Source organism: Scytonema sp. UIC 10036, from assembly GCF_009725235.1.
The window spans coordinates 1-44,187 of the sequence record NZ_WJFC01000102.1 but is presented as its reverse complement, the minus strand read 5'-3'; the positions used below and the strand labels follow the sequence as shown (position 1 = coordinate 44,187).

General features: G+C 41.7%; 44 protein-coding genes, 3 pseudogenes and 1 other annotated feature. Of the genes and pseudogenes, 19 read left to right on the top strand and 28 right to left on the bottom strand.

Going from position 1 to position 44,187, the window contains the following annotated elements; genetic code table 11:
• Window positions 1–15: 15 nt before the first annotated feature.
• Together tgt and F7734_RS35785 are read right to left on the bottom strand one after the other, a co-directional pair.
• On the bottom strand, window positions 16–1,170 hold the full coding sequence (gene tgt, locus F7734_RS35790) for a tRNA guanosine(34) transglycosylase Tgt (RefSeq protein WP_155749246.1): 1,155 nt from the start codon (window positions 1,168–1,170) through the stop codon (window positions 16–18).
• Window positions 1,171–1,255: 85 nt separating this feature from the next.
• Entirely contained in the window at window positions 1,256–1,708 is a 453-nt protein-coding gene (locus F7734_RS35785) for a hypothetical protein (RefSeq protein WP_155749245.1), read from the bottom strand.
• A gap of 396 nt (window positions 1,709–2,104) precedes the next feature.
• Between F7734_RS35785 and cobS the strand changes: the two genes are divergently transcribed.
• Window positions 2,105–2,881: an adenosylcobinamide-GDP ribazoletransferase gene (cobS, locus tag F7734_RS35780; protein WP_155749244.1), complete on the top strand. Its 777-nt coding sequence runs from the start codon at window positions 2,105–2,107 to the stop codon at window positions 2,879–2,881.
• Between the two features lie 95 nt (window positions 2,882–2,976).
• On the opposite strand, the gene F7734_RS35775 is transcribed toward cobS, so the two are convergent.
• Window positions 2,977–3,447 (bottom strand): PPC domain-containing protein, encoded by a 471-nt coding sequence (locus F7734_RS35775; protein WP_155749243.1) that lies wholly within the window; start codon window positions 3,445–3,447, stop codon window positions 2,977–2,979.
• Between the two features lie 172 nt (window positions 3,448–3,619).
• Window positions 3,620–3,772 (bottom strand): hypothetical protein, encoded by a 153-nt coding sequence (locus F7734_RS61015; RefSeq protein ID WP_166482357.1) that lies wholly within the window; start codon window positions 3,770–3,772, stop codon window positions 3,620–3,622.
• Between the two features lie 58 nt (window positions 3,773–3,830).
• Here F7734_RS61015 and F7734_RS66370 point away from each other — a divergent pair, with 58 nt between their 5' ends.
• Window positions 3,831–4,889, top strand: coding sequence for a transposase (locus F7734_RS66370; RefSeq protein WP_155749242.1), 1,059 nt, complete (start codon window positions 3,831–3,833; stop codon window positions 4,887–4,889).
• 328 nt (window positions 4,890–5,217) lie between these two features.
• On the opposite strand, the gene F7734_RS35765 is transcribed toward F7734_RS66370, so the two are convergent.
• Together F7734_RS35765 and F7734_RS35760 are read right to left on the bottom strand one after the other, a co-directional pair.
• The gene (locus F7734_RS35765; protein ID WP_155743418.1) at window positions 5,218–5,859 is read right to left on the bottom strand and encodes a DUF6262 family protein; all 642 of its coding nucleotides are present in this window, start codon (window positions 5,857–5,859) and stop codon (window positions 5,218–5,220) included.
• Window positions 5,852–7,216 carry a tyrosine-type recombinase/integrase gene (locus F7734_RS35760; protein WP_347566343.1) on the bottom strand — a complete coding sequence of 455 codons (1,365 nt, stop codon included), beginning with the start codon at window positions 7,214–7,216 and terminating at the stop codon, window positions 5,852–5,854. The genes F7734_RS35765 and F7734_RS35760 overlap by 8 nt, the downstream gene beginning before the upstream one ends.
• 196 nt (window positions 7,217–7,412) lie before the next feature.
• Between F7734_RS35760 and F7734_RS35755 the strand changes: the two genes are divergently transcribed.
• Window positions 7,413–7,835, top strand: coding sequence for a hypothetical protein (locus F7734_RS35755; protein WP_207714292.1), 423 nt, complete (start codon window positions 7,413–7,415; stop codon window positions 7,833–7,835).
• Between the two features lie 172 nt (window positions 7,836–8,007).
• Here the strand turns inward: F7734_RS35755 and F7734_RS35750 are convergent, their stop codons facing one another.
• The 4 genes from F7734_RS35750 to F7734_RS35735 form a co-directional block, all read right to left on the bottom strand.
• Window positions 8,008–8,715 carry a ComF family protein gene (locus tag F7734_RS35750; RefSeq protein WP_155749241.1) on the bottom strand — a complete coding sequence of 236 codons (708 nt, stop codon included), beginning with the start codon at window positions 8,713–8,715 and terminating at the stop codon, window positions 8,008–8,010.
• Window positions 8,716–8,847: 132 nt separating this feature from the next.
• Complete coding sequence (locus tag F7734_RS35745) at window positions 8,848–9,189, bottom strand: BON domain-containing protein (RefSeq protein ID WP_155749240.1); 342 nt, start codon at window positions 9,187–9,189, stop codon at window positions 8,848–8,850.
• A 284-nt stretch (window positions 9,190–9,473) separates the two neighbouring features.
• Window positions 9,474–10,385: a sterol desaturase family protein gene (locus F7734_RS35740; protein ID WP_243147268.1), complete on the bottom strand. Its 912-nt coding sequence runs from the start codon at window positions 10,383–10,385 to the stop codon at window positions 9,474–9,476.
• Between the two features lie 81 nt (window positions 10,386–10,466).
• Window positions 10,467–11,147, bottom strand: a complete 681-nt coding sequence (locus tag F7734_RS35735; RefSeq protein ID WP_155749239.1) for an alpha/beta hydrolase — start codon at window positions 11,145–11,147, stop codon at window positions 10,467–10,469.
• A 456-nt stretch (window positions 11,148–11,603) separates the two neighbouring features.
• Here F7734_RS35735 and F7734_RS35730 point away from each other — a divergent pair, with 456 nt between their 5' ends.
• Together F7734_RS35730 and F7734_RS35725 are read left to right on the top strand one after the other, a co-directional pair.
• On the top strand, window positions 11,604–12,950 hold the full coding sequence (locus F7734_RS35730) for an erythromycin esterase family protein (protein WP_155749238.1): 1,347 nt from the start codon (window positions 11,604–11,606) through the stop codon (window positions 12,948–12,950).
• A 128-nt stretch (window positions 12,951–13,078) separates the two neighbouring features.
• The gene (locus F7734_RS35725; protein ID WP_155749237.1) at window positions 13,079–13,411 is read left to right on the top strand and encodes a thioredoxin domain-containing protein; all 333 of its coding nucleotides are present in this window, start codon (window positions 13,079–13,081) and stop codon (window positions 13,409–13,411) included.
• A gap of 82 nt (window positions 13,412–13,493) precedes the next feature.
• Here F7734_RS35725 and F7734_RS35720 read toward each other — a convergent pair whose 3' ends face one another.
• Both F7734_RS35720 and F7734_RS35715 read right to left on the bottom strand, forming a co-directional pair.
• Window positions 13,494–13,910, bottom strand: coding sequence for a hypothetical protein (locus F7734_RS35720; RefSeq protein WP_155749236.1), 417 nt, complete (start codon window positions 13,908–13,910; stop codon window positions 13,494–13,496).
• Window positions 13,911–14,032: 122 nt separating this feature from the next.
• The gene (locus F7734_RS35715; protein ID WP_155749235.1) at window positions 14,033–14,746 is read right to left on the bottom strand and encodes a Crp/Fnr family transcriptional regulator; all 714 of its coding nucleotides are present in this window, start codon (window positions 14,744–14,746) and stop codon (window positions 14,033–14,035) included.
• A 3-nt stretch (window positions 14,747–14,749) separates the two neighbouring features.
• Between F7734_RS35715 and F7734_RS35710 the strand changes: the two genes are divergently transcribed.
• Window positions 14,750–15,019, top strand: a complete 270-nt coding sequence (locus F7734_RS35710) for a hypothetical protein (RefSeq protein WP_155749234.1) — start codon at window positions 14,750–14,752, stop codon at window positions 15,017–15,019.
• Window positions 15,020–15,234: 215 nt separating this feature from the next.
• Here the strand turns inward: F7734_RS35710 and F7734_RS35705 are convergent, their stop codons facing one another.
• On the bottom strand, window positions 15,235–15,954 hold the full coding sequence (locus F7734_RS35705) for a hypothetical protein (protein ID WP_207714291.1): 720 nt from the start codon (window positions 15,952–15,954) through the stop codon (window positions 15,235–15,237).
• Window positions 15,955–16,394: 440 nt separating this feature from the next.
• Between F7734_RS35705 and F7734_RS35700 the strand changes: the two genes are divergently transcribed.
• On the top strand, window positions 16,395–17,510 hold the full coding sequence (locus F7734_RS35700; protein WP_155749233.1) for an SMP-30/gluconolactonase/LRE family protein: 1,116 nt from the start codon (window positions 16,395–16,397) through the stop codon (window positions 17,508–17,510).
• Here the strand turns inward: F7734_RS35700 and F7734_RS35695 are convergent.
• Window positions 17,507–17,701: a hypothetical protein gene (locus F7734_RS35695; protein WP_155749232.1), complete on the bottom strand. Its 195-nt coding sequence runs from the start codon at window positions 17,699–17,701 to the stop codon at window positions 17,507–17,509. The genes F7734_RS35700 and F7734_RS35695 overlap by 4 nt on opposite strands.
• Window positions 17,702–17,762: 61 nt before the next feature.
• Window positions 17,763–17,993 carry an SDR family oxidoreductase gene (locus tag F7734_RS35690; RefSeq protein WP_207714290.1) on the bottom strand — a complete coding sequence of 77 codons (231 nt, stop codon included), beginning with the start codon at window positions 17,991–17,993 and terminating at the stop codon, window positions 17,763–17,765.
• Between the two features lie 518 nt (window positions 17,994–18,511).
• On the opposite strand from F7734_RS35690, the pseudogene F7734_RS61010 reads away from it, so the two are divergent.
• The 3 genes and pseudogenes from F7734_RS61010 to ileS form a co-directional block, all read left to right on the top strand.
• Window positions 18,512–18,655 (top strand): annotated as a pseudogene (locus tag F7734_RS61010) (NAD(P)-binding protein); the annotation flags it as partial.
• A 245-nt stretch (window positions 18,656–18,900) separates the two neighbouring features.
• On the top strand, window positions 18,901–19,035 hold the full coding sequence (locus F7734_RS65610) for a hypothetical protein (RefSeq protein ID WP_279239796.1): 135 nt from the start codon (window positions 18,901–18,903) through the stop codon (window positions 19,033–19,035).
• A 79-nt stretch (window positions 19,036–19,114) separates the two neighbouring features.
• Window positions 19,115–19,414 (top strand) — a binding site (T-box leader).
• Between the two features lie 95 nt (window positions 19,415–19,509).
• Window positions 19,510–22,830 (top strand): isoleucine--tRNA ligase, encoded by a 3,321-nt coding sequence (ileS, locus tag F7734_RS35680; protein ID WP_155749230.1) that lies wholly within the window; start codon window positions 19,510–19,512, stop codon window positions 22,828–22,830.
• A gap of 136 nt (window positions 22,831–22,966) precedes the next feature.
• Here the strand turns inward: ileS and F7734_RS35675 are convergent, their stop codons facing one another.
• From F7734_RS35675 to F7734_RS64180, 4 genes are all read right to left on the bottom strand, one after another.
• Window positions 22,967–23,923: a hypothetical protein gene (locus tag F7734_RS35675; RefSeq protein ID WP_155749229.1), complete on the bottom strand. Its 957-nt coding sequence runs from the start codon at window positions 23,921–23,923 to the stop codon at window positions 22,967–22,969.
• 3 nt (window positions 23,924–23,926) lie between these two features.
• Window positions 23,927–25,039 (bottom strand): DUF3696 domain-containing protein, encoded by a 1,113-nt coding sequence (locus F7734_RS35670; RefSeq protein WP_155749228.1) that lies wholly within the window; start codon window positions 25,037–25,039, stop codon window positions 23,927–23,929.
• A 140-nt stretch (window positions 25,040–25,179) separates the two neighbouring features.
• The gene (locus tag F7734_RS64185) at window positions 25,180–25,563 is read right to left on the bottom strand and encodes a hypothetical protein (protein ID WP_243147267.1); all 384 of its coding nucleotides are present in this window, start codon (window positions 25,561–25,563) and stop codon (window positions 25,180–25,182) included.
• 23 nt (window positions 25,564–25,586) lie between these two features.
• Window positions 25,587–26,156: a DUF262 domain-containing protein gene (locus tag F7734_RS64180; protein WP_243147266.1), complete on the bottom strand. Its 570-nt coding sequence runs from the start codon at window positions 26,154–26,156 to the stop codon at window positions 25,587–25,589.
• A gap of 615 nt (window positions 26,157–26,771) precedes the next feature.
• Between F7734_RS64180 and F7734_RS35660 the strand changes: the two genes are divergently transcribed.
• From F7734_RS35660 to F7734_RS35650, 3 genes are all read left to right on the top strand, one after another.
• Window positions 26,772–27,527: an aldolase/citrate lyase family protein gene (locus F7734_RS35660; protein ID WP_166482355.1), complete on the top strand. Its 756-nt coding sequence runs from the start codon at window positions 26,772–26,774 to the stop codon at window positions 27,525–27,527.
• 77 nt (window positions 27,528–27,604) lie between these two features.
• Entirely contained in the window at window positions 27,605–28,549 is a 945-nt protein-coding gene (locus F7734_RS35655; protein WP_155749226.1) for an alpha/beta hydrolase, read from the top strand.
• Window positions 28,550–28,614: 65 nt separating this feature from the next.
• The gene (locus tag F7734_RS35650) at window positions 28,615–29,010 is read left to right on the top strand and encodes a VOC family protein (protein ID WP_155749225.1); all 396 of its coding nucleotides are present in this window, start codon (window positions 28,615–28,617) and stop codon (window positions 29,008–29,010) included.
• 561 nt (window positions 29,011–29,571) lie between these two features.
• Here the strand turns inward: F7734_RS35650 and F7734_RS35645 are convergent.
• Together F7734_RS35645 and F7734_RS35640 are read right to left on the bottom strand one after the other, a co-directional pair.
• Complete coding sequence (locus F7734_RS35645; protein ID WP_155749224.1) at window positions 29,572–30,195, bottom strand: HPF/RaiA family ribosome-associated protein; 624 nt, start codon at window positions 30,193–30,195, stop codon at window positions 29,572–29,574.
• Window positions 30,196–30,303: 108 nt separating this feature from the next.
• On the bottom strand, window positions 30,304–30,966 hold the full coding sequence (locus F7734_RS35640; RefSeq protein ID WP_155749223.1) for a phosphoribosyltransferase: 663 nt from the start codon (window positions 30,964–30,966) through the stop codon (window positions 30,304–30,306).
• 272 nt (window positions 30,967–31,238) lie between these two features.
• Between F7734_RS35640 and F7734_RS35635 the strand changes: the two genes are divergently transcribed.
• Window positions 31,239–32,618 carry an NAD(P)/FAD-dependent oxidoreductase gene (locus F7734_RS35635; protein ID WP_243147265.1) on the top strand — a complete coding sequence of 460 codons (1,380 nt, stop codon included), beginning with the start codon at window positions 31,239–31,241 and terminating at the stop codon, window positions 32,616–32,618.
• Window positions 32,619–32,668: 50 nt separating this feature from the next.
• Here the strand turns inward: F7734_RS35635 and F7734_RS35630 are convergent, their stop codons facing one another.
• The 3 genes and pseudogenes from F7734_RS35630 to F7734_RS35620 form a co-directional block, all read right to left on the bottom strand.
• On the bottom strand, window positions 32,669–33,367 hold the full coding sequence (locus tag F7734_RS35630) for a Uma2 family endonuclease (RefSeq protein WP_155749222.1): 699 nt from the start codon (window positions 33,365–33,367) through the stop codon (window positions 32,669–32,671).
• 197 nt (window positions 33,368–33,564) lie between these two features.
• Window positions 33,565–34,161, bottom strand: a pseudogene (recR, locus tag F7734_RS35625) (recombination mediator RecR); the annotation flags it as partial.
• A 96-nt stretch (window positions 34,162–34,257) separates the two neighbouring features.
• A complete protein-coding gene (locus F7734_RS35620) occupies window positions 34,258–34,608 on the bottom strand; it encodes a histidine triad nucleotide-binding protein (protein ID WP_155749220.1) in 351 nt (116 codons plus the stop codon).
• Between the two features lie 61 nt (window positions 34,609–34,669).
• Between F7734_RS35620 and F7734_RS35615 the strand changes: the two genes are divergently transcribed.
• From F7734_RS35615 to F7734_RS35605, 3 genes and pseudogenes are all read left to right on the top strand, one after another.
• Window positions 34,670–36,199, top strand: a complete 1,530-nt coding sequence (locus F7734_RS35615) for a YifB family Mg chelatase-like AAA ATPase (protein WP_155749219.1) — start codon at window positions 34,670–34,672, stop codon at window positions 36,197–36,199.
• Window positions 36,200–36,272: 73 nt separating this feature from the next.
• A pseudogene (locus tag F7734_RS35610) lies at window positions 36,273–36,434 on the top strand (helix-turn-helix domain-containing protein); the annotation flags it as partial.
• A gap of 47 nt (window positions 36,435–36,481) precedes the next feature.
• On the top strand, window positions 36,482–37,522 hold the full coding sequence (locus F7734_RS35605; RefSeq protein WP_155749247.1) for a HAMP domain-containing sensor histidine kinase: 1,041 nt from the start codon (window positions 36,482–36,484) through the stop codon (window positions 37,520–37,522).
• A 7-nt stretch (window positions 37,523–37,529) separates the two neighbouring features.
• Here F7734_RS35605 and F7734_RS35600 read toward each other — a convergent pair whose 3' ends face one another.
• Both F7734_RS35600 and F7734_RS35595 read right to left on the bottom strand, forming a co-directional pair.
• Window positions 37,530–37,838 carry a DUF3368 domain-containing protein gene (locus tag F7734_RS35600; RefSeq protein ID WP_243147264.1) on the bottom strand — a complete coding sequence of 103 codons (309 nt, stop codon included), beginning with the start codon at window positions 37,836–37,838 and terminating at the stop codon, window positions 37,530–37,532.
• A 175-nt stretch (window positions 37,839–38,013) separates the two neighbouring features.
• Window positions 38,014–38,268, bottom strand: a complete 255-nt coding sequence (locus F7734_RS35595; RefSeq protein ID WP_155749218.1) for a UPF0175 family protein — start codon at window positions 38,266–38,268, stop codon at window positions 38,014–38,016.
• Between the two features lie 71 nt (window positions 38,269–38,339).
• Between F7734_RS35595 and F7734_RS35590 the strand changes: the two genes are divergently transcribed.
• Complete coding sequence (locus F7734_RS35590) at window positions 38,340–39,152, top strand: hypothetical protein (RefSeq protein WP_155749217.1); 813 nt, start codon at window positions 38,340–38,342, stop codon at window positions 39,150–39,152.
• The gene (locus F7734_RS35585; protein WP_155749216.1) at window positions 39,136–39,303 is read left to right on the top strand and encodes a hypothetical protein; all 168 of its coding nucleotides are present in this window, start codon (window positions 39,136–39,138) and stop codon (window positions 39,301–39,303) included. The genes F7734_RS35590 and F7734_RS35585 overlap by 17 nt, the downstream gene beginning before the upstream one ends.
• A gap of 338 nt (window positions 39,304–39,641) precedes the next feature.
• Here F7734_RS35585 and F7734_RS35580 read toward each other — a convergent pair whose 3' ends face one another.
• Together F7734_RS35580 and uvrB are read right to left on the bottom strand one after the other, a co-directional pair.
• Window positions 39,642–40,271: a Uma2 family endonuclease gene (locus F7734_RS35580; RefSeq protein ID WP_155749215.1), complete on the bottom strand. Its 630-nt coding sequence runs from the start codon at window positions 40,269–40,271 to the stop codon at window positions 39,642–39,644.
• 248 nt (window positions 40,272–40,519) lie between these two features.
• On the bottom strand, window positions 40,520–44,074 hold the full coding sequence (gene uvrB / locus F7734_RS66365) for an excinuclease ABC subunit UvrB (protein WP_155749214.1): 3,555 nt from the start codon (window positions 44,072–44,074) through the stop codon (window positions 40,520–40,522).
• Between the last annotated feature and the right edge of the window lie 113 nt (window positions 44,075–44,187).

Here is a 44,187-nt window from a genome sequence, read left to right as displayed (position 1 = left end):
TTGTCCCCCTACTCCCTACTCCCTACTCCCTACTCCCTGTTCCTCTGTCCCCTGTTCCTCTGTCCCCTGTTCAAACCATGAAGCAAAATCGATCGCAAAAGTATCGTTGAGTATTGCTTCTCGTATCTTTTGAGTAAAGCGAATCAACTCAGTGATATTGTGAATACTCAACAAGGTATACGCTAAGATCTCTTGCGCTCTTACTAAATGTGATATGTATGCACGGCTAAAGTTTCGACAAGCGTAGCAAGGACAAGTTTCGTCTATTGGTGTAAAATCTTCACGAAACTTTGCATTTTTTAAATTCCAACGCTCGCCTTGTACCATTGCTGTACCGTGTCTCGCCCAACGGGTGGGAATGACGCAGTCGAACAAATCAACTCCGGATGCGATCGCGATTGCGATTTCTCGGTATGTACCCACTCCCATTAAGTAGCGAGGTTTTTCTGGCGGTAGTAGAGGCGCAGTTGCTTTGACTACGTGAGAAATTAGTTCTGCTGGTTCACCCACACTGACACCACCAATAGCGTATCCAGGTAAATCTAACTCTGCCAGAGACAAAGCTGCTTGAGAACGTAAATCAAGATACACACCTCCCTGTACAATACCAAACAGGGCTTGGTCTTGACGTTGATGGGCGCTTATACAACGTTTCAGCCAACGGTAAGTCCGTTGTGTGGCGGCTTCCACGTCTTGGTGTGTTGCTGGATAAGGCGGACACTCATCGAATGCCATAATGACATCCGCGCCCAAAGTGTTTTGAATTTCAATAGAACGCTCTGGAGTTAAGTTAATAATTTGACCATCATGAGGTGAGCGAAAAGTCACGCCTTCTTCACTAATTTTCCGCATTTCACTCAAACTAAAAACTTGGAAACCACCTGAATCTGTCAGGATCGGACCATTCCAGCCCATAAATTTATGCAGCCCTCCACCTCCTGCTACAATTGCCTCACCTGGTTGGAGGTGTAGATGATAAGTATTGCACAAAACCATCTGCGCTCCAGTTTCTTCCAGTTGAGATGGAGTCATAGTTTTGACGTTTGCTAGCGTCCCCACTGGCATAAATCGTGGAGTTTCTACTATACCGTGAGGGGTAGAAAAAATCCCTACCCGCGCCTTCGTCTGGCTGCAGTAAGCAAGACGTTGAAAAGAAAATTGTGCAGTCAAGAGAGAATTTGCTAATTGCTAAGGGCTAATAGCTAATAGTAACATTCGGGGAACCAGTGACCAGTGACCAGTGACCAATGCCCAATTAAAACAAATCGCAATTATCATCATCCATTTCCGCATCCCACTTAGCTGAGAAAACTTGCTCCATCATGGCTTCTAGAGCGCTAATGTGAAAACAACGGTCTTGTCTCTCTTCTAAAGAAGTTGAAAGGGGAATCAGTCGCAAACACATTCCTTCTTGGATAAGGTCAAAATAAGTTTCTTTTTCCGGAGACTGTTTTAATTCCAAGTAATCAAAACTATAAACATTAAGATAAAGCGTATGGTTGGCAACTAAGGTAGACCGTTGCGGATTGGCAAACACCTCCATGACATCCCCCTCCCCCTCGCTCTGCAATTTTCCCTCATGGGTGTAAATGTAGCGAACGCGACCTAAGTCTGTCAGTAATCGCCACATATCTTGCTTATTCACAACCACGCCTGTATCAATGATGCACGGAGCTGGGATCTTGGTATCGGGTAGATGGTTACTCATAAATTAAACAATCTTTGGAGCGCAGATGAGTTCAACATAGCTACACAGTCATTGTTACAGCTTTGCTGAATCCCTACATTTTAATAAATATCTTCACTTGTAGGACGATTGATTGAAAAGCTGCAATCAATAAATTTGTAAGCGACAGTACTACAGTACTGTCTTTTACTTTTGAGACTGCCAAAGCTATTTTGATTAGTGATGATTTATACGAAAGAGAAATCATCACTGAGCATAGCATAACAAAAATTTTTTCAATAAGTTCCCGACACTGATAAATCTTATTTAAAGCTTTAAAAAGGACTAGGCATAAACTATCCGTATTTCTTGCCTTTGGATTCATCTGTAAGCTACATTTTATCCTTTATCCTTTATACTTTATCCTTCATCCTTTAGATGGCTTATAAGCATCAGTGGTGGAAACAACATCTGTTAAAGATGGCAGCTTCTATAGTATTCTATACAAGTATTCCCATGCCATATCTGGAAGGATTAGACTTCCGGTATGTGGCGCAATACGCACCGTTGGTAGGGTTTCTGATTGGAAGCATTTTGGGAATATTAGATATTGGAATGAATTCTTTGGGTGTACCAATACTCACTCGTAGCGCTCTGCTTGTGAGTATTTGGATTGCTATGACTGGGGGATTGCATTTAGATGGAGCCATGGATACAGCTGATGGTTTAGCAGTGGGAGATCCCAAGCGGCGACTTGAGGTGATGGCAGATAGTGCAACGGGTGCTTTTGGTGCAATGGCAGCTGTTGTTTTGGTGGTTCTGAAAATAGCTGCTTTAACAGATTTAGAGCAAAACCGTTGGTTGGCTTTGATGGCAGTTTGTGGGTGGGGACGTTGGGGTCAGCAATTGGCAATTGTCCGGTATCCTTACCTCAAACCAAGTGGTAAGGGAGCATTTCACAAAGAAGCTATTCGTTCTTATAAAGATTTGTTACCAGGATTGTTCTTAGTAGTAAGTTTAAGTGGATTAGAGATATTACTGAACAAACAGCGTCTGTTGTTTGCTTTAGGAATGGCAATTGCAGGAATTGCGATCGCCACTCTTACGGGTGCTTGGTTTAACCGTAAGTTAGGCGGACATACAGGAGATACTTACGGTGCAGTTGTTGAGTGGACAGAAGCCTTTCTTTTATGTGTGTTAGTGGTTAGTGGTTAGGGGTTAGTGGTTGGTGGTTGGTAGTTTTCCCACTAACAACTATCAACCAACCACTAACCACTAACAACTATCAACTAACAACTATCAACCAACCACTAACCCCCTTTAACTGGTTGCAGTCGTGTCACCTTGAGTTTAAAAGCACCAATTCCAGTTTCTCCAAATGACCGAACCCGAACGATGTAACTTCCTGTCTCTGAAACTCGGGTAAAAAGCAAAGAATTGCTGCTACCATCAGGGCCGTCATCATTTTCTGCTACAGTGGTGCCATCAGGTGCCAGCAACGTAATGATAGCATCGAAGCTCTCAGAGACTAAATCTATGGCTAGATTATCTCCTTTACTCAACTTCACCATATAATCGCGAGCATAGCCGCCTTGACCTGTAGGAATATCCTTATCAGAGAGCATATCGGAAATTTCATTACTTAGAGGTAAAGGAATCGGACTATACAACTTATTTGCTGGTTGAGCAAAAGCTACTGTTGTACCGAAACCAATAACCACTACTGTGGCACTCGCGATCGCGAGTTTTCTCGACCCCACTGCAAAAGCCTTACTTATCATCCCGAGACTCTTCCATGAAAACAGCGCCGTTTGGTTAATTATAGTTTTCCTTGCGAGAATTTGCCTATCAAAACATAATGGGAGGGTGAGAACCCCCTAAGATATGTTTTGGAGCGTGGTGGAAAAACATATCTGTGTTTCAACAGGGGGATGAAACCCGACCTACAGGGTTTTAACCCTGTGTTTCTCTTTCATTTTTAAGTTTTACATTATCTATCCATTCCTCTATTACTCCTGTTATTGTTTTATCCTCTTGAGCAGCATATAACATTAGCTTATGTTTTCTTTTATCTGACAATCTTATTCGTAATGAATTATTTTTCATAAATGCAGCACTATTGTAGATGCATTCATGTTAGCATAATAACCCGGAGGTGAGACAAGTGTATAGAACTCAACAAATTAGATTGACAGATTCGATACCTGATAACGTTAGAGATGTACTTGTACTTTTGTGTGAAAATGCTAGTTCATTGGCTAACTGTGCAATTTTTGAGATTAGACAGAAGCATTTTGAAGCATGTGAGCGCAATGAATTCTTTGACAAAGATGGATTCTTCCGTTCAGAGTTTAAAATGTCCAAGGTGAAGTCAGCTTCTTATCCAGTAGTTTGGGAAGCATTGAAAGATAATCCACACTACAAAACGCTTGGTGGTCAACAAGCTCAACAAATTATTAAATCGGTAATAGAAGCATTTACTAGTTACAATAAACTCTTACCTTTGTTTTTCAAGGGAGATTTGAACGGGAAACCCAAAATGCCTAATTACCGGAAAAAAAGAGGACTAAGTATTGTTAGTATTCCGGCACAAGCACTCAAGTTTGACATTGAAACTGGATGCTGTCGAATACCTATAAGTAGGGAGTTGTCATCAGATGTTAATGGAGATATCTGGATACCTGGTGGTTCCAGTTTTAAGCCATATCAAATAGTAGAATTAAGGATTCTCCCTCGTAACCGAGAGCTTTATGCAGAGTATGTTTATGAAGATGGTAATGATGGTGCAACTTGCCTTTTGGCTTTAGACCATACTCAGGCATTAGGAATCGATCCAGGCGTTGATAATTGGCTTTCAGTTGTTTCAACGTTAGGAGAATCATTCATCATTGATGGCAGGAAGCTAAAATCTATTAACCAGAGATACAACCGAGCAGTAGCCAAAATTAAAGAAGGTAAAGACCAGAAATACTGGGATGACCAGTTAGCCAAACTGACCGAAGAACGCAACCGCACCATGAGAGATGCGGTTAACAAGACAGCAAGATTTGTTGTCAATCACTGTTTGGAACATCGCATTGGTAATGTAATCTTTGGTTGGGGACAAGGCGTAAAAAGCGAAGTCAACTTAGGCTCTAGAACAAATCAGAACTTATATACTCCACAACGTCCACAACGTATACGGGATAAAGGTTTTATCTTGTGTAGAGACTCCATAACATAAAATTAAACGCTTACATTTCAAAGACTACACAACATCTACAACATAGCTTGAATTTATATCGAGTATTGATTACCTCTCTGAGATGTTGCACGCTTCGATTAAATCTTTTTTCTGATTTTTACTAATAACTTATTATTAAAGCTGAATCACTCTCTTAGCTTCTGGGAATATTTCCGATAAATTTCCTCTCAACAACAAATTTTATACCAGCTTATACAAAATCTAAAAAGATTACAAATTATCTCTATTTACTTGAGCTTTATTTTTAACCCATCCTCCTTCTATCGCACATTTAAGCCAGCCCCCAGGACTACGAATATTCTCTGTCTTAGCGTGCTTGTTTTAACGCTTCAATAGCATTTAAAACCGTTATTTCAGTGACACTGTTAATAGTACGTCGTAATGTACTAGTAAGTTTAATACCCAATGCTCTTAGTTCTGTTTTAATGTGTAAACTCACTTCGGGCTGTTTCTGTTTAGGATATAAGTTACTTCTTTTTCGGCTTGGTATTGCGGTTTGTTGCTTTTTAATTGAGTCTAACTTAGACTGTAACTCGATATTTTGTGATTGAAGATGTTGTACTTGTACTTGATAACCCATAAACTCGTGAAGTTGACCTGCAAGAGTTTCATTAATTAATTTTAGCTCTTTTACTTCTACGTCTAACTGTTTAATCCTTGAACGAAGTTGGGTGATTATTACTTGGTTAGAAGCCTCGGTTGCCTGGGAATTTTTTGAACGAACAGGTAAAACCTGTTGGTCTCTTAATTGTTGAATTCTCTGTTTAATCTCCGGATACTTGTAAAGATAGCTAACACTAACATTGGCATATGCAGCAACAACAGACATATTTATTTTCTTTCCTTGCTTTATTATTTGTTTAATAGCTGATTCAGTTTTTGAAAGAGCTGATTCTTTTTTCTTCTGTGCAGCTGCTTTTAAATTGGATATTTGTACGCCTTTATTCATCTGATTTCTCCAGAGAATCAATAATTTTCTCTAAACTTTGTAGGATCTGCTCGTTCATTTCTACTTGTCGTTGCCAGCCATTTAACTTAGCCTTATCAATCATCTCTGTACAATGTTTATGTTGTTCTTTATGTTGACTAAGAAATTCAATTGTGGTACGAAAATCATTACAGGTAAGGCAAGCGTTGGCATGGGGACAGGCACCTTTAATCATCGGTCGAGCGCATGAACCATTTGGTAATGCCTGAGCCAAAATATTACGTCTCATCCACTGTAAATCTTGGTTATGATCCAGTGACGAATTAACAACTACCGTCTCTCCAGAAATATTGACTACTTTTCCATGAAATTTATCTATACAAGCACGCATAGTTTGATCGTGAATATGAGCGTATGTCATTGTCATATCAGGGGATTTATGCCCTAAATATTTTTGAATAACAGTTAATGGTACTCCTTCATTCACCATTCTTGTAGCTAACGTATGCCTTAACAAATGGGGAGAAACATGAATCCCAGTTTTATCAGATAAATCTTGGAACAAAGCTTTTGCTCTCGATACCTTCATTGGTTCTCCAATTTGCCCACTTTTAATATTGACGAATACATAATCACAGTCAGCTTCAACTGGATACTCGTCTATTAAATAGTTAGAATATAACCGCATTAAATCAATATTCACAGCTAGGAGACGCTCAACTCTTGACTTTGCTCTTGCACCATTTATATTCTCTCGAAAGCGCACAAAAATTTCATTTCTACCTTCAGTTAGCATATCTTCATGGCGTAATCCTAATGCTTCTCCTATTCGTAGTCCTGTCTCATAAAGAAGGCAAATTAAAAACTTATCTCTCAATGTATTACAAGCTTTTATTAATTGTTGAACTTGAATCGAAGTTAAGCATTTGGGAAATCGCTTCGGCTCTTTAACTTTCAGTAATCGCTTTCTCACTTGAGATTGATTAGCTATCCCATACAAAAATGGTTTGTATTGAGATGGATACGCCACTTTATTAGTTGTTAATTCTACTCCGGAAAAATTCCCTAGACGTGCATGAAACTCGTCAAAGCTACTGATTGTAGAAAGAATTTGATTAATAGTTCGATTCGTCCGAGTTGCCTCAGTCGGAGTTATTGGATAAATTCCTGGGTTAGGATTACGTAGCCAATGAATAAATTCTGCCAATTGGTCTAATTTTATTGTTTTCCAATCAAGCCCCTCGTCTTGCAGAAATTCCCAATAAAGCTTGAGATTTTTTGCATAGCTCAAAATTGTGTTTGGACTCCGGTCTAAGCTTTCTAGATATCTCAAATACGTTTGTATTGGCTCGATTGGCTCATAGTTGTTGTTTAACACTAAGACCACCGTTTTACCCAGAGGTGTCTTGCCTTTCTGTAACCTCACTTCTTTGATGTAGTAACTACGATGATTATCTTAGCGCTGTTATGTAATATGAATACTACAAGTTTACATAAAATAACAATTATCGGGTCTTTCCTACTGTTGTTGTTGTTGTGTATAGTTTATTTGGAGGAGTTTATAACAGAACTTTGTGCAGATTCCGACAGCCAAATTAAAGGAAAGGATTCAGCAATTATGTGAAGAAGTTGGAATACAATTTCACGAAACCGAAGAGAGCTACACCTCGAAAACTAGCTATCTAGATAACGACTTTTTACCAGTTTACGGTGGTGAAAAACCCGCCAATTGGAAACCTTCTGGGAAGCGTGGTAAGAAAGGTGATGGTATCGGTAGAGGTCAATACAAGACCGCCAAAGGTTGGTTTATCAATTCAGATCTAAACGGCGCGGCAAATATCATCCGCAAAGTAGCCATACAGCTAGGGATTTCTCTAGTCAAGGTGGGTAAGGGGTCATTGACAATCCCTAAGCGCTACGACGTGTTTAGTTCGCTAACTAAGTTGTATCGTATGCGTTGTGAAAGTGTTCTAAGATTCGCTTGTGACTTTTTATAAGACATTAGTGCTCGTTCAATTAGTTTCTTTGTAATCTGTCCAGCAGTGCTTGTGACGTGACCAAACTAATAATTGTCAACCTGCCTAAACAGAAATAAAAAGTTGCGAAGTGCGGCTTTAGCCCACGTAGCAACAACGTTAAGAATCCTTCGAGCTTTAGCCGAAGTGAGTGTCAAGTATGATTTTTATCTAGGTTGTAACTGGGGTTGTTCTGGTTGTAGGTAAGAGCGGCTGCTACGGTTCCTAAAACTCCAATTCCAAAGTCATTAAGTGTTTGGGTAGCAGATTTGGCAGTAGCACCAGTGGTGTAAATGTCATCAATCAATAGCACGGGGGCTTTTAAGGTGTGATGAAAATCTTGTCCTATTCGGAAAGCTTTAAATAAGTTCTTTTCTCTCTCAGACACAGATAAATTATACTGTGCTTCAGTTTCTTCTACTCTCTCCAATCCGTTTACTTTTAATTGCAATCCTGTTGTTTCACAAAAGCTTTGGGCTATGAGTGCTGCTTGGTTGAAACCCCGCTTTTTTTGCTTATTGGGGTGGAGTGGAATTGGCACAACTATGCATTTTGTATTCCGTGCAGGGCTATTTGATAGCCATGTGTTGCCCAGATATTGACCTAAAGGACGAGCAATTTCAGGATGGTTTTTATATTTCATGGCAGCGATCGCTAACTTAAGAGTACCACCGTAACTTCCCCAAGCGAAAACTGGAAGGGGTTGGTGCCAAAGAACACTAGGATTGGGCAAACAACATCGTTGTAGTTGCTGAGTACAGTTTTGGCAAACTTCTTGGTCAGTAGGACGCTGGCATAGAGGACAGTTAGATTTCAGGAAAATGTTTAATAAACTTTGAACATTTCTCACCCAAAGTGACATATTTTACATTATTTAATTACAACTTGTCATTTTCAGTATATGTCTGCTGACAGCTTATCTGGAAGACTGAAATGAAAAATGCGGGAATTTCTGATGACGACATCGGAAAAAACCCGCATTTTTTAAGTAAATTTATCCAACAGTCACTTCGTCAGTAGCGACATCGGTTGCACCTGATACTCCACTAGCAACAGCAACGATTGTGTCAAGGATGTCTTGATTGGGAACGCTTCCTTTTAAGACAACGGTGCCACCTGTTTGAGCAACCCACAGGCTTTCTATATCGTTTAATTCAGGGTTTTGGTCGAAAGCAAGTGCGACTCGTTTTGCGAGTCCACTTTGATCGTACTCTCCATTGAGACCAACTCTCTCAGGAGGGATTTCTCCACCATCGGGTGATTCTTCTACTGGTACAGGGTTTGTCTGTGCATTTTCTGGCTTTTCCAGTCCGAACAATCGTTGTAACCAACCCATATGAATAACCCAAAAACTATCACATTTGGTTATACCATACAGAGTTTTTACAGTTATCGGTTGTTGGTGTTAATTATTCACTGTGCGCTAATAGTATCACGTTTTAACTTTCTGCCTTCTTACTTCAGCATAGCTGGTACCAATACTGCAAGGGCTCTCGGAAATTGTAGGTTGGGTTGAGGAACGAAACCCAACATTTACAGATACCTGTTGGGTTTCGTTCCTCAACCCAACCTACGTGTTTTCGTATTTTTCGGCTTAACCGACAAGTATTGTAGCTGGTACTACTCTGTTTTAAGAGATAAATTTGGTGTAATGGATTTATTGCTAAAATCCACCATTTGAGTTAAGGCTTCACCTAAAACGACTGGATTCCTTTCCACAGGTTTGTTGTCAGGTTTGCGCCAGTAGTCGCGCTGTTGTTGAAAGGGTAAGAGCAAAATATGCTGTAGTTTGTTGTCATCAGGAGACGAATAAGCCGGAATCCCAATCTCAATCTCTGACTGAGGAACGTTTAGCCGCAGTGTCTGATGCAGTTTATCCCACCAAGGAAAAATAACAGAATAGTTGGAATTGGTTTCTTCTTGAACCTGGGAGTGATGTACACCGTGCATCCGGGGCGTTACCAAGATTGTATTCAACCAACGTTCAGTCCAAATGGGAAGACGAATATTGGTGTGATGAAACAGGGTATTTGCTTGATAAACTAACTCGTAGAGAATGTAAGTTCCCAACGATATACCAATTAGAGCTATCTGAAAAACCCGAAGTCCGGCTGATAGAACAATTTCTACAACGTGAAAGCGAAAACCTGTAGAAATGTCTAAATCTGGATCGATGTGATGTACGTTGTGAAAGCGCCACAGAAAAAGAAATCTGTGATTGGCTCTATGCCAGTAATAGTAAGTTAAATCCATCAATAAAAAAGCTATGACGCTTTTGATGGCTGTAGGTAGTGCCACAAGATGAACCAATCCAAATGACTGTAAGTGAGTCCACTGCAACATAAATTGAGCGGTAGGTTGGACAACAGTCGCATTTGCGGCAAAAGCCAAAGCAATAACACAGGAGTTGATAAACAACCTGTTTATGAGTGAATGCTTTTGCAATCGCAGGGGAAAGATTCTTTCCAGCAGAAACAGGATAACAAAAACTGCTGTGACGATCGCATAGACATAGTTTAGTGATACTAACATTTTTGTCAACCAGTCTTCAATTAAGAATTTTAATTTGCCATCAAACTACAGGAATATATTGCTTTCTTTTCACTCTCCCTACTATCGATTCCATGTTACTAAATGCTGCTCAAACCACTCACTCGATAACCGTGCAACTGCCTCTAGTGTTCCCGGTTCTTCAAAAAGATGGGTTGCTTCGGGAACGATCGCTAACTTCTTTTCTACTTGTAACTGTTCCAACGCTTCTTGATTCATGCGAATCACTGGCGTATCTCTTTCACCTACAATTAATAATGTTGGTGCTTGAACATTTGACAGCGACGCTTCTGCTAAGTCAGGTCTTCCACCGCGAGAAACAATAGCACAAATACCATTAGGGTGTTGTGCTGCTGCAACCAAAGCTGCGGCTGCACCAGTACTAGCACCAAAGTAAGCAATTTTCGTTTTGTAAATCTCTAGATTTTGGGCAAGCCATTGTGTAGCATCAATGAGACGTTCCGCTAATAAGTTAATGTTAAAGCGCAATTGTCCTGTTTGATTGTCTATTTCTTCTTCATCTTGAGTCAGCAAATCAATCAACAGGGTAGCAAACCCTGCTTTATTTAATTCTTCGGCAACATAGCGATTTCTGGAACTGTACCGACTGCTACCACTACCGTGAGCAAATAGCACAACTCCACGAGCATTTTCAGGTATCCTTAAATCACCGTCTAGGTTAATTACACCTGATGGAACTTGAATTGAACGTTCTTCAAATCGTGATTCTAATGTTCTATCCATAAACCTTGTACTAAAAATTTTTTACAATTGCTCTTAAATTTGTACTTCCAAGAGCCTTTGCTAAGGCTCATCCATCTTCAGTATGGATCGTTTAGTAACATATTTGAGATATCTGTATAAATAAATTATTAACAGCGAGCGCTTCAGTAAGTGTAAATCACTTGATAACTTGGTGTCCTAAGCTACATTCAAATTTTAAATTTTTATCTCACTTTCAGCGAGCGAGTCATATTGATAACATCACTAAAGAAAGAGGAGAAAGAGCTTTCATACATTTACAATAGGCTAATCAATCTTAAATCACCAAATGTCTTTGATAAATCATCTCTTAGATAAAAATATCTCATTACAATAGAACCCCGACTCCTTTTACAGCCTTGAATATTAGAGGAAGAAATTTGTCAGCGATCGCGATGGGCTGTCAAAAGGACTGCTATAGTCATTAGGTTTAAAATCATGGCAAATACAAGCACAACAAAACTTAGTGATGCAGTGCGTCAAGCAGCTCATCCACTGACAGGTACATCTGAAGATTATGACCCTTTACTAGAACTTATTGGTGATGCTCGCTTTGTACTTATTGGTGAGGCGACTCATGGTACTCATGAGTTTTACGAACAACGAGCCGAAATTACCAAACGCCTGATTCAAGAAAAAGGGTTTACGGCTGTAGCTGTAGAAGCAGATTGGCCTGATGCATACCGAGTCAATTGCTATGTACGCGGAGTGAATGATGACCAGACTCCTGCTGAGGCATTAAGCGGTTTTCAACGGTTCCCGACTTGGATGTGGCGTAACACTGATGTGGTCAATTTCATTGGTTGGCTGCGTCAATACAATGATTCATTACCGCAGAATGCAACGAAAGCTGGTTTTTACGGGCTTGACCTCTACAGTATGTATTCCTCAATAGATGAGGTTGTGGGTTATCTGGACAAAGTTGACCCAGAAGCTGCAAAAAAAGCACGTCATCGCTACTCGTGCTTAGAACACTTTGGTGAAGATTCCCAAGCATACGGATATGCTGTTAGTTTTGATATGAGTGAGTCTTGCGAGCAAGAAGTTATCAATCAATTGATGGAGTTGCAACGGAAGACAGGAGAGTATGGACAGCGCGATGGTCGGGTCAAAGAAGATGAATTTTTCTATGCCGAACAAAATGCCCGACTTGTAAAGAGTGCAGAGGAATACTACCGCTCGATGTTCCAAGGTCGGGTGTCATCTTGGAACGTGCGGGATAAGCACATGGCAGAAACCCTAGATCGTTTGGTTGCCCATTTTGATAGTCAGGGAAACCGTACAAAGGTCGTTGTTTGGGAACATAATTCCCACTTAGGAGATGCACGAGCAACTGATATGAGTTCTGTGGGTGAACTCAACGTAGGACAACTAGTACGCGAACGTTACGATCGCGATGCTGTACTTGTTGGTTTTACTACATATACAGGAACAGTTACAGCAGCTTCTCGTTGGGGAGGTATAGCACAACTCAAACAAGTACTTCCAGGATTACCAGATAGCTACGAAGCATTGTTCCACGATACTGGGTTACCTCGGTTTTTACTGAATTTGCAACAAGATAATGAAGCAGTGACAGCGCTGAATGAGCCAAGATTAGAGCGAGCTATTGGGGTTATTTACTTGCCTAAAACAGAGCGTGTCAGTCATTACTTCCATACTAATCTTCCCAAACAATTTGATGCTGTCATTCACATTGATGACACAACAGGTGTAGAATCCATCGATCGCAATCCTCACTGGCAGATGGAAGAAGCACCAGAGACTTTTCCTACAGGTATGTGAATAGTGCTAATGGCTAATGGCTAATGGCTAATGGCTAATTGTAGAAGATGAGTAGATATACTTATTCCACCTTTCGGGGATAATTTATTTTTTGCAGTTTTTTGAAATCAATCTAGGGAAGCAAATCAATGGCAGTCAAACAACAATTCCAAAACTTTGAAGAATTATTATCTAGTTCAAATTTGCCGACACTCGTGGTGTTTGAATCTCCTCAATGTGGTCCTTCTCACCTAATAGATGTATGTTTGGAGCAAGTACACAATCAAATGAAAGAACAACTTGTCATTGTTAGAATTGATAGTGAAAAATATTCCGAGCTAGCTTCTAAATATCAAGTTCATCCTTTACCAACACTATTACTTTTTAAAAATGGTGAGATTGTAGCGAGAATTGAAGAAGAGCAAACCGAGAAATTAATGACAACTTCACGTTTGCTCGAACGTTTGCAAAGCTTTCTTTGAAAACATGTTTAGATCCAGGCGATCGTAGATATAGCGATCGCTCATTTGCAACCAATACAGTTCTTGTGGAACATAGGTAAAGTCATGCCGTCATTCTTTGCCCCAATGAGGCATATGAATCATTTTTCACTCGCTCTGGTATACTAATTAACAAATCTATTTCTTTCAATTCTTCTGGTTTAACAAGTGAGCCATAGATAACAGTTAGTAATTGCGCTACTAATTTAGTACCAATTTTTTGCTCCTGCAAAATTATTTTAGCCAGTGCCTTAGCCTCATCAAGGCATACCCCTAACAACAATGCCTTACTCAATTCCTGATTTGTAATGTCTAACTCTTGCTTTACCTCTAGCAGTTTTTGTTCTAATTGATAAATATACCCGTTTTGACTCTCAATTAACTCACGTAAAAGCTCTATTTCTTCCTGAGAAACTAATAATTCTTCATGAGTAGACGGTAAGAGGTTTGTCGTTAGGTATTCTTGTTGATTCTTCTCCATGAGTTTAATGAGTTGGTTGTATATGCTTTATGTTTAACTATACACACCCTAAAGATGGAAAGTCAGTACGGTTTCGGACAGAAGCTTGATAATTGCAAACTTTTTTTCCAGATTTGGGAGCTTTAACTAAATAATCGGTTATATTCTGCCTTGATTATACGGTAACACTCACAGGCGCTTGTTTCCAAGCTTTTTCTGTCAACAATCTGGATATGTCCGCGCTGATAAGAAATTAAGCCCCTGCTTTGGAGTTTACGAGCTGTTTCGCTAACTCCAGAACGTCTAATACCGAGCATTGTGGACAGAAATTCATGCGTGAGGGAAAATGAGTCTGACCCTACACCGTCACTGCTCATCAGCAACCAACGGCAGAGCCTTGCTTCTATATGATGGAGACGATTGCAGGCAGCGCTTTGCGAACTAAAAACAATGACTGTATATATGTAACGATAGAGAAGCTTTTGCAGCGCGCCGCCTCTGTCGAATGCCTCTTTGATAATCTGAGATTTGACACGCACCGCTTGTCCGGGGATTTGTGCCAGTGTCTGCATCGGCGTTATGCTTGCATCTAAAAAAACTGGCACACCTGCCATTCCCTCGCGCCCGATACAGCCGGATTCGACTGTAGAGCCGTCTTCCATCACAGTTACTAGGGAGAGCAATGAGTTAACAGGGAAATAGACACACTCGATAGGTTCATTCGGCACGATAATGGGCTGTCCTCGTGAGAGTGAGACTAGCTCTATATGAGGATGTAAGTGTTCTAGCTCATCAGAAGGTAGTTTGGCAAGCAGATGATTTTGTGTTAAGAGAGGTGCATTTTGGTCAATGGACATCACATGGTTTTTAATATAGATAAAGCAAATACTACTAACTTAACCTGCAACTTAGACAGTGCAACGCGACTATGCCAATATTTTAAGGAGTTGGTCGCCGAGCAAACCGCGTGTGAAGTCACCTATAGCCTCGATCGCTACCTCAAGCTTTTAAGTACTCATCGGGGACTAGAGCCACAAGCGGAAGAATTACTATTTGCAGCTTCCTTGCAGGAGAAGCTAGAAAAATTTGGAGATAGGTACAACTCTCGTTTCTTTCTGCTGTTCATGTAGCCCGTAAAGATGGCTAAAGATAAATTTTTCTAACTTTGGATAGTTTTAATTGAAGGCGAGAGATGTTGAGATCGTATTTTAGTATTCTCTCACTCTCAAATGGAGGAATACAAATGAATCCTGCTACAAATAAAAAAAAAGTGTGTGATTCCGGTGTTTAAATCGCCAGATGGGCAATTGGCTTCCCGTTGGCTGCGTACTGATTCTATGCAGCCTCAGATCGATCTTCCTGAAACCGAATTACTTGGAAAAATGATAGTAGCAAAGTCTTTGCAGCAGAGCAGCGAAATTATACTCACGACTCTCGGACTCGGTGCTTTGCCTGTGACCTGTAATCGCGGGGATTGGCGCACTTTAAAGGCAAAAACGACTAGTGCAACGATCGCGATTGGGGTTCCAATCAACTGAGGGGGAGATGCTAGAAAACGTTCTTGGGTATAAGTGCCGAAGCAGATTAATGTTGCACCCAAGAGAAACAGAAGGGTAGTGACAGCTAAACCAACTTTGCCCAACCAAGGAGTGGTGCTTCGGTTAGGAACTAATGTCTCAATCAGTGCGATCGACACACTTGTACTCCAAACGGTATGCAAGGTCAGCACATACAGCGTCCACCATGCACCTATACCGAGTACTGGGATATAGGCGATATTCAGCAGGTTCAAGCCGACAAACGAGGGGTTGAATAGGCTTTGGGTGACCAGTCCTTCTTCAATCACAGCATATGCCAATCCAAGCAAGATCATCGTTGTCCATCCCCGTTTGGTGCGGCGTGTTACTTCGCGGATCAAAAGTGTCCCACCGCCGTACAGTGGCGCAGCAAATAGCCCAATTGGCAGTGCGTCGATTGATATATTACCCAGCAAAAATTCCGCGATCGAAGGTGAGAGAACGAACAATCCGATCGCAGGTGCAATGCGCTTCAACTTGTTCAGCATATTACGATCTCCCAGTTTGCAATATTTTTGGTACTGAGAAAAGCAGCGGGAATAATCAAGTGAGTGACAATCAACAGTCCAATCAAGAACATGGCACAGCTTCCACACCGGGCGATCGCTCAACAGTTTACTGAAAAAAACTCACCTTGTTCATCCACTTTTGTGAAGAGATGCCAGAGCGAAACGCGATTGAACTGGATTATCGTTTGGAGAATTTAGAGGAACGATGGCATTTCTGGTAATTTCCGTTGCAAGCGATCGCTCCAATTAATCATCCAATTCACCACACAATCTGCCAAAAGGTAGGCGCAAACTAAATACACAATCACCAGCATGAAGAGGTGATTGGAAAAAGTCGGCAGACCGTATCATGTGTACCATTGGATACCTTACGCTCATTTACAACAGATGATAATAGGCGTATATCAACATTGCAAATTATGAAAAAGCTCTGTTCTTTTATTCTAGCAGCACTTTTGATTGGTGGTTTAACACAATTAACACGAGCATCCGCCAACAACAAAAAATGGGATAACAATCAGATTGGCATTGAGCATAAGAAAGATTTGTCGCCGATTAACACTGAGGCTCCCACCATTCCTGGCAGAATTGTCCGCTATGATTCCCGTATTAACAGTATTATTCCCGCTAATGCCAAATTAGAAAAATTGGCGGATGGATTTCTTTGGGTGGAAGGTCCGGTTTGGAATCGAAAAGAGAAATATCTGCTATTTTCGGATGTGAAAGCCAATAAAATCTACAAATGGGAACCAGGGAAAGGGATCTCGACTTATTTGAGTCCCAGTGGATATACGGGGGACACTCCCTTTAACGGAATAGAACCCGGTTCTAATGGATTAACCTTTGATAGCCAGGGCAGACTGGTGATGTGTCAGCATGGCAATCGTCGCGTCGCGAGGTTAGAGAACAGAGAGAACAACACCCAAATTGCTCTGGCAGATCGGTATGACAACAAACGGTTGAACAGTCCCAATGACCTGGTTTACAAATCTAATGGAGACCTGTACTTCACCGATCCCCCCTATGGTTTGCCAACCCAAAGATTTGACGATCCACAGAAGGAACTCCCGTTTAGTGGCGTTTACCGCCTATCGCCCGATGGCGAGTTAACGCTATTGACTGATGAGATTCGTTCTCCCAATGGCATTGCATTTTCTCCAAATGAAAAGATTCTCTATATCTCCGATTCAACCACCAAAGAATCGAGATGGCGGGCATACGATGTAGCAGAGGATGGCACGCTTCAAAATGGTCGCACGTTTGCGGATGGTCGGACATGGGAACGCAACCGCCAGGGGAATCCCGATGGGATCAAGGTTGATAAGGCAGGTAATGTGTACGGTGCTGCACCCGAGGCAGTTCTCATTTTTGCTCCCGATGGGACGCTTCTGGGGAGTATAGAAACGGGTGTACGAACAGGCAATTTAGCCTGGGGAGAAGATGGTCACAGCCTCTTTATTGCAGCCAACACAGCTATCTATCGCATTCGCTTGACTGCCACAGGCGAGGGATATTCACGGAATGGCAATCGTTAGCGTAGGTTTTGCGTAAAAATACGAAGATACGTAGGTTGGGTTGAGGAACGAAACCCAACATTTCCATGCCTTTGTTGAGTTTCTCCACGGCGATCCCAATCCACAAAATTCTCAGCCCTTGCAGTAAAGAGTACATTTTTTGCCTGTTTGTCCAGCGATCGATGCTTCTCCCATTGGAGAGACTTTGCCAATCCAGCCAGCGGATATAGATGGGATTAGTTCATCGCTTCTGAAGCGATTCTTGAACTAGAACTAAAGAGATTGACCGCCAGAGATTTCGATTCTTTGTCCAGAGAGCCATCGGTTCTCTTGAGATAGCAATAACGCGATCGCACTGCCAATATCATCTGGTTCACCCACACGACCTAAAGCGGTTTGGGACGCGATCGACTTGTTAATTTCTGGATTGTCCCGCACGACACTTCCCTCAGTGGCGATCGCGCCCGGAGCAACTGCATACACTGTGATTTGTCGGTGTCCCAATTCCTTTGCTAAGGATCGAGTTAGAACCTCAATTGCACACTAGAGGAACAAACTATGAAAAAGTTCGCTCAACAAGTAATTGTCGCGATCGCGCACCAAGAGACGAAAAAGGCTTCCTCGAATTCGCCAAGTCCATGCCCGCTCAGGAAATCTACGAAGTTATCAAAGATGCTGAACCCCTCTCAGAACTATTGCCCTATAAGCTTCCGACCAACCAACGCTACCATTATGAAGGAATGGCACGTTTTCCCGAAGATTACTTGGTTTTTGGCGATGCCATTTGCAGTTTTAACCCTGTCTACGGTCAAGGCATGACGATTCATCCGATACTTTTAAAAATACAAGAACACTTAAGACAAACCAATAAATTCTTAGATAATCTAAGAGAGGAGGAGTCCTTGCTTTATAAGCCTTATAACCGTCGTCGATTTATTCAAAAGACAGCCCTATTCTCTACTGGTTTAGTCACCTCACTAACTTCTGCTCGTTTTGCTCTTGCTGGCTCTAGAAAACATGGAATGTCTCGATATGATTATATTGTGATTGGTGCTGGCTCGGCGGGCAGTGTCGTTGCCAACCGTCTTACAGAAGACCCCAAAGTGAGAGTATTGCTGCTCGAAGCGGGTAGTCCTGATACCAAACCAGAAATTCAGGTTCCTTCAGAGTGTGAATTAATTGAACCGCAAAGATGCAAAGAGCAAGGGAGTAAGAGAAGAAGATCGGTAATCTTATGGCGGAAAGGAGTAATTTCTTCGTTGAGCTTACGCCACTTCTTCTTCTTTATGGGTTGGCTGTGTTAATTAGTCTTTTGGTAGAGAATTTATCTAAGCGATCGCGTTAGCCTGCAGATAAGAAAAATTGTTAATAAGTTCTAAGTAGAAAAGGTCAGTTTTTTGGGAAGGCATGAATGATGGAAGTTTCAAATGCGTTGATGAATAAAATTTTAAGCTACTTGCTGCAACAAGCAGATGCAGGAGATACAGAGGCGGAAGAACTGCTTGATGAGTTGAATGAGTTGGTTAACCTGCAACGAAAACAGTAAAATATCTATTGCGGCAAGATCTCTGGCGAGCAGGTCATGCCCACATCGGCGTTGTTATGCTATCATGTATGAGCTATAACTAAAAGCAATGAAGGGAACGAGTAATTTCTAAGTCGGTGCTGAGCGAGTCAGGGATGGTGCGAGCCTGAACACACGGTAGAAACGAAAATCCTCCCCGAGCTGCTCTCCGAAAAAAGCATTTCCACAGGAAGCCAGAAACCTCAGTTTTAGTCTCCCTTAGCGAAAGCTTTGAGTAGATAGAGCCGTGTTCTGCACGTTACAGCAGAGCGCTCTTCCCGTCAGGGAGTAGCGATAAAGTCCAGAATTGCGAGATTCTGGGAAAGTTGGGTGGTACCGCGCTCACCTAAGCGTCCCAATGCATAGGTATGAGGTATTTCTGTTGTTTTACCTCATGAAAAGGGATAAGAATGTCAAACGTTTAGTTTGTCAAATGAAGAGTGAGTGCGGTTAAGTATGTTTAGAGAAGTTCAACAATCAGTTTGCTTCCCACATTTGGAGCAAGAAATTCTTGACTTTTGGAAAACGCGCAACATATTTCGGAAGTCAGTCGATAAAGAGGCTCCTGAAGGGAATTTTGTCTTTTATGAAGGTCCGCCAACTGCTAATGGTAAGCCCGGAGTGCATCACGTTATCTCCCGCGCTTATAAGGATTTGTTCCCCCGGTATAAAACCATGCAAGGGTATAGAGTTCAACGTAAAGGGGGATGGGATACTCACGGCTTACCTGTGGAGCTTGGCGTTGAAAAGAAGTTAGGCTTTACCAAAAAATCGGATATTGAAGCTTTCGGTATTGATAAGTTCAATCAACTCTGCAAGCAATCGGTCTTTGAGTACATTCAAGATTGGAATGCTATGAGCGATCGCATTGGCTACTGGCTGGACTTAGAAAATGCTTACATTACCTATGACAACAGCTACATTGAGTCCTGCTGGTGGGTAATGAAATCCCTGTGGGAGCGGGGTCTTCTCTTTGAAGATTACCGCGCAACTTGGCACTGTCCTCGCAACAATACCAGTCTCTCAGACCATGAAGTAGCGCAAGGGTATCGAGAGAATGTGGAAGATCCCTCCGTGTATCCCAAATTTCCAGCACAGCTAGCTCAACTTGTGGAACGTAACATAGTAGAATCTGGAGAACGTCCCGTCTATATCTTGGCTTGGACAACAACTCCGTGGACGCTGGCTGCAAATGTTGCTCTTGCAGTCAGAGGTGATGCTACCTATGGTCTGTTTGAAGCAGCAACAAGCGATCGCAATCCAGACCAAAAAGACCTCTATATTCTGGCTTGCCAACGTGCCAATGATGTCTTTGGTGAAAACAATTACCAGGTACTGAAAACTTTTTTAGGTCAAGAACTGGTTAACTTGCAATACAGTCCGATCTTACGTGGTCGTATTCCAGAAGGGGAAGACCTCTCTCAAGGTTTCCGTGTGATTCTAGATGAACAAGTAACCATCGATGATGGAACAGGCGTTCTGCATGTTGCGACTGCATATGGTGACCTTGAGCTTGGACGCAAGCACAATCTCCCCATGCTCTTCTCTGTAGATCTACTGGGAAAAGTTTACCCTGAGGTAAAATTGCCAGATGCACCTGCGGGTGAAGGTCGTTATACGGGAACATTTTTCAAGGATGCAGATGAGCAAATTGCTAGAGATTTGTTAGAACGGGGCTTGCTGTATCGAAAAACCACTATCCGACATACTTATCCCTTCAACTACCGGGATGGAACGCCACTCATCAACTACGCCAAAAAAAGTTGGTACATCCGCACGACAGCAGTCAAAAACAAGCTCATTGACAACAATAACAAGATTGCATGGCATCCGGAATATATCCGGGATGGTCGATTTGGGGATTGGTTGAGAAACAACGTTGATTGGGCAGTTTCTCGCGAGCGATATTGGGGTGCGCCGTTACCTGTTTGGGTGAGTGAAGATGAAAGCGAGTCTCTCTGTATTGGCAGCATTAAAGAACTTGAAGAACTGACAGGGCGGGATTTGTCAGGGTTAGATCTGCATCGTCCTTACATTGATGAAATCAGTTTTGAGAAGAATGGGAAGTGCTTCAAACGTGTTCCCTATACTGTTGATGTTTGGTTTGAGTCAGGTGCAATGCCTTACGCACAATGGCACTACCCCTTTGAGAATCAAAACATCCTGCAAGAGAATTTTCCAGCAAACTATATTTGTGAAGCAATTGACCAAACTCGCGGCTGGTTTTACAGCTTACATGCTCTAGCAACACTGCTGACAGATACTGGTAGTCCAGAGCGACAAGCAGGTGTTTTGTCCGGCATCAAACAGGATTGCCCTGCCTTTAAAAATGCGATCGTGCTGGGACATATTGTTGATGAGAAGGGCGAGAAAATGTCCAAGTCGAAGGGTAATGTGGTTGACCCTTGGACTGTATTAAACGTTCAAGGAGCAGACGCGCTACGCTGGTATCTTTATAGCTCAAGCCCAAGCGACAGCACCAAACGCTTCTCCCAAGCATTGGTGGAGGACACGTTGCGCGACTTCTTTATGACGCTTTGGAACACATACAGTTTTCTAGTTCTCTATGCCAATCTCGATAAACCCGATTTGACTTGTGTGATTCCGGTGACAGAACGTCCTGCTATCGATCGCTGGTTGGTATCCAAAACTAATGCACTTGTGCGGGATGTCACAGATAAACTCGACGCTTACGAGCCGACTACTGCTAGTCGTATAATCCGCGACTTTGTGGTGAACGATCTTTCAAATTGGTATATCCGTCGCAACCGACGCCGATTTTGGAAATCGACTAACGATAAGCTGGGTACGGCTTGCGTCAAGGGCGATTGCGATAAACTCTCGGCGTATAAAACTCTTTATGACACACTCGCGATCGTTGCTAAGTTAATGGCTCCTATGGCACCCTTTATCAGCGAGCACATTTATCAAAACTTAGTCCTCAGTATCTTTCCAAACGAACCGGAATCCGTACATTTAGGAAGCTGGCCTCAGTGGGATGCTACCTTGATTGACGATTCCCTAATGCGTGACATGAATGCACTTGTGCGAATTGTTGAGCTAGGACGGGCAGCCCGTGCCATGGCAGGAGTTAAAACACGTCAACCCCTTCCCGAAGTTCTGGTACGAGTTCAAAGCGAGGCAGAGCTTGCAGGGTTGAGGAGTTTAGAAGATTTGCTACAAGAAGAACTTAACGTCAAATCGGTGACATACTTAGACGTAACGGCAGATTTCGTAGATTATACCGTGAAACCCAATTTACCTCTTTTGGGCAAACGGCTTGGTCATTTGCTACCCGCGTTTAGGAAAGTGCTGGAAACTTTTGACAATCGCGAAATTGTCCGTAATATTCGAGAAGGGAAAGAGACTGCGATCGAACTAAATGAACAAGTTTATCACTTTGAACCCGAAGCATTTCTCATTCAAGCTCAAAGCCCAGCCAACTATGTAGCCCTTGAAGAATACGGTTATTTAGCAGCAATCAACACTCAACTTACACCAGAATTAATTCAAGAAGGGCTGATTCGAGATACCATCCGCCTGCTGCAAAATGCAAGAAAACAAGCAAAACTTGAAGTGTCTGCTCGAATTGACTTGGGTATAAAAACATCAGGAGCGGTTTTAGAGGCGCTAAAAGTTCATCTTGAATTAGTTAAGAATGAAGTGCTTGCTAAAAACATTGACTTTGAAGAGCTTGAGAATGCTGACTATTACGAGCAGGTAGATATTTTTGGTACACCATTAACTATCAGCTTAAAGCTAAGCAAAACTTCTTAACTAATCTGCGTCCAATCCTTAGAGGTCATTTACAAAGTAAATTTTGAATTGCCAAATGTATTGTGTAGGTTGGGTTTCGTTCCTCAACCCAACATTTCATCGATATGCTTTTTCACCAGATATCTATTACGGAAAATTACATAATTTTTAGCCCAATGTAACCAATGATAATTTTTCCTAGTTCTGAATCTACAAAAAAGTGAAGTCGCCAAGCCCCTGGAGTCATACGAACGTGCCAACTGAAAACACGCTCATTGCCATCAGGACATTTAAAAGTTAATTCCTTTTTCAATCGTTTCAACCTTGAGTCACTTTCTGGAGAAACCTTGCAAGGAAAACTGTCGATATCAAATACTCCATCCGTCCAGCTTTTGCAAGTTTCTTCCATTTCAAACAGCCGCTTAATAACTTGCCGTAATATTGGGTCACCACCGCTCAGACTCTGTACTTGCTTATAGACATCCTCACAAAACACAAGATTAGGAAATAATTCCTCTCTTCGATTCCAAATATCTAATCCATTAAGAACTTTTTCACGGATACACTTTTGAAACCAACTTGTATGTTCATATATATGCTCGCTACAACTTGCATGAACAATCTCTACAATTTCATTGACTATTTCTCCATCTTCATCGTCATCCATTCTTATCATTTCTAACAATAGCTGACTCCGATTCCATTTTTCTTTTGAAAGTAAGCTAACTGACATTGTACTAAGAAGATAAGCAACACCAAGTCCAATCGCTTGCTCTCCCTGATGTCTAAATTCAGACGAGCCAGTATTATTTTCAATACTCTTAATTTCTAAATTCGCAATCTCTGTTGAAAAAGGTGTTTTTGTGGCTAAAGTTTTAATAAAAAGTCGCTCGACTTGATCTACACTTTTATCATTAAACCAGCGACGAAGAGGGTAATTAGGTGCGAGCACTGTAGTATAAAAATCATCTTTAGTGCGAAGATTAACCTTCACACCTCGATCCTTAACTGTCTTAATAGTCTTAATAAAGCAGGACATCCATTGTTTTGCGACTTCTTGATTAGGCGCTGGTTCCTGTAAAGAGAGTTCATTTAAGATGAGGTCGATATCCATGTTTCACTCTCTTGCTGGTTCTAGCAAAGCATCTAAGCTCTTTTCCCATTCATCAAAGAAACCGTCTGGCCATTGATCGATTCTCCCGTTTCTATCAATTCGTGGTGAAACGACTTCAGAAAAAGCTAAACCTTCTTTTTCCTTGCGTTGAAAATAATGCAATTGAACATCATCAGGAGCAAGCTTACCACCATGAACAGCAAGACGAATTCCATTTAACACATGATCGCTATGGGTTTCTATCACAACTTGAACACCACAACTAGCTGCAAGTGCTAGCAACTCACCCATTTTCGCTTGTCCTTTGGGATGTAGATGAGCTTCGGGGTTTTCAATTATAATCAGAGTCCCTGGTTGTGACGACAATACTGTTAAAATAATGGGCAGAGTATAACTGATTCCAAAACCAACATTTGTTGCACGATAAGGGTTACTATCTCCATAAGAGTATTGAAAACTCATCAAATCTACATCTGGTTTTGGAGAGATTTTGATACGAGTGCCAGGACTAACTTCTCCTATCCATGCTTCAACTTGATTAATTAAATTCCAAGACTTTGCCTTTGGATGACTGAGTTCTTTATTTGGAATATCTTTGTCTCTATAAAGTGAGAGAAAGTGTGCAGTGTATTCACCTTTAGTACCAATTTGTCCTAGTCGTCTTACTTGATAATCTGACTTTTCATTAAAGGGTCTTGGTCCAACACGCTCTGCTTGAAGATAATGAAATTTGTTACGGAAAAGATTTAATTCATAAATTTTTTCCGTAAGCATTTGTGATGCGAGATTCAATACATCAACTTCTCTGTCATATTTAAAACGCCATATTCCTTCTATTCCATTTTCCCAAATAATATCAAAGCCAATGGAATCTTCTTTACCTGCACCCTCAAAAAGAGCATCCTGCGCTGTACCAATACAAACTAAATCCCCATTTAATGCTAAACCTATGTCAGGTAACAAACCTTGTTGATATGATTGACGCAAGAGTAGTAATGATTGTAGTACTGATGATTTCCCAGTACTATTGAGGCCAGAAAGTAGCGTGAGTGATTTAAATTTAAGACTTTGATTTTCAAAAGGTTTAAAATTAAGTAAACGTAATGAATGGATCATATAAGTACTTCCTGAATAATTTTTTCAACAGTGCTAAATCTGTACTCTATTTTACTTGTAGCTTGAGAAATAGACATTAAAAACTCTTTATCATTATCTACATAAAAACTAAAAGTAACAATTAATATTTTTATACGTTTCTAAAAAATCTCAATCTTATCGTCATTCAGTTCACATAAATTTAATGACCAGACCTCAAATAATGATTTATTGATTGGATACTTTTTTTTATTTTTGTTAGAAATTTTTCGGAAAGAATCCTTTCCAAAAATTTCTAAAGCTATAATCATTACATTTTTAAATTTATGTTCAATTTTTTCCATCTCTTCATCTAATAAATTATTAGCTTTAGACAAAGCTTTACTTAAGAAAGAATCTCTAGTTGAATCTTTATAATCTTTATAAGAAGTTAGATAGAAAGCTAAAAATCCAAGTACAAACTCACGGTCATCCATACGTTTTCTTTTAGCATCACTTAAAGGAATGACTTGTTGAAATTCTTTACTCTCTGTAAGTTTAATCAAAAACTTATTTGCTTTACCAGGGTTTAAAGCATGACGTAATTTTGGAAGATAGAGGTAAGCTCCTGTATAATTCTTTTAAAAATGTTATATTTGACTTCAACAGGAGTACCTTTTTCAATCAAATAAACTGTAACTTGAGTTTCCTCAATTCGTCGCTGATATCTACGGTCTAATTGATCGTAAGTTTTATTTTCCAATTCTTTGAGATACTCTAAACCTGTGAGCTTTAGATTTTTATCAGTAACAAATTGTTTTAAGGCAGATAGTCGTTGTAATCCATCTACAACTAACCATTTATCTTCATGGGTAGCATCCATATAAAAAGCAGGTAGCGGAATGCGAATGAGGATAGATTCAATAAGTCGGCTTTTAACATTATCCTTCCATATGTTTGCTTGACGTTGAAAGTCAGGCGCTAAATCAAGTGCTTCTTCATCAATTCGTCTTAATAACTGTTCAATAGTTGGTTCTTTTGTTACAATATTAATTTTGTCGGGATCGTATTGTAAAGTAGTATCTTTGTCATCTATTAATTCTTCTTCATCTACTATATCGTCATCAATAAATTCTGTATTATAGGTTTCTTCTTTCATCTCTAATGCTCCTTGGTTGTGAATATTCTAAGAGAACGTTTATAAAGTAAATCTTAAATCTCTAAATGTATTGTGTGGGTTGGATAAAAGGAAATAATTTGTTTCCTTGTCATATGGGATACTGGTACTACTTATGGGACTCCGACCTTAAGATTATCTTTACAAGGCACTCGCCATCACATTCGTCAATGTATGTCCTCAATTTTTGTCTGTAGCTTATTCTCAACGTTACACAGTTTATCGTACTCTGTTAAAAGTTATTGTTCATAAAGCTGTTCCATATCGCCCTCGACGAGTTGAACCTAGAGTTCGCCCATCGTCGTCCCAAGGCTTATCCTCATATGAGGACGCCTCGACGCTTGTTACGCAAAAAGTTGATGACTGCATAACTTTTGTCAACACAAGACTTTGGGCTATGGTAAGGGAGCATTTCTCTTACTTTCTCGCTTCGTGCCATTCTGTTTTAGACTCGATTGTACTACGTCACGAAGGATCTGGGTTTCTAGTAAATTGAAGAAGGCAGGAAGCAGCTATGAGTGACGGTAATACTGGCTCCTGCCCGAAGCCTTTGTTGTAATGGTTTTTCTTAAGGATCGAAGCTTTGGAGGTTTTTTAATGGCAATTAACTTTAAGCAAAGACTAAACCAAAAAGAAACTCTCATCGGTATTGTCATCATACTCCCATGCTCAGAAACTGCTGAAGTCTTGTCAAAACTTGAATTTGACTGGTTTTGGATAGATATGGAACATGGGCCTCTCAGTTTAGAAAAAGTCCAGTTAATTATGCAAGCAACTGGCGGGCGCTGTGCAAATTTAGTTAGGGCACCTTGGAATGACAGCGTTTGGATAAAAAGGGTACTAGATACCGGATGTGATGGGATAATTCTGCCTCAAGTCAAGACACCTCAAGAGGTCAAATATGCCATCGATGCTTGCTTATACCCTCCACTTGGAAGTCGGAGTATTGGAACTGCGAGAGCACAAAACTATGGAATGAGTTTTCCAGAGTACTTGAAGACGGCAAACGAAAACATAGTCATTATTCTACAAGTTGAACACATTGATGCAGTGAAAAACATTGAATCCATAATTGATGTTCCTGGTTTCGATGCTATACTTATTGGCCCATTCGATCTTTCCGGCAGTATGGGACTGCCCGGTCAGATTCATCATCCTGATGTACAGAAAGCAATTGGTTCTGTTAAAGAGGCATGTTTGAAAAAAAATATACCAGTAGGCATTTTTACTACTAATTCTCAGGATGCTTTATCTGCAAAAGAAGCAGGATATAGCTTGATCGGAGTAGGTGTTGACTCAATGTATCTTTGGAAATCGGCAAAACAAACTCTTGAAGAGATTAATTCAATCTAGCCTCTAGGATAATGAAACAATTAGCGACTGCAAGCACACTTGAAGTGATAACCGTTGTAGCATGATGAGGTTGAACAATGTTTTTACCACCTGGATTTGGCAGTCGCTCCATTATGACCAAGTTTGGCAAGATGGTTTACTACACGGCTCAGGGAGAACCGTGGGACGATCGAAGTGAAGACTCAAAAGAAACGCTAGTCTTTCTGCATGGCTTCGGTGGTGGCTCCTCTGCCTATGAATGGTCAAAAGTTTATCCGGCTTTTGCAGCAGAGTATCGCATTTTGGTACCCGATTTAATTGGTTGGGGACGGTCCGATCGCCCTGCTCGCAGTTATCAAGCGGAGGATTACATTACGATCGTTACAGAATTCATAGAGCAGACCTGTCAAGCTCCCACTACGGTGATTGCTTCAGCATTAACGGCGGCATTCACAATTCGGGCTGCGATCGCTCGTCCTGAATTATTTAAGTCGTTGATTTTGACTACAGCAGCTGGTTTAGCCGAGTTCGGACAAGACTACCGTAATAGCGGTTTCGCCCAATTTGCCCAATCAATCAACATTCCATTTCTCAATCAACTGCTTTACGGCACAGGGGTTGCCAATAGTTTCGGTGTTCGTGGTTTTTTAGAACAACGCCAATTTGCCAAGCCAGAGCAAATTTATCCCGAAATTGTTGAGGCATATGTTCAATCTGCTCAACAAGGCAATGCGGAGTATGCAGCACTCTCTTTTGTTCGAGGAGATTTGTGCTTTGATTTGTCACAGTACATCACAAAGCTAAAGGTTCCTACCGCAATTATTTGGGGTCAAGGATCTGAATTTACGAGTCCTGATATCGGTCGCCGTCTGGCGGAAATGAATCCGCAAGCAATTCGCATCTTTTACCAGATGAATGATGTAGGATTGACGCCTCAGTTGGAGCTACCTGCGGTTACAATCGGTTTGATTCACCAGTTTTTGCCGTTACTTGAAAAGCACGGCAAGACCCAGTCAGTTGATGTAGAGATGTTGCCAGCTTAAAAATTGCTGTCATCAAAAATGCTTCACCAATCTGCGTCCAATCCTTACGATGCAAGAGGTCTTTTATGATGCAAGGAAAAACTTTGCGTGTTGCTCGCCCAACCGATAACCTTGAACTAGTACTGAAATTTTATACAGATGGTTTGGGATTAGAAATTTTATACTCCTTTAAAAACCATGATGAATTCGATGGTGTCATGGTTGGAATCCCAGGTGCAGCATATCACTTTGAGTTTACCCATCATCACGGACACTCTGTTAGTCGTGCTCCTACTGAAGATAATTTAATTGTTTTTTACTTTCAAGATCGACAAGAATGGCAGCAAGCGATTGAGAGAATGAAGATCAATGGATATGAACCTGTAAAATCCTATAACCCATACTGGGATAGGAACGGAGCGACATTTGAAGATCCTGATGGTTACCGCGTGGTTTTACAAAATGATTCTTGGGATCTGTAAAGCAGCTTTAGAAATTTCCAAGGAACTGGACTTTAGACGACTTCTATCCCGTTTGAAAATTACTTAATTAAATGAACCGCAAAGAGCACGAAGGAAAAAGAAAAAGAAGATAGGTAATCTTATACCGGAAAGGGAGTAGTACTTGACCGCGTTGATTTTGAGGAGTTGCCAGACCCCCGACTTCTTAAAAAAGTCGGGGATCTAAACTAACTTCTCCCATCCGAATTAATGTGACCGCTCGCGGGTCATTGGTCATTGGTCATTGGTCACCGGTCACTGGTTCTTTGTGTCAATTAATTTGCTCCAAAGGATGCGGTCTATATCTTTCTTAGCCTTGTTTTTGAGTCTCAGCCATTAAACATTACTCCATCGACGTTCAGGACTACTCGGATAAGAATTTTTGTGGGTTGGACTCACGGTGGAGAAACTCAACAAAGGCATGGAAATGTTGGGTTTCGTTCCTCAACCCAACCTACGTATTTTCTGTTGGTTGTCCTTGTTTTTGAGTCTCAGCTATTGAACATTACTCCATCGACTGTTAAGTTGAATACACAAATTGAGTTAATAGCCTAATGGCGGTTCAATTAGGGTTTGTTCTGACTTGCCAGCATTAGCTCCGGGCTTGTCTACAATTTGCACTGTAGATGCTTGGGGTCCTTCTTCTCCCATAACCATAGAAAAACGAACACCCGTACCTATTGCTATACGGTCAAAGTCATTATTAAGGACACTGTTGCGATGGAAGTAAATTTCTTGACCATCTAAGGCTCTAATGAAGCCATATCCATCCTCACGAAATAATTTGGTCACAAGTGCTGTTGTTTCGTCTGCATCTGTGTGAGTTTGAGATTTATCGCTCTCTTGCTGTTTTTCGTTGAGTTTTTTCAACTGAGTGACAGCCGCTTTAAATGCATCTCGAATCACCGCTTCTACAGGCGCATATTGGTTGTCATCTGCGGGATTACTTTCTGCCACAAGTTCATGACCGGGTGGTACAGTCATATCGATTCGCACTCGGTAAGGAGAACCACTACGCGGGCGATCGTGAATCTTTTCAATTGCGATGTGGCAGCTACTAATGTGATTGCAAACCTGCTCTAACTTGCCAACTTTTTCGTTGACTAAATTATCAAGAGCATTTGTTTTATCGACATTGCGATAAGTAATCTCTGGTGCTACTTTCATATTGTTGTTATTAGTTCTTATCTACTAGCCATTAGCAATTAGCCATTAGCAATTAGCTCTTAGCAATTAGCCATTAGCAATTAGCAATTAGCCATTAGCAATTAGCTCTTAGCAATTAGCCATTAGCCATTCTTTATTTGCAGCTTTATGTAATAGGTTACGAACCTCTTCATCCGTTGTTTGCGGAAAATCGTCGTACCACAAGCCAACGCTGTAGAAGGGGTTTGGTGTTAACCCACAGATGATTTCATCTACTTTAGCTGCAAACTCGTCGCGAGTTTCCATTGCGGACACAGGTACAGCAATAACTGTTTTGGCAGGGTTGTATTTTTGCAATGCCATAACAGCAGCACGCATTGTAGCACCTGTCGCCAAACCATCATCCACCAAAATCACAGTCCGTTCGTGCAGTTCTGGAAAAGGACGATCGCCTCGATAAAGGTGTTCGCGGCGCTCTAGTTCTTGCTGTTCTTTTTCTGTGACTTGGTCTATTTCTGCTTCGGATATGTGTAGCGATCGCACAATATCTTCATTTAAGACCCTTACCCCTCCAGAAGCGATTGCTCCCATTGCCAGTTCTCTTTGGTCTGGTACACCCAGTTTGCGTACTACAAAAATATCTAAGGGAGTATTTAAGGTTTTGGCTATTTCAAAAGCGACAGGTACACCTCCACGTGGAAGCCCTAACACCAAGGTATCTGGACGATTCGCATAAGCAGCCAATTCCTTTGCTAACAATTGACCTGCTTGTGTTCTGTCTTTAAATCGCATGGTGTTACGCTCCTTTATCCGAATTAATGAGTCTTAGGTTTTCACTCGCATCTTATCTGGACAGTTAAATTCGTCGTGTTGCACTTTTCCTTCCAATGAATCGCGAGCCATCGCTAAGCGGTCGGTATCTCTCATGCTTTGTTTGTAGTTTTAAGGTTCTAGATCGATATTAGAAATCTCAAAATGCTCTTTCCTCTGACTAATGGAAGGTTGTGCCTTTTTTATCAGTATGCTGAACGAATGAAATAGGTTTGAAAATTAGGGATGAGGGCATGAGGAAGACTTCTAAGCGCGAGTTCCAAGCTCCTGCTACCATTAAAATATCATTTCAGCCAATCGCAATTGCTTTATCGTCAAAAAACGTCACAGGATTTAAGCGCATGCCACTTCAAACTATTGTCGTTGGTGCAGGATTAGCAGGGCTGAGTGCAGCCTATGAATTGGTACTTGCAGGTCAGGAAGTACAAGTTTTTGAAGCACAAGAGCGTCTGGGGGGTCGAGTCCATACCGTAGAACTGAGCGCCGGACAGTATGGCGATTTGGGTGCTGAGTTTGTTGACGATCTCCATACTGCTTTAATGGCTTATGCTGCTTCTTTTGGTCTCAAACTCGATCCTGCTTGCCAATTTCCCAATGACTTGTACTGGTATGATGGGGGAATGCTCAAAAATCAGGAGTCTTTTAGCGCAGAACAACGGGCTGCTCAGATAAGTTTATTTGAAAAGCTTCAACTTCTGGTTGAAAAGCAATACGATCCACAGCGAACTCTTGATGAGTGGTTGGAGACAAACGAACTAGCGCCTTTTGCCAAATGGATTGCTCGTTTATCAGCACGATCGCTTTTTGCCACTGACCCGGAGTTAATTGGTATAGGATTTTTTGCTTATTATTCTAACACGCTTGGCGCAAGTGGTTGCAATATGCGTGTTCGTGGGGGGAGTTCGCGTTTAGTTGATGCCTTAGCGAAAGTTTTGGGCGATCGAGTGCATATAAAGACCCCCGTGCGTCGAATTAAACAAACAGAGAACAATCTTGTAACTGTCAGTATTGAGACAGCAAATGGTTTAGTGGAGGCGAGTGCTCACAATGTTATAGTAGCGATTCCTTGGAGCGTGCTGCGTCAAATCCCGATAGATGCTCCTTTGACAAACTCCCAGCAAGTTGCCATTTTTCATTTGCCCTATGGGAGTTTGGTGAAGACACTACTGCAATATCCCTATCGCTTTTGGTCTAAACCCAACCTTGGGATAACGTTGCTGGATGCTGAATATCAAGTTATGTGGGAACCAAGTTTTGCACAAATGGGGACAGAAAGAATTCTTTCCTGTTTTAGTGGAGGGAGTCGAAGTAGAGAGTTATCTGAAAACGCAGTTGAGCGTGCGATCGCTACAGTACGTACTGTGTATCCTGAAGCACCTCAAATTTTGACTTCTCGTTCCTACGATTGGAGCGCTGATGAATGGGCAAAAGGCGCTTACTGCTACTTTAGACCCGGAGATTTAGCTCGCTTTGACCCACACCTAACGCAAAGAGCAGGTCAAATTTTCTTTGCAGGAGAGCATACGGCTCCTGTGGAGTATCGTGGTTATATGGAAGGTGCTATCCGCAGTGGTCACCGTGCTGCTCAACAAGTTCTTGAATCTCTCAAATGAGCCAGGGAGCTATTTGCTAAGAAGGGGTGATTGATTATTTTGCAGTTCCCTCAATCAACTCGCTCTGGGTCAATACCCAACTCTCTCAACCTCTGTGCCAACCTTTCAGCTCGTTGCCGTTCTTCTTCGGCTCGTTGCTCTGCCTGCTCGGCTCGTTGCAGTACCTCTTCTAAACGCCGAGAAATTTCTAAATAACTTGCAAATGGTTCTCCATTAGGACGGTACATCAATAACTCATTTCCAGACAAATCAAAGCGGATTTTTAATCTTGGGCTGACCCAATTATGTACCGGATCGATGACATCAAATCGCTCTGAAGAGCGCACCCAACCACTTAAATCATTTTTGTCAGGGTCGTATAAATAATATTCCTCAACACCATAGCGATCGTAAAATACAAGTTTCTTATTCATTTCTGTTTGAGTGTTCCCAGGAGAGAGTATTTCAAATACGACTTGTGGAGGAATGTTGCCCTCTTTCCACTGCATATAAGAACCCCTATCTCCTTTAGGAACGCCAAAGATAACCATAACGTCAGGGCCGATACGAATGTTATTATTCCCCTCAACTGGATACCACAGCAAGTCGCCCGCTACGAACACATCCAGTACGTTAGCAAACAGCCACTCTAAATTGTAGTAAATCACCGTAATCCAACGAAACTGCTTGGTATTATCTGACATTGGTTTACCGTCACTATCGGGGTAAATTATATCTGCTTTAGTGGTAGATTCTAGTTGAGTAACCATATGACTGATACCATTTTGGATTTTGGATTTTGGATTTTAGATTTTAGATTTTGGTTTGAGAAAGCCTTGCCTGGATTTATTGTCACCTAACTTGCCTACAGTTGGTGCTTTTTTTTAGCTTACAAATGGCAATTAACCAATGACCGACAATTAACCAATGACCAATGACCAATGACAAATGACAATTGACCATAAAACTAATCTAACTCTCGGCGTCCTTCCAAGGCTCTTGCTAAAGTCACCTCATCGGCATATTCCAAATCTCCACCTACAGGTAACCCAAAAGCAATTCGTGTAACTTTAGTAAATGGTTTTATAAGGTGACCGATATACAGTGTCGTTGTCTCACCTTCGACGCTGGGACTGATGGCTAAAATGACCTCATGAGGTTTTTGCTGGCTCACCCGTCTTACTAAAGGTTGGATAGTCAACTGTTCCGGACCAATGCCATCAATTGGGGAAATAACTCCGCCCAAAACATGATATTTACCTTTGTACTCACGGGTTTTTTCTAAGGCAATCACATCACGAGAATCAGCCACGACACAGAGAGTTGTATTATCGCGGTTTGCGTTGCGACAGATTTCACAAACAGGTTCAGAAGATAGGTGAAAGCAAACAGAACACAAGCCCACCTGCTTTTTTGCTTCTATGAGAGCGTGTGCCAAAGCCTCAACTTCTGCCTCTGGTCTTTTTATGATATGCAATGCCAATCGTTGGGCAGTTTTTGGACCTACTCCAGGTAAGCGTTGCAATTGCTCAATTAATCTTGCTAAGGGGCGTGCGTAAACCGTAGTTTTGTCTCCAAGTTTTTACTATACTATGATGACACCGAATTGAAAAAAGCGTCTCCTTGGGGAGGACGCTTCTATTGTAGTAGAAGTGCTCAATCAACCAGGAGGCCAAGACAACTGCCTTCCACCTAAAATATGTAAATGTAAGTGGTAAACAGTTTGACCGCCATCAGCATCCGTGTTTATAACGACACGATACCCATTAGTTAGCCCAGCTTCTTCAGCAACACGTTTAGCAGTTAATAATAGATGCCCTAGAAGGACAGCATCTTCAGAGCCTGCATCAGATAATTTGGGTATTGGTTTTTTAGGAATGATAAGAATATGAACGGGGGCTTGGGGATTGATATCTTTGAAGGCAAGCGCCAATTCATCTTCATAAACTATATTAGCTGGAATTTCCCGCCTAATGATTTTGCTGAAAATCGTTTCTGTAGTTTCACTCATGACAATTGATTAGTTGTTCTGCTAGAGATTTTATAACGATCTCTAATCAATATTGAGACTTATGCTAGCTAGAGTCTGGAGCGCGTCAATTGTCGGCATCGATGCCGTTAAAGTCGGCGTTGAAGTGGATGTGTCAGGAGGATTGCCGGGAATTGTCGTTTTGGGGCTGCCAGATCCCGCTATTCAAGAAGCTAAAGAAAGGGTTAAAGCAACTCTCAAGAACACTGGTTTTGCTTTTCCCATACGAAAAATAGTGATTAATCTTACGCCTGCGGATTTACGAAAGGAAGGTCCGTGTTTTGATTTACCAATGAGTGTGGGAATTTTAGCGGCTTCCCAACAAGTCAGTGCTGAGTTATTAGGTGATTATCTTTTTCTGGGTGAGGTGTCTTTGGATGGTAGCCTTCTTCCGGTTGCTGGTGTCTTGCCGATCGCTTCTGCTGCTCAAAAGATGGGCATTGCAGGTTTAGTTGTTCCTGCGGACAATGCACAGGAAGCTGCTTTAGTTGAAGGATTGGCAGTTTACGGCTTTAAAAATTTGTCTGAAGTCATTGGTTTTTTAAACAATCCCAAGCGATACAAAGCCGTGCAGTTAGATAATTTTGTAGAAATATTACGTTCAACTTCAGGACAAGCGGATTTAAAAGATGTGAAAGGGCAAGCTCATGCCCGCCGTGCTTTGGAAATTGCTGCGGCGGGTGGGCATAATTTAGTGTTTGTTGGTCCTCCGGGTAGTGGCAAAACCATGCTGGCACGTCGTTTGCCTGGAATACTACCAGGAATGCAATTGAAGGAAGCTCTGGAGGTAACTCGTATTTATTCCGTTGCAGGATTGTTAAAAAATCGGGGTTCTCTGGTTCGCGATCGCCCCTTCCGCAGTCCTCACCATTCTGCCTCTGGTTCTTCTTTGGTGGGTGGTGGTGGTTTTCCACGTCCCGGAGAAATTTCCTTAGCGCACAAGGGCATCCTGTTTTTGGACGAGCTCACCGAGTTCAAACGAGATGTTTTGGAGTTCTTGCGTCAGCCTTTAGAAGATGGGTATGTCACAATTTCCCGTGCCAGACATTCAGTTATGTTTCCCGCTCAGTTTACTTTAGTTGCCAGTACAAACCCCTGTCCTTGCGGTTATTACGGAGATACCATCCAAAACTGTACCTGTACGCCCAGGCAACGAGAGCAATACTGGGCTAAGCTTTCGGGTCCTTTAATGGATAGAATTGATTTGCAAGTTGCTGTAAGGCGTTTAAAACCAGAAGAGATTACCCAACAACCAACAGGAGAATCCTCTGAAATTGTGAGAGACAGGGTGCAACAGGCACGCGATATTGCAAATCGCAGATTCAAAAATGAAGCGAATTTATCAAGCAATGCACAACTGCAAAGCCGCCATCTTCAAAAATGGTGTAGTTTGGATGATAGCAGCCGCAATTTGTTAGAAGGGGCAATTAGAAAATTGGGTTTATCGGCAAGGGCGAGCGATCGCATTCTTAAGGTAGCACGGACAATTGCAGATTTGGCAGGGGATGATAACTTGAAACCTCAGTATGTTGCTGAAGCCATACAATATCGGACAATTGATAGAATGCAGTAAGGAAACACCAAAAAATAAATTATCCCAAATCCAAAATAAACGTGTAGGGCCGCTCTTGCCTTGCGCCCCTACCAAGATTTTCGGTAATGCATATTCTCATGAGCGGGTTGTTGATACCCATGTCGCACGACTCAGGAAAAAGATAGAACCCGATCCAGCCAGTCCAATCTTTGTTAAAACTGTGATTGGAGTCGGTTATAAATTTGAAGACCCGATCGTTCAAGACAAATTGTGAGTAAACTGAGCCTGCGTTATCGATTGCTATTTTCCCATATTGTTGTGATGCTAGCTGGGCTAAGTACTTTAGTCGTAGTTAGTAAATTATTCTCGTTTCATACTTTTGATTCGCACTTACACCGTCTGGAAGGACGAGGGTTTGACCTTGGTAAAATTCGCTACGAGCTAGTTGAGGAATTTGAAGAAACCTCAATGTGGGGAGCTTGGTGGTTATTTCTAACGAGTGTCACTGTAGCAAGTGGTATGAGTTACGTAATTGCCAAGCACATCCTCAAACCTCTTGTTGAGATGGAAAAAATTACCCAAAAGTTTGCTCAAGGAGATTTGAAAGCACGTGTACCTGAAACGGAAATCCCTGAGTTAAATCGCCTTGCCACTAGCTTTAACCGAATGGCATCACACCTAGAAGGTGTAGAACAGCGTCGTCGGGAACTTGTCGGAGACTTAACTCACGAACTGCGGACACCACTGACAATTTTAGAAGGTTATTTAGAGGGTTTGGCAGATGGAACAATTGAACCTTCAGCAGACGTATTTCAAAGATTAAGCAGAGAAACAACTCGATTGCATCGGTTAGTTAATGATACGCAAGAACTTTCCAAAGCTGAAGCCGGGTATTTACCTATTAATTTACAATCTTTCAATATACATCCACTACTCGTCTCTCTCATTCAAAGGTTCTCCGATCAACTTTTAGAAGAAGGTCCGGAGTTGCGTTTGGAGTGTCCCCCCAATCCTCCCTTAGTCTCCGCCGATCCCGAACGAGTCGAACAAATTTTGGTCAACCTACTTGGCAATGCAGTCCGATACACTGTTCAAGGTTCTATTACAGTGCGTGTTTGGAGCGAACCTTCCAAATTATGGATTGCAGTCATCGATACAGGTCATGGATTGAAAGCAGAAGATTTACCCTTTGTCTTTAATCGATTTTGGCGGTCAGAGCGATCGCGCATCCGCCATCCTACAGGAACTGGGATGGGTTTAGCTATCTCCCAGCGTCTTGTTCAATTACAGCAAGGTGAGATACAGGTAGAAAGCGAACTTAACAAAGGAAGTACCTTTCGATTCTCTCTACCATTAGCGTAGGGCTTTTTCAGAACGATTCATTAACAAGGCGCAGTGCTGCGCTTAAAACTTGTGGACTTACTCTAAATCCAATTTGAACTAGTTGCTCAAAAATAGGTTTAACCGCAGGTACTATACCTTCTTGCTTGGCTAGTAAAATAACACCTAAAGTACTGCGCACTGGAACTTTCAGGGCTAATGCTGCATTTTTGGCAGCCCGATCGTCCAAAATCGCTTCATAACCAGGATTGTTATATCCCCATGAAAGAACGTGGCTTTCTCCCAATCCCAAATCCCAAGAGGCGACTAGTGGATCGATTTGTTTTATTTCTCTCATCCAAAAAATTGCTTCGTTATTAAACTAAATTTTAGCTGGGTCATCCTTAGGTCCTGTATTAATCTCTTGGACGACTCCACTAGGAATTACAACCTCATCACAAAGCTGTAAGATAAGATTTATCTGGGAAATCTTGGCCAGAACTATCAGTGGAGAGGCATTAATCACCCACCGCCTACTCACGCATCAACTCCTCAGCCAATTCTTCAGGAGTTACTTGAAAGGGCGATACATTATAGCGCGAAAGGGCTTCCAGAAACTCTTGACGACTGACACCTGCTATCTCAGCAGCTTTTGATTGGGAGAGTGTTCCAACTTCATACCACTTGACAGCAGCAGCTAGGCGCATTTCTTGCACAAAAGTTTCTGGACTACTGCGTAGGGCTGAAAAAGCTGCTTCTGGAAGCTCAATGCTAATTTGCACAGTCATAAAACTTGCCTCTAGATATTTTAAAGGTAGCACTAAATATAGGGATCTTATTTAATTTTTAGACTATATGTATGGTAAGCGTTTACCAGCAGCCCTATAATGAAGCGATTGCTAATCAACTAGAAGCGTTTGTTACTATGGTCTCTACCTCTAACCTGCTAGAACCTTTTGATGAAGTAAACTCAATGCTGCGGCTAACAGGCGAAGGAGAGCCGGAGATTAAATTGCTCAAGGGAATCCAGTGGAGAACACAGCATACGCAACTGATATTTAAAGGCGCAGAATGGACGTTTTATACCGACGGCAGATTCTTCTTCACTGCTCCTGTGCAAACAGCCAACTCTAGTACAGAACTATTTACTATATGTGGGACTTACTCAAAGGTTGGTAATAAGTTTGCATTTGAGGGAGAGCGCCGAGTTGCGAGTTCTAGTATCTCATTAGACGGAACTATCTGTATCAACGGAGATAACATTGATTTAAATGTTATCTACACTAATTCAATTTACCAACGGCAGATTGCCAGAATTTCACAAAAGCTTGCCAAACAGCTTCAAGCAGTAGTTAATGCACCGAAAATAGAAAATAATCCCGTTTCTTTAAAGCAAAAGCCCGGTAGCGAAACTCTGACACTTGAAGAGGATGGGGTCTTGAAAATAAATAAATTTCAGGACATTAGTATATTTAGGGTATCTCTAGAAGGAAAAACAGAAGCGGGCTTTTTTGGTCCTCTCCCTGGTCTTCTTTACATTACACAAAGTTCGAGTTCTCAGAAACCCTTTGCCGTTGACCTTATGATTAATCCAAAATTGTTAGTCACAAACGGAGGTATTATTTGGAACTCCGAAGGTGAAGATCCAAATAGTCATGGGACAAAGAATTAAAAATTTTCAAGAGCAACTACAATTTGTCATTCAAGCAAAACAAGAAGGTCAAGCTAGGGTTGACCTGGAACTCCAGGAGATTGAATCTGCTTGTGAACAACTAGATGCTATTGAAAGAAAGCTCAGTGATTTTATGGCTGATTTGGCGTAAGAGGTTACTGTTTTTGTCCCATCAATAATACTGTTGACGAAGTTGAAAGAGGCATCCAGATTCCTCAATAGGATTTCACAAATGGCAAAATGGGCTTTCATCTCTCCACTGCGCCTACAGTATTCATTACTATTCATCCCAAATCCGCTTTTATAACCTCTTATCCCTAACGACTGGAAGTCGCGGTTAGACAAACAAAGTCCGTGAAGGCGGACTAAATCATAAGTGTGATTTGAACCATTGCGTGACCAAAATTTTGAACCATAGCTTGACCAACAATATGGGTTGAACCAGTTCGGGTCTCCACTATGATGCAGTGCCACTAAAGGAAAACTATATCAAACTGATGGACTGTTTCCTGCTTGAAAAATTTGCTCGGCAGTTAAGGTAAGCTCTGGAAATATTGGGGATTGGATACGGTCATTACCCCGAAACTTGCTGACGCGATACTCACCTTCATCCAAAACGCAAACCAAGATAGTAGGTTGTTTGGGCTTGCCAATAAACTCCCTACTGCCTAATGCAGCATAATCAACAATCCAGTATTCAGGTATTCCCATTTCTTCATAGTCAGCGTACTTTTTATGATAATCGTCACGCCAGTTAGTACTTACTACCTCAACTACCAAAGGAATCGACTGAACCAAAGTAATTATCGATTGCTTTTTCCAAATAGGTTCATTGACTAAATTAAGTCGATTTAATATCAAAATATCTGGTGAGTAACTAGACTCAATTTGAGGTGGTTGAACAAAAACTGTTTTGGGAATAAAGTACGGAAGATTGAGCCGACTATATTCTACAGACAATTTTGTCGCTAAAAATCCAACAACTTCTTCATGTTCACCAACTGGTAAAGGCATTTCAACAATCGCTCCTTGATGTAGTTCATAACGCCGTTCTGAGTTTTCTGGATACCAGGCGGCGAATTCTTCAACAGTAACTGGTTTTGGTAAAGTTTGAACCATGGTGCTTGCTTTATAAAATTACTTAGGACTGACGCAACTTCAATGGTATTTCAAGTTTTTACGCGTTGTAGATCCCCCCAACCCCAATATTACAAGGTATCTCGAATTTTTGTGGGTTGGGAGCGCTGTGGAGAAACTCAACAAATGCCTATAACTCCCCACTCCCTCAATGTTGGGTTTCGTTCCTCAACCCAACCTACTTCCTACTCCCCACTCCCTCAATGTTGGGTTTCGTTCCTCAACCCAACCTACTCATGTCCTACTAATTTGTCTCGAAGTTGCTTAATGCGATCGCGTAACTTTGCTGCTTCTTCAAATTCCAGTTTCTTTGCGGCTTCTTTCATTAATTCTTCTAGCTGAGTAATTACCTGTGGAATCTCTTCTAAGGGTAAATCGTCTACATTTTGTTCGATTGTTTCTAATTCAGTTGCGTTTAAGCGTCTTGAAACTTCTAAAAAAGATAAAATGGCATTTTTCGATTTTTTAACAATTGGTTTGGGTGTAATCCCGTGCTTTTCGTTGTAAGCTATCTGAATGCTGCGACGCCTTTCTGTTTCCGAAATAGCTTTGCTCATGCTGTCTGTCAAGTTATCGGCATATAAAATAGCTTGTCCTCGAATGTGACGTGCGGCTCTCCCAATAGTTTGAATCAAGGAGCGCTCTGCACGCAAAAATCCTTCTTTGTCAGCATCTAAAATTGCCACAAGGGAAACTTCCGGTAAATCTAAACCTTCCCGCAGCAAGTTCACACCTACCAAAACATCAAAATTCCCATCGCGCAAATCTTGTAAAATCTCAATTCGCTGAATTGAATTAATCTCTGAATGCAGGTATCTTACCCGAACGCTATTATCTTCTAGATATTCGGTTAAATCTTCTGCCATGCGCTTGGTTAATGTTGTAATTAGCACCCGTTCGCTGCGGTCAATTCTATCCCTAATCTCACCTAACAAATCATCAATTTGTCCTTCCGTAGGACGCACCATAATTTCTGGGTCAATCACTCCCGTTGGTCTGATTATCTGTTCCGCCACATGAGACTCAGAAATTTCCAATTCCCAGTCTCCTGGAGTTGCAGAAACAAAAATACACTGGTCTACCTTTGTCCAAAATTCCTCCGCTTTCAACGGACGGTTATCAGCAGCACTGGGAAGACGAAAGCCATGCTCGATTAACACTCGCTTTCGTGCTTGGTCACCGTTATACATTCCACGTATCTGGGGTACGGTGACGTGAGATTCGTCTATCACCAACAGCCAGTCTTTGGGAAAATAATCAATCAAACACTCTGGTGGTTCACCTGGTTGACGTCCTGCTAGGTGACGGGAATAGTTTTCTACACCGTTACAGTAACCGACTTCCCGTAACATCTCCAAGTCATAACGAGTACGCTGGTCTATACGTTGCGCTTCTAGTAATTTTCCGGCTTCCTCTAATTGTGCTTTGCGCTCTTTGAGTTCGGCGGCGATCGCATCACAAGCCGCCCCTAACCTGTCTTCTGGGGTGACAAAGTGACGTGCGGGGTAAATATTGATTGCTTCTACACTCTTAAGAATTTCACCTGTAACTGGATCGACGTAACGAATCGAGTCAATTTCATCACCAAAAAATTCTACACGAATGATTCGGTCTTCATATGCCGGACCTATTTCTAAAACATCTCCCCGAACCCGAAAACGTCCGCGACCAATTTCTAGATCGTTACGACTGTACTGAACTGATACTAAGTCTTTCAGTATTTCCCGTTGGTCTACTTCCATACCTACTTGAAAAGGAATGGAAGCTTTCAAGTATTCTGATGGAATTCCCAAACCGTAGATGCAGCTAATGGAGGCAACAACGATGACATCCCGCCGTTCAAAGAGCGATCGCGTTGCGGAGTGACGCAACATATCTATTTCATCGTTAATCGAAGCTGTTTTTTCTATATAAGTATCAGTAACGGGAATATAAGCTTCCGGTTGGTAATAATCGTAATAGCTGATAAAGTACTCAACTGCGTTATTGGGAAAGAATTCACGCAACTCGTTACAAAGTTGTGCAGCAAGAGTTTTGTTGTGAGCTAGGACTAGGGTGGGTTTCTTTATTTGACTAATCACGCTAGCGATCGTAAAGGTGTTGTGAACAAAAAAGCCACCATGTCCTGCTAAAAATGTTTCTGCCCCAGGCACGCAAAAATCATAGACATATGGATGTTGATACTCAACTTCCTCTACTGTAGCGATGGGTGTCCATCGTAACTTACATAACTGCTCCATAGCTTTCCACACCTGCCACCAAAGAGCAGTCAAGCCCTTTCTTTGCATTGCATTGACACGCAAAGTCTCAAGTAGCTGTATGAGTACTATCCGTCTTGGGCGACGCTTTCCAGTCTCAAACAATTGTACTGCACTACGGGAGATACCACTACTCTCACCTAACGATTTCACGCTCATACCAAGTTGGTTTCTTAGCCAACGAAGTTGTTCTCCATTTATCGGAACAACATCAACGTTGGAGTGTTCTGTATATTGCAGTTGTGCAGCTAAAGCTGTTTGTTTGTAAGTAATGGAAAAACCAACGAACTGCTGGAATCTTTTTAAGTCAGCTTGACCAGATACACAAACTTGGTAGTACCAATTGCCACTATGCTGAGAATTAGTGGCTCGCTTCCATTTACGGGCTATTCTTGCCCAAATGCCAAAGCATGAAAGCGCGTAAACTAAATCGGAAGCTAATTTCTGACTTGCGGTAGTTGCTGTAACAGCGCTACTCTTGGCTACTGTGCCATCACCATCGAAATAAGCTCGTAAGAGCTGTCCAAGTACTTCGGTTGGTAGTTGAGTCCAAAATTCAGGAAGATGTTTGTCTTTCGCTGTCTTACCACACAAACGAGCAAATAATTCAGCTAATGCAGTTGATGAAATTTGGTAGTCTGATGATGGTCGCACACTGAAGGGAATACCCAGTTGCGATAGGATAGCTTCAATATCCTGGCGCACAATTTCATTGCGGTTGGCTATTATTATGTAACCCCGTTGGTGGTTGCCCTCCGCAATATAGTAACCCATTAAGCGCAAAAACTCAGGGGTAAGTTTTTGTTGGGCAAGTAAACGATTGTGAGTAGATTTAGCACCAACGTATCCTTTAGTTGAGTCCCAATAACCTTCCAGATTATTTGTGCTGTGGTTAGTCACGTAAGCTAGGATTGCTTCTGGTGCTTCTACAAATAAACGTTTACCAGACAGAACAGCAAGAGTATCAAGGCTTTGTAAGTTGACATCTGCTAATAATTTTTCTGGCAAAGGCACGCAGTCTGTTACACGGGCTTCTGCCGTTTTGATAAGTTGCAGTTGTCCGTCTCGCAACACCCATAAATTATGGTCTCCAGTCAGTGTAGCACTTCGTCCACAAGCTGTTTGTAAACGGTACATTTTGCTAGGAGCACTGTGACGGATGAATGAGCGGATTTTGTATAGACCAACAGCACAAGTTTCTGGATTGAAGGATTGAGCATAATACTCAACTTCTGTACTGTTAGCGTCTAAGATAAGAGTATCTCCATGATGGCAGACTTTTTCTTTTGATTGTGCTATTAACCTATCGATAAGTTTGCCAATGGAGATGACTTGCAATCGGGTTTGCGAATGGTGTTTTTCAACGACAAACACCGGATCGTCGTGTCCCAAGCTTTTCCCTGTTCCCGTCGCACCTAGTAAAGTTTGATACCGATTGTCCTCATTGATGCTGGTAACAAGTTGGGCGATCGCACGAGGTTGGTCGCCTGTTGCTTGAAAGGGAGCCTGAAGACAAAACTCTTTCATAAATCTTGTGCTGAAAATACCTCATCCTATAGTAGCGGATACAGTACATATGTATGGCAATTGGGCATAGGGGATTGGGCATAGTTAAGAAATATATTAATTACCCCATGCCC

What these genes read in the sequence shown, in the direction of transcription:
- F7734_RS35785 (WP_155749245.1), bottom strand. Translation starts at nt 1,708, where the DNA reads ATGAGTAACCATCTACCCGATACCAAGATCCCAGCTCCGTGCATCATT.
- cobS (WP_155749244.1), top strand. Translation starts at nt 2,105, where the DNA reads ATGGCTTATAAGCATCAGTGGTGGAAACAACATCTGTTAAAGATGGCA.
- F7734_RS35775 (WP_155749243.1), bottom strand. Translation starts at nt 3,447, where the DNA reads ATGATAAGTAAGGCTTTTGCAGTGGGGTCGAGAAAACTCGCGATCGCG.
- F7734_RS61015 (WP_166482357.1), bottom strand. Translation starts at nt 3,772, where the DNA reads ATGAAAAATAATTCATTACGAATAAGATTGTCAGATAAAAGAAAACAT.
- F7734_RS35765 (WP_155743418.1), bottom strand. Translation starts at nt 5,859, where the DNA reads ATGAATAAAGGCGTACAAATATCCAATTTAAAAGCAGCTGCACAGAAG.
- F7734_RS35750 (WP_155749241.1), bottom strand. Translation starts at nt 8,715, where the DNA reads ATGTCACTTTGGGTGAGAAATGTTCAAAGTTTATTAAACATTTTCCTG.
- F7734_RS35745 (WP_155749240.1), bottom strand. Translation starts at nt 9,189, where the DNA reads ATGGGTTGGTTACAACGATTGTTCGGACTGGAAAAGCCAGAAAATGCA.
- F7734_RS35740 (WP_243147268.1), bottom strand. Translation starts at nt 10,385, where the DNA reads ATGTTAGTATCACTAAACTATGTCTATGCGATCGTCACAGCAGTTTTT.
- F7734_RS35735 (WP_155749239.1), bottom strand. Translation starts at nt 11,147, where the DNA reads ATGGATAGAACATTAGAATCACGATTTGAAGAACGTTCAATTCAAGTT.
- F7734_RS35730 (WP_155749238.1), top strand. Translation starts at nt 11,604, where the DNA reads ATGGCAAATACAAGCACAACAAAACTTAGTGATGCAGTGCGTCAAGCA.
- F7734_RS35725 (WP_155749237.1), top strand. Translation starts at nt 13,079, where the DNA reads ATGGCAGTCAAACAACAATTCCAAAACTTTGAAGAATTATTATCTAGT.
- F7734_RS35720 (WP_155749236.1), bottom strand. Translation starts at nt 13,910, where the DNA reads ATGGAGAAGAATCAACAAGAATACCTAACGACAAACCTCTTACCGTCT.
- F7734_RS35715 (WP_155749235.1), bottom strand. Translation starts at nt 14,746, where the DNA reads ATGTCCATTGACCAAAATGCACCTCTCTTAACACAAAATCATCTGCTT.
- F7734_RS35710 (WP_155749234.1), top strand. Translation starts at nt 14,750, where the DNA reads ATGGTTTTTAATATAGATAAAGCAAATACTACTAACTTAACCTGCAAC.
- F7734_RS35705 (WP_207714291.1), bottom strand. Translation starts at nt 15,954, where the DNA reads ATGCTGAACAAGTTGAAGCGCATTGCACCTGCGATCGGATTGTTCGTT.
- F7734_RS35700 (WP_155749233.1), top strand. Translation starts at nt 16,395, where the DNA reads ATGAAAAAGCTCTGTTCTTTTATTCTAGCAGCACTTTTGATTGGTGGT.
- F7734_RS65610 (WP_279239796.1), top strand. Translation starts at nt 18,901, where the DNA reads ATGATGGAAGTTTCAAATGCGTTGATGAATAAAATTTTAAGCTACTTG.
- ileS (WP_155749230.1), top strand. Translation starts at nt 19,510, where the DNA reads ATGTTTAGAGAAGTTCAACAATCAGTTTGCTTCCCACATTTGGAGCAA.
- F7734_RS35675 (WP_155749229.1), bottom strand. Translation starts at nt 23,923, where the DNA reads ATGGATATCGACCTCATCTTAAATGAACTCTCTTTACAGGAACCAGCG.
- F7734_RS35670 (WP_155749228.1), bottom strand. Translation starts at nt 25,039, where the DNA reads ATGATCCATTCATTACGTTTACTTAATTTTAAACCTTTTGAAAATCAA.
- F7734_RS64180 (WP_243147266.1), bottom strand. Translation starts at nt 26,156, where the DNA reads ATGAAAGAAGAAACCTATAATACAGAATTTATTGATGACGATATAGTA.
- F7734_RS35660 (WP_166482355.1), top strand. Translation starts at nt 26,772, where the DNA reads ATGGCAATTAACTTTAAGCAAAGACTAAACCAAAAAGAAACTCTCATC.
- F7734_RS35655 (WP_155749226.1), top strand. Translation starts at nt 27,605, where the DNA reads ATGTTTTTACCACCTGGATTTGGCAGTCGCTCCATTATGACCAAGTTT.
- F7734_RS35650 (WP_155749225.1), top strand. Translation starts at nt 28,615, where the DNA reads ATGATGCAAGGAAAAACTTTGCGTGTTGCTCGCCCAACCGATAACCTT.
- F7734_RS35645 (WP_155749224.1), bottom strand. Translation starts at nt 30,195, where the DNA reads ATGAAAGTAGCACCAGAGATTACTTATCGCAATGTCGATAAAACAAAT.
- F7734_RS35640 (WP_155749223.1), bottom strand. Translation starts at nt 30,966, where the DNA reads ATGCGATTTAAAGACAGAACACAAGCAGGTCAATTGTTAGCAAAGGAA.
- F7734_RS35635 (WP_243147265.1), top strand. Translation starts at nt 31,239, where the DNA reads ATGAGGAAGACTTCTAAGCGCGAGTTCCAAGCTCCTGCTACCATTAAA.
- F7734_RS35630 (WP_155749222.1), bottom strand. Translation starts at nt 33,367, where the DNA reads ATGGTTACTCAACTAGAATCTACCACTAAAGCAGATATAATTTACCCC.
- F7734_RS35620 (WP_155749220.1), bottom strand. Translation starts at nt 34,608, where the DNA reads ATGAGTGAAACTACAGAAACGATTTTCAGCAAAATCATTAGGCGGGAA.
- F7734_RS35615 (WP_155749219.1), top strand. Translation starts at nt 34,670, where the DNA reads ATGCTAGCTAGAGTCTGGAGCGCGTCAATTGTCGGCATCGATGCCGTT.
- F7734_RS35605 (WP_155749247.1), top strand. Translation starts at nt 36,482, where the DNA reads ATGCTAGCTGGGCTAAGTACTTTAGTCGTAGTTAGTAAATTATTCTCG.
- F7734_RS35600 (WP_243147264.1), bottom strand. Translation starts at nt 37,838, where the DNA reads ATGAGAGAAATAAAACAAATCGATCCACTAGTCGCCTCTTGGGATTTG.
- F7734_RS35595 (WP_155749218.1), bottom strand. Translation starts at nt 38,268, where the DNA reads ATGACTGTGCAAATTAGCATTGAGCTTCCAGAAGCAGCTTTTTCAGCC.
- F7734_RS35590 (WP_155749217.1), top strand. Translation starts at nt 38,340, where the DNA reads ATGGTAAGCGTTTACCAGCAGCCCTATAATGAAGCGATTGCTAATCAA.
- F7734_RS35585 (WP_155749216.1), top strand. Translation starts at nt 39,136, where the DNA reads ATGGGACAAAGAATTAAAAATTTTCAAGAGCAACTACAATTTGTCATT.
- F7734_RS35580 (WP_155749215.1), bottom strand. Translation starts at nt 40,271, where the DNA reads ATGGTTCAAACTTTACCAAAACCAGTTACTGTTGAAGAATTCGCCGCC.
- uvrB (WP_155749214.1), bottom strand. Translation starts at nt 44,074, where the DNA reads ATGAAAGAGTTTTGTCTTCAGGCTCCCTTTCAAGCAACAGGCGACCAA.